47 protein-coding genes and 1 tRNA gene (1 of these 48 running past the window's edge) are annotated in these 57,671 nt (G+C 49.6%); 30 read left to right on the top strand and 18 right to left on the bottom strand.

Annotated elements, in window-relative coordinates; translation table 11 throughout:
* From ACFQNF_RS12695 to sbcD, 5 genes are all read right to left on the bottom strand, one after another.
* Positions 1–347: the 5' portion of a DUF1097 domain-containing protein gene (locus ACFQNF_RS12695; protein WP_380188322.1), read on the bottom strand. 121 nt of this gene lie to the left of the window's left edge; the window shows 347 of its 468 coding nt (coding positions 1–347); the start codon lies at positions 345–347; the stop codon falls past the left edge of the window.
* A gap of 201 nt (positions 348–548) precedes the next feature.
* Entirely contained in the window at positions 549–1,691 is a 1,143-nt protein-coding gene (gene rsgA / locus ACFQNF_RS12690; protein ID WP_380188321.1) for a ribosome small subunit-dependent GTPase A, read from the bottom strand.
* 592 nt (positions 1,692–2,283) lie between these two features.
* The gene (locus ACFQNF_RS12685; RefSeq protein ID WP_380188320.1) at positions 2,284–3,318 is read right to left on the bottom strand and encodes a hypothetical protein; all 1,035 of its coding nucleotides are present in this window, start codon (positions 3,316–3,318) and stop codon (positions 2,284–2,286) included.
* Between the two features lie 192 nt (positions 3,319–3,510).
* Positions 3,511–6,912 carry an exonuclease subunit SbcC gene (gene sbcC / locus ACFQNF_RS12680; protein WP_380188319.1) on the bottom strand — a complete coding sequence of 1,134 codons (3,402 nt, stop codon included), beginning with the start codon at positions 6,910–6,912 and terminating at the stop codon, positions 3,511–3,513.
* Positions 6,909–8,120 (bottom strand): exonuclease subunit SbcD, encoded by a 1,212-nt coding sequence (sbcD, locus tag ACFQNF_RS12675; protein ID WP_380188318.1) that lies wholly within the window; start codon positions 8,118–8,120, stop codon positions 6,909–6,911. Before sbcD ends, sbcC begins: the two co-directional genes overlap by 4 nt.
* A gap of 202 nt (positions 8,121–8,322) precedes the next feature.
* On the opposite strand from sbcD, the gene ACFQNF_RS12670 reads away from it, so the two are divergent.
* Positions 8,323–8,532, top strand: a complete 210-nt coding sequence (locus ACFQNF_RS12670; protein WP_380188317.1) for a DUF2061 domain-containing protein — start codon at positions 8,323–8,325, stop codon at positions 8,530–8,532.
* A gap of 377 nt (positions 8,533–8,909) precedes the next feature.
* Here the strand turns inward: ACFQNF_RS12670 and ACFQNF_RS12665 are convergent, their stop codons facing one another.
* A complete protein-coding gene (locus ACFQNF_RS12665; protein WP_380188316.1) occupies positions 8,910–9,254 on the bottom strand; it encodes a YkgJ family cysteine cluster protein in 345 nt (114 codons plus the stop codon).
* A gap of 115 nt (positions 9,255–9,369) precedes the next feature.
* Here ACFQNF_RS12665 and ACFQNF_RS12660 point away from each other — a divergent pair, with 115 nt between their 5' ends.
* The 5 genes from ACFQNF_RS12660 (at position 9,370) to ACFQNF_RS12640 (ending at position 18,052) form a co-directional block, all read left to right on the top strand.
* Positions 9,370–9,957 (top strand): HutD/Ves family protein, encoded by a 588-nt coding sequence (locus ACFQNF_RS12660; protein WP_380188315.1) that lies wholly within the window; start codon positions 9,370–9,372, stop codon positions 9,955–9,957.
* A gap of 186 nt (positions 9,958–10,143) precedes the next feature.
* Positions 10,144–12,915: a collagenase gene (locus tag ACFQNF_RS12655; protein WP_380188314.1), complete on the top strand. Its 2,772-nt coding sequence runs from the start codon at positions 10,144–10,146 to the stop codon at positions 12,913–12,915.
* 478 nt (positions 12,916–13,393) lie between these two features.
* Entirely contained in the window at positions 13,394–14,710 is a 1,317-nt protein-coding gene (locus ACFQNF_RS12650) for a sodium-dependent transporter (protein WP_380188313.1), read from the top strand.
* 472 nt (positions 14,711–15,182) lie between these two features.
* Complete coding sequence (locus ACFQNF_RS12645; protein ID WP_380188312.1) at positions 15,183–16,499, top strand: sodium-dependent transporter; 1,317 nt, start codon at positions 15,183–15,185, stop codon at positions 16,497–16,499.
* A gap of 239 nt (positions 16,500–16,738) precedes the next feature.
* Complete coding sequence (locus tag ACFQNF_RS12640) at positions 16,739–18,052, top strand: sodium-dependent transporter (RefSeq protein WP_380188311.1); 1,314 nt, start codon at positions 16,739–16,741, stop codon at positions 18,050–18,052.
* A gap of 272 nt (positions 18,053–18,324) precedes the next feature.
* Here ACFQNF_RS12640 and ACFQNF_RS12635 read toward each other — a convergent pair whose 3' ends face one another.
* The 4 genes from ACFQNF_RS12635 to ACFQNF_RS12620 form a co-directional block, all read right to left on the bottom strand.
* Entirely contained in the window at positions 18,325–21,381 is a 3,057-nt protein-coding gene (locus ACFQNF_RS12635) for an efflux RND transporter permease subunit (protein WP_380188310.1), read from the bottom strand.
* Positions 21,378–22,493 carry an efflux RND transporter periplasmic adaptor subunit gene (locus ACFQNF_RS12630; RefSeq protein WP_380188309.1) on the bottom strand — a complete coding sequence of 372 codons (1,116 nt, stop codon included), beginning with the start codon at positions 22,491–22,493 and terminating at the stop codon, positions 21,378–21,380. Before ACFQNF_RS12630 ends, ACFQNF_RS12635 begins: the two co-directional genes overlap by 4 nt.
* The gene (lplT, locus tag ACFQNF_RS12625) at positions 22,486–23,778 is read right to left on the bottom strand and encodes a lysophospholipid transporter LplT (protein ID WP_380188308.1); all 1,293 of its coding nucleotides are present in this window, start codon (positions 23,776–23,778) and stop codon (positions 22,486–22,488) included. Before lplT ends, ACFQNF_RS12630 begins: the two co-directional genes overlap by 8 nt.
* A gap of 432 nt (positions 23,779–24,210) precedes the next feature.
* On the bottom strand, positions 24,211–24,591 hold the full coding sequence (locus ACFQNF_RS12620) for a hypothetical protein (RefSeq protein ID WP_380188307.1): 381 nt from the start codon (positions 24,589–24,591) through the stop codon (positions 24,211–24,213).
* 351 nt (positions 24,592–24,942) lie between these two features.
* On the opposite strand from ACFQNF_RS12620, the gene ACFQNF_RS12615 reads away from it, so the two are divergent.
* Positions 24,943–25,515 (top strand): PEP-CTERM sorting domain-containing protein, encoded by a 573-nt coding sequence (locus ACFQNF_RS12615; RefSeq protein ID WP_380188306.1) that lies wholly within the window; start codon positions 24,943–24,945, stop codon positions 25,513–25,515.
* A gap of 43 nt (positions 25,516–25,558) precedes the next feature.
* Here ACFQNF_RS12615 and ACFQNF_RS12610 read toward each other — a convergent pair whose 3' ends face one another.
* Together ACFQNF_RS12610 and rarD are read right to left on the bottom strand one after the other, a co-directional pair.
* A complete protein-coding gene (locus ACFQNF_RS12610) occupies positions 25,559–28,402 on the bottom strand; it encodes an IPT/TIG domain-containing protein (RefSeq protein ID WP_380188305.1) in 2,844 nt (947 codons plus the stop codon).
* A gap of 593 nt (positions 28,403–28,995) precedes the next feature.
* Positions 28,996–29,889, bottom strand: a complete 894-nt coding sequence (gene rarD, locus ACFQNF_RS12605; protein ID WP_380188304.1) for an EamA family transporter RarD — start codon at positions 29,887–29,889, stop codon at positions 28,996–28,998.
* 825 nt (positions 29,890–30,714) lie between these two features.
* Here rarD and ACFQNF_RS12600 point away from each other — a divergent pair.
* A complete protein-coding gene (locus tag ACFQNF_RS12600) occupies positions 30,715–32,163 on the top strand; it encodes an aminoacyl-histidine dipeptidase (protein WP_380188303.1) in 1,449 nt (482 codons plus the stop codon).
* Between the two features lie 51 nt (positions 32,164–32,214).
* On the opposite strand, the gene ACFQNF_RS12595 is transcribed toward ACFQNF_RS12600, so the two are convergent.
* Together ACFQNF_RS12595 and ACFQNF_RS12590 are read right to left on the bottom strand one after the other, a co-directional pair.
* Positions 32,215–32,535 carry a DMT family transporter gene (locus ACFQNF_RS12595; RefSeq protein ID WP_380188302.1) on the bottom strand — a complete coding sequence of 107 codons (321 nt, stop codon included), beginning with the start codon at positions 32,533–32,535 and terminating at the stop codon, positions 32,215–32,217.
* 222 nt (positions 32,536–32,757) lie between these two features.
* Positions 32,758–33,507, bottom strand: coding sequence for a c-type cytochrome (locus ACFQNF_RS12590; protein WP_380188301.1), 750 nt, complete (start codon positions 33,505–33,507; stop codon positions 32,758–32,760).
* A gap of 146 nt (positions 33,508–33,653) precedes the next feature.
* Between ACFQNF_RS12590 and ACFQNF_RS12585 the strand changes: the two genes are divergently transcribed.
* A tRNA-Arg gene (locus ACFQNF_RS12585) sits at positions 33,654–33,730 on the top strand.
* Positions 33,731–33,985: 255 nt separating this feature from the next.
* Here ACFQNF_RS12585 and ACFQNF_RS12580 read toward each other — a convergent pair.
* Both ACFQNF_RS12580 and ACFQNF_RS12575 read right to left on the bottom strand, forming a co-directional pair.
* A complete protein-coding gene (locus ACFQNF_RS12580; RefSeq protein ID WP_380188300.1) occupies positions 33,986–34,441 on the bottom strand; it encodes a hypothetical protein in 456 nt (151 codons plus the stop codon).
* Between the two features lie 330 nt (positions 34,442–34,771).
* A complete protein-coding gene (locus ACFQNF_RS12575) occupies positions 34,772–35,557 on the bottom strand; it encodes a M949_RS01915 family surface polysaccharide biosynthesis protein (RefSeq protein ID WP_380188330.1) in 786 nt (261 codons plus the stop codon).
* A 290-nt stretch (positions 35,558–35,847) separates the two neighbouring features.
* Between ACFQNF_RS12575 and ACFQNF_RS12570 the strand changes: the two genes are divergently transcribed.
* The 17 genes from ACFQNF_RS12570 (at position 35,848) to ACFQNF_RS12490 (ending at position 52,332) form a co-directional block, all read left to right on the top strand.
* Complete coding sequence (locus ACFQNF_RS12570; protein WP_380188299.1) at positions 35,848–36,651, top strand: ABC transporter substrate-binding protein; 804 nt, start codon at positions 35,848–35,850, stop codon at positions 36,649–36,651.
* 230 nt (positions 36,652–36,881) lie between these two features.
* Positions 36,882–37,616, top strand: coding sequence for an amino acid ABC transporter permease (locus ACFQNF_RS12565; protein ID WP_380188298.1), 735 nt, complete (start codon positions 36,882–36,884; stop codon positions 37,614–37,616).
* On the top strand, positions 37,613–38,293 hold the full coding sequence (locus ACFQNF_RS12560; protein WP_380188297.1) for an amino acid ABC transporter permease: 681 nt from the start codon (positions 37,613–37,615) through the stop codon (positions 38,291–38,293). Before ACFQNF_RS12565 ends, ACFQNF_RS12560 begins: the two co-directional genes overlap by 4 nt.
* A 356-nt stretch (positions 38,294–38,649) precedes the next feature.
* Entirely contained in the window at positions 38,650–38,970 is a 321-nt protein-coding gene (locus ACFQNF_RS12555; protein ID WP_380188296.1) for a glycine dehydrogenase, read from the top strand.
* Between the two features lie 42 nt (positions 38,971–39,012).
* On the top strand, positions 39,013–39,375 hold the full coding sequence (locus ACFQNF_RS12550; protein ID WP_380188295.1) for an SFCGS family glycine-rich protein: 363 nt from the start codon (positions 39,013–39,015) through the stop codon (positions 39,373–39,375).
* A complete protein-coding gene (locus ACFQNF_RS12545) occupies positions 39,376–39,684 on the top strand; it encodes a DUF4312 family protein (protein ID WP_380188294.1) in 309 nt (102 codons plus the stop codon).
* 13 nt (positions 39,685–39,697) lie between these two features.
* The gene (locus tag ACFQNF_RS12540) at positions 39,698–40,471 is read left to right on the top strand and encodes a DUF4311 domain-containing protein (protein WP_380188293.1); all 774 of its coding nucleotides are present in this window, start codon (positions 39,698–39,700) and stop codon (positions 40,469–40,471) included.
* A gap of 10 nt (positions 40,472–40,481) precedes the next feature.
* Entirely contained in the window at positions 40,482–41,144 is a 663-nt protein-coding gene (locus ACFQNF_RS12535; RefSeq protein ID WP_380188292.1) for a DUF4310 family protein, read from the top strand.
* A gap of 511 nt (positions 41,145–41,655) precedes the next feature.
* Positions 41,656–42,792, top strand: a complete 1,137-nt coding sequence (locus ACFQNF_RS12530) for an amidohydrolase/deacetylase family metallohydrolase (protein WP_380188291.1) — start codon at positions 41,656–41,658, stop codon at positions 42,790–42,792.
* Positions 42,776–43,888, top strand: coding sequence for a DgaE family pyridoxal phosphate-dependent ammonia lyase (locus ACFQNF_RS12525; protein WP_380188290.1), 1,113 nt, complete (start codon positions 42,776–42,778; stop codon positions 43,886–43,888). Before ACFQNF_RS12530 ends, ACFQNF_RS12525 begins: the two co-directional genes overlap by 17 nt.
* Before the next feature lie 2 nt (positions 43,889–43,890).
* Positions 43,891–44,640, top strand: a complete 750-nt coding sequence (gene dagF / locus ACFQNF_RS12520) for a 2-dehydro-3-deoxy-phosphogluconate aldolase (protein ID WP_380188289.1) — start codon at positions 43,891–43,893, stop codon at positions 44,638–44,640.
* A gap of 526 nt (positions 44,641–45,166) precedes the next feature.
* Entirely contained in the window at positions 45,167–47,158 is a 1,992-nt protein-coding gene (locus ACFQNF_RS12515; protein WP_380188288.1) for a BglG family transcription antiterminator, read from the top strand.
* A gap of 518 nt (positions 47,159–47,676) precedes the next feature.
* Complete coding sequence (locus ACFQNF_RS12510) at positions 47,677–48,276, top strand: YSC84-related protein (protein WP_380188287.1); 600 nt, start codon at positions 47,677–47,679, stop codon at positions 48,274–48,276.
* Positions 48,277–48,497: 221 nt separating this feature from the next.
* Positions 48,498–49,721 carry a PqiA/YebS family transporter subunit gene (locus tag ACFQNF_RS12505; RefSeq protein WP_380188286.1) on the top strand — a complete coding sequence of 408 codons (1,224 nt, stop codon included), beginning with the start codon at positions 48,498–48,500 and terminating at the stop codon, positions 49,719–49,721.
* A 54-nt stretch (positions 49,722–49,775) separates the two neighbouring features.
* A complete protein-coding gene (gene pqiB, locus ACFQNF_RS12500; RefSeq protein WP_380188285.1) occupies positions 49,776–51,455 on the top strand; it encodes an intermembrane transport protein PqiB in 1,680 nt (559 codons plus the stop codon).
* Entirely contained in the window at positions 51,452–52,003 is a 552-nt protein-coding gene (locus ACFQNF_RS12495; RefSeq protein ID WP_380188284.1) for a PqiC family protein, read from the top strand. Before pqiB ends, ACFQNF_RS12495 begins: the two co-directional genes overlap by 4 nt.
* Positions 52,004–52,056: 53 nt before the next feature.
* On the top strand, positions 52,057–52,332 hold the full coding sequence (locus ACFQNF_RS12490; protein WP_380188283.1) for a DUF5710 domain-containing protein: 276 nt from the start codon (positions 52,057–52,059) through the stop codon (positions 52,330–52,332).
* A gap of 273 nt (positions 52,333–52,605) precedes the next feature.
* On the opposite strand, the gene ACFQNF_RS12485 is transcribed toward ACFQNF_RS12490, so the two are convergent.
* Positions 52,606–53,106 carry a DUF3016 domain-containing protein gene (locus tag ACFQNF_RS12485; RefSeq protein WP_380188282.1) on the bottom strand — a complete coding sequence of 167 codons (501 nt, stop codon included), beginning with the start codon at positions 53,104–53,106 and terminating at the stop codon, positions 52,606–52,608.
* A gap of 572 nt (positions 53,107–53,678) precedes the next feature.
* Here ACFQNF_RS12485 and ACFQNF_RS12480 point away from each other — a divergent pair.
* The 3 genes from ACFQNF_RS12480 (at position 53,679) to ACFQNF_RS12470 (ending at position 55,701) form a co-directional block, all read left to right on the top strand.
* Positions 53,679–54,134 (top strand): hypothetical protein, encoded by a 456-nt coding sequence (locus ACFQNF_RS12480; protein ID WP_380188281.1) that lies wholly within the window; start codon positions 53,679–53,681, stop codon positions 54,132–54,134.
* 166 nt (positions 54,135–54,300) lie between these two features.
* Positions 54,301–55,284: a 23S rRNA (adenine(1618)-N(6))-methyltransferase RlmF gene (rlmF, locus tag ACFQNF_RS12475; RefSeq protein ID WP_380188280.1), complete on the top strand. Its 984-nt coding sequence runs from the start codon at positions 54,301–54,303 to the stop codon at positions 55,282–55,284.
* A gap of 177 nt (positions 55,285–55,461) precedes the next feature.
* Positions 55,462–55,701 (top strand): DUF2789 domain-containing protein, encoded by a 240-nt coding sequence (locus tag ACFQNF_RS12470; RefSeq protein ID WP_380188279.1) that lies wholly within the window; start codon positions 55,462–55,464, stop codon positions 55,699–55,701.
* A gap of 64 nt (positions 55,702–55,765) precedes the next feature.
* On the opposite strand, the gene ACFQNF_RS12465 is transcribed toward ACFQNF_RS12470, so the two are convergent.
* On the bottom strand, positions 55,766–57,061 hold the full coding sequence (locus tag ACFQNF_RS12465) for an aminopeptidase P N-terminal domain-containing protein (RefSeq protein ID WP_380188278.1): 1,296 nt from the start codon (positions 57,059–57,061) through the stop codon (positions 55,766–55,768).
* A gap of 325 nt (positions 57,062–57,386) precedes the next feature.
* Here ACFQNF_RS12465 and ACFQNF_RS12460 point away from each other — a divergent pair.
* On the top strand, positions 57,387–57,671 hold a 285-nt coding region (locus ACFQNF_RS12460; protein ID WP_380188277.1), incomplete at its 3' end, for a helix-turn-helix domain-containing protein.

The following is a 57,671-nucleotide window of genomic DNA, read 5'->3' as shown; positions in this document are numbered from 1 at the left end:
GCAAAAGTCGCGCAGGCCCCAATAAATGTACCCGGTATAAAGCCCAGCCAGCGCTGCTTGGCCTGAATACACATCAAAAACGCCACCACGCCGGTGAGTAGATAGCCAGCAATCTCTAACTGCGGCGCGAGTGCGCTGCCTTGAATCACCACCATCGCCCAAAACACACCGCTGCAGCAGCTTAAGGTGCTGAGCAGCAGGCCACGCACACCGCCCTGTGGGCAGGCAAAATAAGCCGTGCAGCCCAAAAACCCCGCCCAGCTTAATAAGCCAAAAGACACCGCCACCCAGCCCCAAAGGCCAGAAAGAACGCCCGTGGTGATGGCAATCATTAAAAGAGGATTCATAGTCATCAGCAAAAAAGGCCGCAGTGTAGCGGATTAAGCGGCTTTTTCTTTGATTAAAATCTAGTTTCTGTTGGCATGATGATTTTCGTAGGAGTGGCTTTTGCCACGAAAGTGCTGCTGGTTAAAATATTCGCGGCTAAAGCCACTCCTACGGCGTAGATTCTTTAAGTGAAGAGGATTGGACGACTGGGGGATGCTCACTTAATCGATCTGATTTTTCCGCTGTGCCCTCGCACTTTTGCTGCGTATTTTCCACACTGCTAGCTGTGCTTGTTTTTGCAATGGGGTTTGGCTTTCTCTGCCAAGCTCCCGCAGTAGTTTATGAAAGCTTTTTAAGCGATCGCTGCTGATCTGATCCCGCACGGCGCAATCTGGCTCGTCCCTGTGTTGGCAATCCCTAAAGCGGCAATGCTCCGCTAGCGCCGCAATATCGGCAAAGGCAGCGTGGATGCCAGCTTCATCGCTATCTAGGCTGATCGTGCGTAAGCCCGGTGTATCGATAATGCAAGCGCCATTCGGGCATAGATGCAGGCTGCGTGAAGTGGTGGTGTGTCGCCCACGGCTGTCATCCAAGCGTACTGCACCGGTGTCTTGCACTTGGGCGCTGATTAGCGTGTTGGTCAGCGTGCTTTTGCCAGCACCTGATGAGCCAAGCAGTACCACGGTTTGGCCTGCAGCCAGCCACGGCAATAAAGCTTCCCTCGCCAAATCGCCTCGGCCATCCAGCGCCAGCAGCTCGATATGCGCGGGCAGGTGGGCACGAGCCTGTGCCATTTTTTCAGCCACTTGCGGTGAGCAATCAGCCTTGGTGAGTACCAGTAGCGGTATCACTTCATTAGATAAGCACAGGGTGAGATAGCGATCCAAGCGGCGCAAATTAAAATCATGATCTAGTCCCATCACCAAGAGGGCGAGATCAATATTGGCGACCAAGGCCTGCCTTTGTCCCTCAGCATTACGGCGGCAGAGGCGATTTCTTGCGGGGAGGATGGTTTCTACCCATGCATCATCTTGCGGGCTAAACAGCACCCAATCGCCCACGGCCAGTGTTTCACCGCTGGCATGTAGATGGTGATGAAGAGCCGGTCGTAGCCGTGCTGGGCTTTCAGCTTCACCATCGTGCAGCAGGACGTGATCGCGTTGAATATTACTGATACGGGCGAGTTGCAGCGGTTTGGTGCTTTGTTCTGATTGAGCGAGGTGAAATGCTTGTAGAGCATGCTGATCCATAACCAAGTCGCGTTGAATATGACTGGTGTGGGCGAGTTGCTGTGAAATATGGAAAGCTTGTAATGCGTGCTGATCGAAGCCGATAGCACGTAGTTTTTCTATAGAGGGGTACATGGTCTTATCCGAAAGACGAGTCAAAAAGCCATAAGCAGTCTATTGAAAGCTGCTAGGCAAGAAGCTGGGTCGGTCGGATAGAGTTGGGCTGCTAAATCTAGCTGATGTATCCGACCGCAGTGGAAATAGGCGCAAATGTATTCATGGCTTGTCCTCGGTCGGTGAATGGAAATGGCACAGTAGGCTGGGCCGTCGTCAAGGTCAAGCTGGATGAGGAAGATTGTTGCAAAGATGTTGAAAGGATTTAGCTGGTTGCTTAATCCTAGCAAATTAAGGATCTGTAACGTAGGAGCGGCTTTAGACGCAAATGTTTTTATACATAGCGCTTTCACGGCTAAAGTTGCTCCTATGCTCTTCATTCCTTTTTTTTAAATAGGGGGCCGAACTCAATTACAAGTACTTTCGCTGAAATTTAATACGTGAAGCGCCTCTTTGATTATCTCGATCATGGATTTACTCGGCGTATTTATCTACTTTGGCTTTGCTTATGCTTGCCTAGGGCCTTTGATTAAGCAATGTTTGCTTAGCCTTCAGTGATATGAGGGGGCGTAATCACTTGCGCCCCCTGTGTTGTTTTTAATGAAATTACATTTCAGGCGGTCGGCTTGGTAGCCAGATCAATTTGCCGCACGCTGCCTGCTCCGCCATGCTCGCCAAGCCATACACTGCTCGCGCGAATCTGGCCCAGTACTTCGTCATCTTCTTTAAGCCCGTATTCGGTTTGCACGCTGGCTGTGGCCATTGCACCTATACCCGCTTGCGCCAGCGTTTGAACCCGCCCGGTTGATTGATCGCCGCTCTGCCAGACTTTTAAGTCTTGATAAGCGGCATCGCCTTCGTCTATCCAGCCATTGTGGTCATCGTCAAGCTTAGCCAAATCACTAAAGCCATTACCGCTTTGCGGGCCAAATAGCTCGCTGCCATTATCGGCCACGCCATTATGATTTCGGTCTAAAAACAGCAGCCCAGAGTTGGCATCAGGCAGGCGCATCCTTTCTTTTTTACCATCATTATCTAAATCAAAATCCACGCTTTGTTGACTGAGCTTAGTGGTGGCTGGCCCCATATCGACAACAAGCGGATCTTTCAGCGTAAGCCATTCTGCACCCACGATGCGTGTGCTTTCTGTGCTCTGTGCATTCTGATAGCCAACGTCAAATTGCCGCGTACTGCCATCTTTCAGGCAAACCTTGCCGCTGGCATTAAAGCTGCAGCTTTCACTGGTCTTGGTATGCTCAACAGCTAAGAGTTTGATTGTGATGGGCTGCGGCTTGATAGGGGCTGAGGCGGCACTTGCTGCATCCGTACTGCTGTTGGTAGGAGTGGTATTTTCAGGGCAAGGTGTGGCCGGTTTGCTGGTGGGATGGCTGCCAAACAGCATTTCCCATAGCGATTGAAAACGCTCTTCTTTACTCTTGTCTACAGCTTGGCTGGCATCTACCTGCTTAGCCTCTGCTTGTGGAAGTAAGCTAGCCATGGCTTTTAGCTCTTGATTAAAGAAAGCTGCAAACTGGCCTTTTGATGGATCAGTGGAGGCATCGCCCTCTGCCATCTGCAAAGATTTCCAGCTTTCGCTGCTGCTGGCCTGATGGCTAGTGAGCTTTAAATCACTCTGCTCGATACGCATGATATTTCCCTTTAGTAAATGCGGAAGGAAAGTAGCGAGCAGCATAATTTATGCCAGTGGGGATGAGAGGTGGGTGGGTGACGTAGGTTGTGGTTAGCGTGTTACCTGCGGTTTTAAGCAGGCAACACGCGTAACCCAACACGCCTTTGTGGTTCGTCTGTTGGGTTACGCGGTAAAGCTGCTAACCGCAACCTACGTTTTATTTCCTGAAAACGCATACTGCTTATCCATTTGACTCAGCCCCAATCCTGCCGATTTATGGATTTTTAGTTGCACGGGGATGCGTTCTTTCAGGGCTTCTACGTGGCTGATGATGCCTATCATTTTGCCGCTGGCGTTGAGGTGATCTAGGGCGTCGAGGGCGATTTCTAGCGTCTCGCCATCTAGCGTGCCAAAGCCTTCGTCTAAAAACAGCGAGTCAATGGATGTCTTGTGGCTAACCAGATCAGACAGCGCTAAGGCCAGCGCTAGGCTGACTAAAAAGCTTTCGCCACCCGAGAGCGTTTTGGTGTCTCGCGCCACATCGCCTTGCCATGTGTCGATAATTCCCAGCTCTAGCTCGCCTTTACGCAGCAGCTGGTAGCGGCCATGCAGGCGTTCTAGCTGACGATTTGCCAGATGAATCAAATGATCCAGCGTTAAGCCCTGTGCAAATTTGCGATATTTTGCACCATCGGCCGAGCCAATCAGGCTGTTGAGATGCTGCCAGTAATCGTAATCCACATTCTTGGCTGCGATCTCATCAAATAGCACCGACTGGCCGCTGCGCCTTGCATCATCCCCCTGCAACGCCCCGCGAATTTCGCCTTGCCGCTGAGCTAGCTGGGTGATTTCTGCGCTGAGGTTGGTTAGCTGCTCATCCAACTCGGGCAAGGCTAGCTCTGTTTTTACCTCTGCTTGCAGCGGCGCTAAGGCTTGTTCGGCACTTCCCAGAAGGGTATTGGCAGTAATTAGCGCGGTATCGAGCTGCTGTTTTTGCGCGCTTAATGCATTGCGCTGATCGTCTTCCAAGCGTGCGGCCATAAAAGCGGCTTCATTATCAAAAGGGCTGGCTGCCAGCGCGGCCTGCCATGCGCTGCTAGCGTGTTGCCGCTGATCCTGATGCTCTTGCTTGCGCTTTTGTAGGGTAATTTCCCGGCCTTTTTGCTGACTTATCTGATCTTGCAGGCTGCTGATCTGCGCGGTGCAAGCGGCTAAATCGGCCTCGGCTTGGCGGGAGTCAGCCAGCGCCGCTTGCGGGGCTGCACCCGTTTCCTGCCAGCATCGTTGCCAAGTTTGCTCTAACTGCTCAGCCGCTTTTACCGCCTGCTGCTGGACGATTAAATCTTGTGCTAGTTGTTGCAACTGTTGCTGCGTGGTCTGCCAGCTTTGCCATAGCGATTCTTGTGCGAGCAGCCAGGCTTTGCTGTCCGTAGGCAGTGCTTGTTCGGGCAGAGATAGGCGCAAGGCCTCATTTTGGGTGGTTATTTTCTCAGTGAGTTGCCGCTGCCTTTGGATTAAATCTTGCAGATGAGCCTGGGTGTTTTCCAGTTTTTGCGTCAGCAATTGCAAAGCTTGCTGACTGTCGCTGAGTGCTTTATCAGCGGTGAGCCTTACTTTTTGTGCGTGCTCAAGCTGTGCCTTGTCTGTGCTCAACTGATTTAAGGCAGCTTCTACGGCTTGCAGGGCTGCGGCGTGTTGCTGGCTGAGTGCAGCTAAATCTGGGGTGTGGAGTGCCAGCTTGGCGCAGAGCAGATTCCACTGTTGTAGTTGCTCTGCGGCTAGTGTTGAGGATATTTTCTGCTGAGATTCAAGTGCGCTAATTTCAGCTTCCAACTTAGTGAGGTCAAGCTTGAGCGCTTGTCCTTCTTCGGTAAGCTTTTCCAGCTCCGCCTGTTTGGCGTCCAGTGCGGCAGCAGTGGCAGAAACATTCAGCGCTTGGTAATCATGAATAGCTGGATGCTCAAGAGACCCGCAGAGCGGGCAGGCTTCATGGGCTTGCAATTGTTGGCGGTAGGCTTCCAAACCTTGAATGCGTTGCTCTTGCTCTAGTAGTTTTTTCTTATCGCTGACTTGTTGTTTCAAATCGCTAAATGTCAGCCTGAGCGTTACCAGTGCCAGTTCTTTTTGGCCTAATAAGGCTTGTTTTTCGTTGATTACCACCGCCAGATCGCCTGACTGTTGCTGTGTTTTATGTCGGCTATTTTCCAGATCTGCCAGCTTGCCGATGTCTACGCCACGCGCAAGTAAGCTTTGTTTTTGCTCCCAAAAAGCCGCTTCATCTTTGCCAGCAAGCAGGGCCAGCCATGCCACTTGCGCGGTATTTTCTGCCAGCGCCGCCGCTTTACTTTCTATTTGTTTACCAGTAACGCTTAGCCTGAGTGCCGCTTGCTGCTCATTTAGCGATTGAATATCTTGCTGATGGATCTCTGCGGCTAGCCTGCTGATTTCGCTTGCTTGCGTATTTAAGTCTTTAAACTGCGCCCGCCAGCCCACCAGCTGCTCACCCAGTTTTGCGTGCTCAGGGCGCTGGGTGCTGATTAATACACTCTGCGCGGTCTGGGTTTGGCCGAGCTGGGCGCTGCTCTGCTGGCTGAGTTGTGTAGCCAGTTGCTGTGCTTGCCAGAGCTTGGCTCTGTGTGTCTCAAGTGCGCTGCCTTGTTCTGTTTTCAGCTGTAGCAGTTCTTGCTCGGTGCGGGTCAGTGCCTCTATCGCTTGGCTTAATGCGATGTAAGGCAGTTGCAACTTGGCCGCTGGCTCGCTTCGGGCGAGTTGATCAAGCTGTGGCTGGGCGCTGGCAAGTGCGGCAAGGGCTTCTTGCTGGCGAAAAATGGCGTCAGCGTGTTGGCGATTGGCCCTGCTCAGCGCTTCGCGCCATTGGCGATTGGTTTGCACCTGGCTTAGCTGGCTTTGCAGCGCGTGTTCGGCTTGGGTTAAGTCAATAGTCTGTGTATGTAAGTCGCTACGCTGCTCTTCGCTGAGCAGCTCAACGCCGGAAGCCTTGGCGCGTAGCTGATCGAGCATTTGCTTGCTGCTGCGGGTTTGCTCAAATACCGATTGTGAAATCTGGCCGTAAATATCGGTGCCGGTTAGCTCTTCCAGTAACTCTGCTCGCTCGTTGGCGGCGGCATTTAAAAAGGCCGCAAAGCCACCCTGTGCCAGCAACATGGATTTGGTAAAGCGGCCAAAATCAAGGCCGGTCAGGCCTTCTGTGAGTTTGAGCTTTTCATTAATCTTATCGCTGAGGATTAGGCCTGTGGCATCCGCCAGCTCCACTCTGGGTGCTTGCAATGCGCCGCTGGCCAGATTACGCGCACGGCGTTGGCTCCAGAAAGCGCGGTAGCGGCTGCCTTTCACTTCAAACTCTACTTCAGCAAGGCAATCGCTGGTGTGGCGGGTCATCAGCTCATTGCTGCTGGCCGAAATGCTGCTCATGCGCGGTGTTTGGTGGTAAAGCGCCAAGCAAATGGCATCTAGCAAGGTGGTTTTACCCGCGCCAGTGGGGCCAGTAATGGCAAATAAGCCGTTATCTTTAAAGGGCGCGGCGGTAAAGTCGATTTTCCACTCGCCTTTTAAAGAATTCAGGTTTTTTAAACGCAGGCTAAGCAGCTTCATGCTTTGGCCTCCTGCAGCATGGTGACGGTTTGTGCATAGCGTTTTTCCAGCTCGATCAAGAGTGGCGCTTCGATTTCTTCACTGGCGATGCGCTGGGTAAATACATCGGCAGGGCTGAGCTCGGCCAGCGTTTCCTTGCTATCCGATTGCCAAGTGCTGGCGGCATTGCCGCGCTCTCTGCGGATGCGCAGCACTTCTATCTGCGTGTCTTTAGTCAGCTCTTCTATACGGCTTTGTAAGTCGCTGAGGTAATCATCGCTGCTGACCAGCACTTCTAGCCAGATGGATTCGTCTTTTGCGAGCGCTCTGATGGCAGACTCCAGCTCGGCCAGATTGCCGCGTAAGGAGATAAGCTGCTGAGATCGAGGAATGGCGAGTGGCTCAACCGCTTGTAGGCCCTCATGATTTAAGCTGACCAGCAGCACTTCTTTGCTTTGCTTCGCCTCATCAAAGCTCAGTGGAATTGGCGAGCCACAGTAGCGAATATGCTCAAAGCCACCGACTTTTTGCGGCCGGTGAATATGCCCCAGCGCAATATAGTCAGCAGGTGGAAAGGCGCTGGTGGGGAAGGCTTCCAGCGCGCCAACATAAATCTCACGCACTGATTCACTGGCGCTTGCGCCAACCGTGGTGAGATGGCCGGTAGCGATGATGGGCAAGGTTGGTAATCCAAGCTCCATGCGCGTATCTAACGCCCGCTGATATAGCGTTTGATAGTGCTGAAAAATACCCTCTTGCAAGCTGAGCTGCTTTTCATCGCTGCTTTGCCCCGCCACGCTTTGCTGCACATCGCGCGCGCGGATAAAGGGAATCGCACATAACACGGCTCCGGCGCTGCCGTCTTTTTGCCTGAGCAGCAAAACCTGCGTAGCGTGATCCGCCGCCACGCCGGGGATCACGCTGGTGTTTAGCTCGGCAAGCAGCGATTTGCTTTCACCTAAAGTGGCAACCGAGTCATGATTCCCCCCTAAAATAATCAACCTAGCGCCCGTTTTGCTGAGGGCCACAATAAAGTGGTTGTAAAGCTCGCGCGCATAACTAGGCGGCGAGCCGGTATCAAAAATATCCCCAGCCACCAAAATCGCATCGGCATTGTGGGTGATTGCGCTAGCCAGCAGCCAGTCTAAAAAAGCCTGATGCTCAGCCTGGCGCGTCTTGCCCATAAAATGCTGGCCCAGATGCCAGTCCGAGGTGTGGATGATTTTCATATGTTTGGGCTGTGATTCAGTGTGTGGGGGATTATGAAGGCTGGCAGGTAGGGCGTCTTGCGCTTCTTTGTATAATAAAAAACTACCGACATAAAAACTTGATAGATTTTCGCTATAGATGGGGTGTAAATATTCAATTGGTATTTCAAAATAGGAATGAATATCATTTGTATTGATGATTTTACATAAAGAGGATTGAAGCATGGCAAAGACAATTACTTTTGCGATGGTGCACTTTAGCGTAGCTTTTAGTGTGGCCTATCTGATCACAGGCAATATCGGTATGGCCGGTTTTCTGGCCTTAATTGAGCCTATGGTCAATACCGTTGCCTATTTTTTTCATGAAAAAGCATGGGATGCTTACCGGCTGCGGCGCAGTAAACATCCGCAAGGTGAGCATGTAGTGACATAGCCGCTACTCTGAGGTGTACAGCTTATGAGATGCCGTTTTTAAATAGATTTTCTGGGGAAATCAAGCCCTGATCTTTCCTGAAAACCCGCGTAATGGGCTGCCTCCGTGGTTTGACAAAGTGTGAATGAAACGTCAATAGACACTAAGCGTTGGGTGGTAGAAAGGACGTTTGTGTAGATGGGCAACTTTCCTTGCCTATCTAAGGATGACGAGCTTTTAACGGGCATAGATAGAAAATATTGTGTGGCTTGCGATGATCAAAAAATGTTTGGCAAATTGTGCTGAGCCATTTCAAAACGGCTTCTAAGGCTTTTCTTCGCGAAGCGCTGTGTATTCTATGGCCGCCATAGCTCAAGATTCGGTTTTTGTTTCACACATTAGCAAGGTATTTCGGCTTCTTCCTGCGGCTGATTAATAATCGGGCCCAGATTATAAGCCCGCCTCGCTTTATTGCATTGCTCGTCCCCTGCCATCACTTCTTTGCAGCTACTCGAGCGCTGTGTGTAGATGCCGCAGCTTACTTGTTCGCCCACTTTTCCTGCTAAGGCAATGCAATGGCTGGGATGGCGGTCTGTGCCGCGCATGGCGACATAAGTAGAATGGATAGGTATGGTGAGCTTGGCAGGCACTGTGCCGCCAGGGGCCGTATCGGTTTCTCCCCAGTAAAACGAAACCCGAAAGTGAGCGCAGCAGGCGCCACAGCTCTGGCAATCATGACTCATTGTGGATAGTCTGCCGAAGTAGCATTAGGATGGTTTTCTTATATATTGCTTTTTTATTGTGTCAGTAATATGGCAGATTTTGATATTTTTTGTAGAGATAAATAAAGGATTCCGTATGGCTAGCGTATTGCGTCACTCAGATTTACCCGTGCAAGCTTGGAAAAATGGCGGCGGAGTCACGTCAGAAATCATTATTTTTCCGAAAGACGCTAGCCTCGCTGATTTTGACTGGCGTATCAGCATGGCTACGGTGGGGGGGGATGGTGGTTTTTCAGAGTTCACGGGTATTGATCGCAGCCTTGCCTTGCTGGCGGGGAAGGGGCTGGCTTTGCAATTTGCTGATCAAGCCCCATTGCAGCTGATGCCTAGGGATGAGCCGCTGCGTTTTGCTGGCGAAGCCCAAGTTTATGCGCGTTTATTGCAGGGTGAAGTGCTTGATTTTAATGTAATGACGCGGCGCTGCAGATATCAGCATTATTTACGTCAGCAGCTTTTTAGCCAGCCTGAGACATGGTCTTTTGCCGGGGAGGGCGGCTTATTATTTTTGGCTGCGGGGGAATCTGTGTTGTGCAGAAAAGGCGAGCTGCAGTTTGTTTTAAAGCCTTTTGATAGCCTGCATCTCAGTGCAGACGACGCTGGCGAGTGGCTGTTAGTACCCTATGGCGAGGTGTGCCTGCTGGTGGCCGAGCTGGAAAAATGCTGAGTGATACGCTGTGTTTTTCTGCTGGTTTGTTACTTAAATAAGTAATATTGCTTACAATAATTTGTGTATTTACTTTCGTTGTTTATGTTTATTTCTTTCTTTTATGTGTAAATTTGTTTATTTAAACAACATATAAGCAGATAATGATGTTCTGATTTTGTAAGCTTTACTCATTGGAACTGACTTATGCGTGTAAAAAAGTTAATAAATAAGCGAAGTACACAGGCTGGTTTGCTGGTCATTACACTCGCCAGCATGATGGCCGCTTGCGTAACATCGGGCAGCGATGGTGCGGCGGAGGCTAGCCCACCACCCGCCGCAAGCCAGCAGGGGCAATTAGAGCATGCCCCTGTTTTGGGCGAGCAGCCTAGCCGCCCTTTTGGTTTGCCGCCTCAGGCCGGGGCAAAAATAATGCCTTCCAATAAGGCAGCGGGGCAGACGATGGGTGCATCAACAGCACCTGTCTATGCAGAATGTGATCAGCGCTTGTTTACTTTATCTGGCGCGGCGCTGGCTAGCTATGTAGCTACGGTAGAGGGGCGATGCATTAGCCGTCTTTTTGATGCTGATGCTGCAACCTACCCGGTGATCTCGGCTGCAAATATGCAGGCGGTGGCTCAGGAGGCGCGTTTGCGTGCCAGCCAGTGGGATCCGCGTAAGCCTAATGGCCTCTGGCCCTTGGCGACTTTTTTAAAAGCAGGTTATTTCACCCAGTACAGCCACGCTAAAGAAGTGGGCGAATATGGCCGCTTGGTGGATCAGCCTGTCATGCAGGTGGTGAGTGCGCTGGCAGATAATCCGGCGTTATGGATGAACCCAGCAGAAGACGAATCTCAATCGAATGAAGCATGGCTGCGCCAGAATGATGCGCGGCAAACCGTGAGCGAGACGATGATTCTGGCTGATTCGGTGCGCCAGCCAGAATATGCACTTCCGCTGCTCGCTACATTCTTTGGCCATTACCGTGGCCCGCTTAAGCAAAGCTATGCCCAGTTTGCCCTGCATCCTATGCAAACTACTTTATTCAATATGCATGGCCAGAGCGGCTTTGATCAAAAGGTGGCCGCTGGCCAGCTCGATGGTTTAGTGACGTCTTTGGCGGCGATTTTGCGCCAAGGCCGGGCGGCGTTTGTGGATGAGCAGATGTTTTTAAACACGCTGCGTGAAACCGGCCGCTTTATGCTTTACCCAAAAACGACGCCACTGGCCGAGCCTGCGGTAGCCCTTCATCTTAGTGCAGAGCGTTATTCGGCAATCTGGGCAGAAGCCGTCTATGCCTTGAAGAAAATCGCTAAAGTGCCTTGCGATCGTTACAACATTTGCAATGCCGAAGCCGAGCTTAAAACCCGTTTATTTCCAAATCGCTGGTCATTTGATAATGGCAATTTAGTTTTTGAAACGCCGCTAAGCCGCAAGCAGGTAGAGCCGCTGTATTACGCCATGAAGCAAGTTGAGGCGCAGCTTAAGCGGGTAAGCGGTGTACGGGAGCCAGTAAAAGATGATCCAAATGCACGTTTGCGTATGGTGATTTATGGCACAAAAAGTGATTACAGCCGTTTTCAGGGCTTACTCAACGATTTATCCACCGATAACGGTGGCATCTATATTGAAAACGGCGCTACTTTTTATACCTTTGAGCGCACCAGCCAGGAAAGTACGCTGTCTTTAGAAGAGCTTGTCCGCCACGAATATGTGCATTATTTATCCGGCCGCTTTATTCAGCCCGGCATGTGGGGATCCAGTGAATTCTTCCGTGATAGCCGCCGTATGCCTTGGTATGACGAAGGCTTTGCCGAATTTATGGCGTGGAGCACTTCGCGTGAGGGCATTAAAGTGCGTGGCCATGTGGTGGATGTGGTGGCGAATAACTGGCCAGCCAGCTTTCAAACGCCAGCGCAAATTATGCGTTCCAGCTATAGCGATGGCTGGGATTTCTACAGCCATTCGGCGCTGTGGTTCTACTTTCTGCATCGTAATGAGCCGGGTATTCTGGCCGATGTGCTGCTGCAGTTAAGAATAGACGATGTAAAAGGCTTTGATGCGCTGGTTAAACGCTTAGGTGCTGATACGGCCTTAAGCGCTCGGTTTAAAGACTTTGTAGAGCAGCAGGTCACTTTACAACGTGCAGGCAAGCTGGGAGACACCTCAACCATCGAGGGCATCGATTGGCTGGCTCAATCGGCCTGGCAGCTGGGTGATGCAGCACAAATTCAGGCTTTAATCAGCAAGGAGCTGCCTCTGGCTTGCCGTATCTGGGCAGAAGGGGCAGGCAGCGAGCTGCGCCGCTTTGAATGCACAGGTTCCTTAGGCATTCGTGCAAGCACGCTGACACAAGCGCATCAGGAAAGCGAAGTCTTGTTGAATAAAGCGCTGCAAAACTTGCAAGGCCGCGCCAATAATATGCTGGCTGTTAATTGCTTTGCCAGCGATTATCAGCTGGATGCGCATCGTGCCGCACTGCGTTGCGAAGGCCCGCTAGCTAAGGGCACAGGCACAACACCAACCCTTACGCCAACATCACCGCCAGTTCAACCAACAATGGTGCCGACCAGCCCGCCAACACGGCCTACTGCGCTGCCAACGGCTGTACCAAAACCGACTGCGCCTCCAACACGGCCAAGCCCAGTGCCAACCACTACGCCAACATCGCCACCCGCCAATCCAAACACTCTGGCCTTGTTGCAAACGCGTTTTAGCAGCACAGGCCGTTGCCTGCGCGTTACGCTGGGGGCCAATCAGCAGGTCGATCGTTTTGTGCTGGTGAATTCGGCCAAGCTTGGACGGATTAATTTTGCTGAATATGGCAGCTTCACCTATCGCCGTGATGCAGATCAGGCAGGGCTGGCAGACAGCATTATCGTTCGCCTGCAGCGCGGGGCAGAGTTCAAAGATATCCGTGTGGTGCTGGATGCAAAGCCAGTGAATCAAAGTGAAGAGGCTTGCTGGGCAGGGGCTTAAGTGGATTTGATCGATTTAATCTTGCTGAATATTGCGCGATAAGTTGGTCCAATTGATTATATTCTTGGGTCTTATTACCAGAAACAGCCTTGCGCACTTTAAAATGGCAAGGCTGTTTTTGATCATGCTTTGTGGCTTTTATAAGTTTTAACTACTTGTAATTAATGATTTTTTACAATTTTTAAGACGACCATTAAGCCCTGATTTTTAGGAAGTAAATCGCCCTGTTCCAACAAGCCCTCCGCCTTGTTTTGGCTTGACAGCCCACCCTTACACGGCCGAAGATGCGCCCACTATGATGAATCTGACCCGCGTTTATTCTTATTATTATCTGGCTTGCCCACAGGCAGCCCGATGGGTCGCGTTCATCTGAAACACACAGAATGAAGCATCCAAGGCCGCCAAATCAGGCGGCCTTTTTGCATTCTGGCCTGCCTGATTTGTTGGTTCTTGAGGTTTACAAAAAAAGGACCATATCATGACTACTCGCTCTAACTGGGGCTCTAAGCTGGGATTCGTGCTTGCTGCGGCAGGCTCGGCCATTGGCCTTGGGGCCATCTGGAAATTCCCTTACGTGACGGCCATGAATGGCGGTGGCGTGTTTTTACTGCTGTTTTTATTTTTTAGCTTCACCTTGGGTCTTGCCCAAATGGTGGTGGAATTTACCTTGGGCCGTAGCGCGCAAACGGGGCCGGTAGGGATGTTTCGCAAGCTGGCGGGTAAATCTTGGCCGCTGATTGGCATGATGGGGATTTTTGCGGGCTTTGTGCTCTACAGCTTTTACAGCGTGGTGGGCGGCTGGACGCTGGCTTACCTTGCGCTGGCTATGGATGGCTCGGTGCTGACTACCGACACCAAGGTGCTCAAAGATACTTTCGAGCATTATGTATCTAACCCTTTCTGGCCGATTTTGACCCACGGTGTATTTGTGCTGGCGACGCTAGGTATTGTGATTGGCGGTATCGAAAAAGGCATTGAGCGCGCCAGCAAATTGCTGATGCCGGGTCTGTTTATCATCATGCTGATTTTGATCGCCCGATCCTTAACGCTGCCCGGCGCATGGCAGGGCGTGGTGGCCTTCTTTGCCCCCGATTTCTCTAAGCTGACTCCTGCTATGGTTGTCGATGCCTTGGGTCTGGCGTTTTTCTCGCTGTCTTTAGGCACGGGCGGCATGATTGCTTACGGCTCTTACGTAAAGCAAGAAACACCGGTATTGCATTCCGCAGCTTGGGTGGTGGGTTTGTCTTGCACCGTGGCGATTTTGGCCGGGCTGATGATTTTCCCTGCGCTGTTTGCCTTTAAGCTTGATCCAAGCGCAGGCCCGGGCCTGACCTTTATGACCATGCCGGTGGTGTTTGCCAGCCTGCCCTTTGGCCAAATCTTCGCCATCGCCTTCTTTGCCCTGCTCTCGGTGGCCGCGCTGACGTCATCCGTTTCGATGCTCGAGCTGATCGCTACGCTATTTTTGGATGAATACAAACTGCCACGCCGCAAAGTGATTCTTTGGCTATCTTTGGCTGTGTTCCTCTGCGGCATCCCCGCATCGCTGTCTTTTGGCCCCTGGGCGGATGTGAAATTCTTTGGCAAAACCATTTTTGATCTGATGGATTACAGCGTCTCCAATGTAATGATGCCGCTAGGCGGAATCGGCGTGGCGCTCTTCGCAGGCTGGCGCGTATGGCCGCTATTGGAAGAGCACTCTGGCCTAGCTGGCTTGCCACTCTTCGGCCTGAAATGGAGCTGCCGCGTGGTCGCGCCTTTATCGATTGCGGTGATTTTGGTGAAGAATCTTTGATATTAATTTGCAAACTCTAAAACCAAGATCAAAACCCAAATCCTGAAACACGGAGGACACAGAGAACACGAAGTTTCACGGAGAAAAACAGGCTTGAGTTAAGTTGTTTTAATTTTGTTTTGAGTATTTTAAAACTCTGTAACTTGGATTCGTATCGCTGCAAATTGCACAGGGCTTAAATCCCCCTTGAAGCACGCCGAAGCGAGGAATAAGCGGCTCGGGGTTTCGGAAAAGGGGTAGCGAGGCAGCGAGCGAGCAGCCTTTTGCGCCGAGCCGATTATCCGCAGTGAGGGGCCTTCGTGCTGGTCGGGGCGGCTTTCTTTGCTTACTTTCTTGGCCGTTCAAGAAAGTGAGTCCCCGCGGGGATGCCGCACCAAAATCAACGTGCCGAAGGCACTAAATTAATAAAGCCTTGTTTTAGATTTGCATAGAGCCCCTTGGGCTCATTTATTAAAAACACGCAGGATGTTTTATGACTACACGTAATGCTTGGGGCTCACGTTTGGGCTTTATTCTGGCGGCGGCAGGCTCGGCCATTGGGCTGGGGGCGATTTGGAAGTTTCCTTATGTCACGGCTATGAATGGTGGCGGGGCGTTTTTGCTGTTGTTTCTGATTTTTAGTTTTACCTTGGGTCTTGCGCTGATGATGGCCGAGATTGCCTTGGGCCGCTCGGCCGCCAATGGTGCGGTGGGCGCGTTTAAAAAAATTGGCGGCAAGCCTTGGGCGCTTTTGGGCCTGCTCGGCGTAATTGCTGGCTTTGTGCTGTTTTCATTTTATAGCGTGGTGGGCGGCTGGACTTTTGCCTACCTTGGCAAGGCCATCGATGGCAGCGTATTGAGTGCCGATCCTAAGGCCTTAGAAGCGATGTTTGGCAGCTTTGTATCTGATCCAATCAAACCCTTGATTACCCACGCGCTGTTTACGCTGGCGACTTTAGGCATTGTGCTGGGCGGTATTGAGAAAGGCATAGAGCGGGCGGGCAAGGTGCTGATGCCTGCGCTGTTTATTATTATGCTGGTTCTGATGCTGCGCTCTTTAACCCTGCCAGGGGCATGGGCCGGTGTGGTGCAGTTTTTAGCGCCAGACTGGAGCCGCGTTAATCCTTCGATGGTGGTGGAAGCCTTGGGGCTGGCGTTTTTCTCGCTGTCTTTGGGCGTGGGGGCAATGGTGGCCTATGGCTCTTATATGCATTCCAATGAGGAGATTCTTTCTGCATCGCTGTGGGTGGTGTTTTTGGCGGTAATGATTGCGCTCTTGGCTGGGCTGATGATTTTCCCAGCGGTGGCGGCCTTTGGCTTAAACCCTGCTGCTGGGCCGGGGCTCACCTTTATGACCATGCCGGTGGTGTTTATGCATCTGCCCTTTGGCCAGCTATTTGCGATCGCCTTTTTTGCCCTGTTGGCTACTGCGGCCTTGTCTTCATCGGTAGCGATGTTGGAATTGATCGCCATCTGGTTTATTGACGATCTAAAACTGCCGCGCCGCCCTGTACTGATCGGCATCGCCTTGGCGGTGTTCTTATGCGGTATTCCGGCGTCGTGGTCGTTTGGTATCTGGTCTGATGTGCGCATCTTTGGTAAAAGCATTTTTGATGCAATGGATTACTTTGTATCGAATCTAGCCATGCCGGTTGGCGGGATTGGCTTGGCGTTGCTGGCGGGCTGGAAAGCGGGGGACACGCTGGTGGATGAAGTGGGCTTGCGAGGCTGGAAAAGACAAGCTTGGCTGATTACCTGCCGCTACCTTGCGCCAATCTTGATCACCACGGTGCTGGTGAAAAATCTGTAAACCTTGCTGCAACGCAAAATTACTACTTGACCATCAGGCAGCTTACAAGGCATTCTAAAAGCATGAATACGAACACACTCAATCACCCAGCAACTTGGTGGCGCATTTTTTAGTGCGGCACCTTGGGTATTGATCTATGGGGCCGCCGAAAGGGCGGCCTTTTATTTAGCTCGCGCATTCGGTGGCAGATTTATTTGGCAAATGGCTTTGGGCTTATTTGCCGCTACTAGGAATAGCGCATGTCTCGTTCGCAATGGAGCTCTAAACTCGGCTTTATTCTTGCCTCCGCAGGGGCGACCGTCGGTTTAGGCTCAATCTGGAAATTCCCTTACGTTACCGCCATGAATGGTGGCGGTGCGTTTCTGCTTATTTTTGTGCTGATCACTTTTACGCTGGGCATTGCGCTGATGCTGGCCGAAATTGCCATTGGCCGCGCTGCGGCATGTGGTGCTGTGGGCGCATTTAAAAAGTTCGGCGGTAAGGGCTGGTCTGCCGTCGGCTATGTCGGCGTGCTGTGCGGGCTGATTGTATTTTCTTTTTATAGCGTGGTCGGCGGCTGGACCATCGGCTATCTGCTGCGCGCCATCGATGGCCGCGTCATGAGTAACGATCCCAAGGCCTTGAGCGCTTTATTTGGGCAATACGTTTCCAGCCCTGTTGAGCCAATTATCACCCATGCTCTGTTTGCCTTACTCACCCTGATTGTGGTGATGTTTGGTATTCAAAAAGGTATTGAGCGGGCGGGCAAGGTGCTGATGCCCGCTCTATTTCTTTTGATGCTAGCGCTGATTGTCCGTTCTTTAACGCTGCCAGGCGCTTGGGCTGGGGTGGAGGCATTTTTAGCTCCGGATTTCTCTAAAGTAAACTCAAAAATGCTGGTCGATGCGCTGGGCTTGGCGTTTTTCTCGCTATCGGTGGGCGCAGGTTGCATGCTGGCTTACGGCTCCTACCTTGGGCGTGATGTAAAGCTGGTCAATGCCGCGATGTGGGTGACGGGCTTAACCACCATGACCTCGATTTTGGCAGGCCTGATGATTTTTCCCGCCATTACCGCCTTTGGTTTGGACGCCGCAGCAGGCCCGGGCCTCACTTATATGACCATGCCGGTGGTGTTTAACCATCTGCCTTTTGGTCAGTTTTTTGCTGCAGCGTTCTTTGCACTGCTTTTGGTCGCGGCGCTCACCTCCTCCGTTTCTTTGCTTGAGTTAATCGCGGTGTATCCGATTGATGAATGGAATCTGCCGCGTAAAGCCACCACCGGCGTGATTACGCTCTTGGTGTTTCTGGCCGGTATTCCTGCCTCGCTCTCGTTTGGCGTGCTGGGCGAATACAAATGGTTTGGCCGCAATGTGTTTGAGCTGATGGATTACAGCGCATCCAATATCCTCTTGCCCTTGGGTGGCATCGGCACGGCACTGTTTGCAGGCTGGAAAATCTGGCCAGTTATCGAAGCCGAGCTAGAGCTTAGCCCTGTTTTAAACTGGGGAATGAAGTGGATGTGCCGCGTTGTTGCTCCGGCCTTGATCGCTTTGATCTTGGTTTACAACTTATAAGCAAATGCTTCATCCCGTCATCCCCGAATGCATTGATCGGGGATCCAGCATATCCACTGGATTCCCGATAGAAGCACTCGGGAATGACGCTTTGAATGAGCCTTACCGCTTATCCCCGTTCAAGTCGCACAAGGCTGTGAGCGCTCTGTGGATAAGTGGGGCAAGTCTTTGTTCTGTAGGTGGCTTTTTTTGCTGATTAAATTTTAAGCAATCTGGCTTTCAGGCATAACAACAGATATTAAAAAAGGCCAGCATCTCTGCTGGCCTTTCTCTTATTTGGCTTTCTGCCAGCGCTTTTGCAAGCCGTCAAAGCTTAAGTAAAGCGCGGGGGTGATGTAGAGGGTGATGAGCTGCGATAGCACCAAGCCACCGACTACCGCCACGCCCATGGGCTGGCGTAGCTCGGCCCCTGCGCCTATGCCGATGGCAATTGGCATGGCGCCCATAATGGCGGCGAGGGTGGTCATCATGATGGGGCGGAATCGTAGTAAGCAGGCTTCACGAATCGCGTCCACGGGTGCTTTGCCTTCTTTACGCTCGGCTTCCAGCGCAAAGTCGATCATCATAATGGCGTTTTTCTTGACGATACCAATCAGGAGCAAAATCCCGACCATGGCGATAAAGGTCAGCGGTAGGCCGACGATATCGAGCGCAATAAGTGCCCCCACTGCCGCAGAAGGAATCCCCGCCAAAATGGTCAGCGGGTGAATCCAGCTTTCATACAGCACGCCCAGAATCACATAAATCACCGCCACGGCCACTAAAATCAGCCAGAGCTGGGTGTTTTGCGATTGCTGGAATACGGCTGCGTCCCCAGCGAATTCGCCAAATATTTTAGGTGGCAGCTGGATTTCCTGCTTCAGGGCTTCGATCTTGGCAGCGGCATCCGAGAGTGTTTTGCCTTCGGCCATATTAAACGACAGCGTCACCGCAGGCAGCTGGCCTTGGTGGTTGATGGCGTTATTAGTCATGATGCGCTCGACGCTGGAAAAGGCCGAGATTGGCACTAAGACGCCGCTATTGCTGCGTGCATAGAGCTTGTTCAGCGCCGATTCATCCGTGCGATATTCATCAGAGAGCTGCATCAGCACCGAATAGCTGTCTTGCGGCAGATAAATTGTGCTGATTTCACGCTCGCCAAACGCGCCATACAGCGTTTCGCGCAGATTTTGCATATCGATACCCAAGGTTTGCGCCTTGTCTCTATCAATATTGAGCCTTGCTTGCAGGCCGCGCTTTTCGGTGTCTGATGTGACTTCGGTAAAGATAGGCGATTGGCGCATGGCGCGCATCAGCTTGTCTGACCAATCACTTAGCTCGTCCGATTGCACGGCTTGCAGGGTGTATTGGTAGCGACTTTTGGAGCTACGTGCGCCAATTTTTAAGTTTTGTGTCGGGTTAAAAAACACCGAGATGCCGGTAATTCCGCTGGTATCTTTACGCAGGCTGGCTACGGTTTTTTCCATAGAAAGGCGCTGATTGCGAGGCTTGAGGCTAATAAACATCCGGCCACGATTACCGCTGGATAGGCTAGAAACCACCACGTTTACATTGGGATTTTTTTGAATCCGCTCGGCGACTTCGGTATGCAGTTTCAGCATGGCAGGGTAGGCAATATCCTGCGGGCCCTCGCTGCTAGCCTGAATCTGGCCGATATCTTCTTCAGGGAAAAAACCCTTGGGCATGGATTGATATAACCAAGCAGTGAGCACAAAGGTGGCAAGTGCAACAGCTAACATCAGCTTGCGTTGGCCTAAGCTCCAATCCAGTGTGCGCTGATAGCCGCTGAGCACGCGATGAAAGCCCCGTTCAAAAAAGCGGCTCCATGCGGGCACATGGGCGTCCGGTGTTTCGTGCTTAATATAACGTGCGGCCAGCATCGGGATCAGCGTTAGCGCCACCACGGCGGATACCATAATCGCTAAGGTGACGACGGCGGCAAATTCATGGAACAGCAGGCCAATGGTGCCGGGCATAAAGAAAATCGGAATAAACACGGCAATCAGGGATACCGAAATCGATACCACGGTAAAGCCGACTTCTTGCGCGCCCTGAATGGCGGCTTCCATGGGCTTCATGCCGTTTTCAACGTGGCGCATGATGTTTTCAAGCACCACAATCGCATCATCCACCACCAAACCAATGGCAATGGTCAGCCCCATCAGCGAGATATTATCGAGGCTATACCCCAGCCAGTGCATCAGTGCAAAGGTGGCAATCAGCGAGATGGGCAGCGATAAAGCCGGGATTAGCGTGGCTGCAGCACGGCGTAAAAACAGCAGAATTACGCCTACCACCAGCAGCATGGTCAGCAGCATGGTGAGGTTTACATCGTGAATTGCTTCGCGCACAGATTGCGATCTGTCGTTCAAGACTTGCACATTTACCGAGGCAGGCATTTGCGATTTAAGCTGTGGCAAGGCGGCTTTAATAGCATCAACTACGGCAACGGTATTGGCGTCGGACTGGCGCATCACGGCCAGTACGATCGAGCGTTCGCCGTTAATCCAGCTGCCGCTTTTCACGTCTTGCACGCTGTCTTCAACCGTGGCGACATCGGCTAAGCGCACCGGTTGCATATTTTTTTGCGCAACAATCAAGTTGGAAAAGTCGGCGGCATTTTTAAGCTGCTCATTGGCTTGCAGCGCTAGCACCTGGCGCTTGCCATCGAGTTGGCCGACGGGACTATTGGCATTGGCAGATTTCAGCGCGGCGGATAGCTCGGCCAGCGTCATATCCCTTGCGGCCAATCGCTCGGGGTTGACTTGCACCCGCACGGCAAAGCGTTTTTGCCCGTAAATCATGACCTGCGCCACGCCATTTAGGGTAGAGAGCGTGGGGGAAATCAGGTTGTCGCCGTAATCGTTCAGCTCGGCCAAGCTCATCGATGGCGAGTTAATCCCCACCATTAGCACCGGTGCATCTGCTGGGTTTACTTTGCGATAGCTCGGCGGGCTGGTCATATCTTTAGGCAAGCCACGGGAAGCACGATAGAGCGCGGCTTGCACATCGACGGCCGCATCGTCGATATTGCGGTTAGCGTCAAATTCTAGCGTCAGCGATACCTTGCCCTGAGTGCTGCTCGAGGTAATGACGGCAAGGCCGGGAATGGTTGAAAATTGCTTTTCGAGCGGGGTAGCCACCGAGGTCGACATCGTTTCTGGGCTGGCACCGGGCAAGCTGCCAGACACCTCGATGGTGGGCATATTAAAAGAGGGCAGGGCAGAGATCGGCAGATTAAACCAAGCCACTACCCCAGCGACAACGATAGCCAGCCACAAGAGTGTTGTTGCTATGGGCTTATTAATGCTTAGTAAGGAGATATTCATTTTGCGGCACTGGCGGCAGTTTTCGGTGCACTTGCGTCACGCTTTTTGGCTTCGCGAACTTTGCTGCCTTCACGCAGATTTTGCCCGCCTTCTTTTACCACTTTGATATTGCTGCCTATGCCGCTGACGACGGCGCGCTCGTTTTCAACTTGCAGCAATTCAACCGGAATCGATTTCACTGTTTGATCTGCCTGAATCGCAAATACAAAGCGCCGGTCCGGGCCGGTTTGCACGGCTTGAGTCGGCAAGACCACGGCATTTTTAAGCGTGCCAGCAGCCACTTTTACTGGCACAAAAGCACCGGGCCAGAGCAGATTTTTAGGATTGGCAAATTCTGCTTTTAAGGCAATGGTGCCCGAGCTTGAATTTACCGCATTATCGATAAAGCTCAACTTACCTTGCAGCGTATTGCCATCAGATAAAGAAGCGCTTACTAAAATTGGTGTAGGGGCGTTTTGCAAGGTAGCAAGATCGCGCTCAGGCAGGCTGAAGGTCACGGTAATCGGGTCGAGCTGGCTGATGGTCACGAGCGGGATGGCAATACTGGGCTGCACATAGCTGCCCGTGTAAACGCCAACCAGACCGGCTCGCCCGCTCAGTGGTGCTCTGATTTGTGAATAAGAGAGCATTATTCGGGCCGCATCCACCGCTGCACGTTCTGCAGCCAGTGTAGCTTGCAGGGTTTCTAATTTGCTTTGAGCATTGTCAAGCGCAGTTTTAGAGATAAAACTTTGCGCGGCTAGCTCTTTAGAGCGGGTGTAATCCCTTTCTGCTGCAGCAAGTTGGGCCTGGTTTTGCGCAAGTTTGGCTATGGCCTGGCGCACATTGGCTTCGTCTTCCCGTGCATCTAGGCTAAATAAAAGCTGGCCCGCGCTGATCTGATCGCCTTCTTTAAAATGGACTTTACTAATGAGTCCGTTTTTTTGCGGGCGTACTTCTACCTGATCAAGCGGGCTAACGTGGCCTTGGGCACTTAAATGAAGTGCAATATCAGCCGTTTGGGTGGTGGTGGCAATTACCTGCTGTGGAGGGCGTTCTGCTTGTTCTTTTGGGGCTGTTTTACCGCAGCCAGCAAGGGCTAAGGCAAGGAGGGTCAGGCTATATTTAGTCATTCATAATTCCAGCACGAACACCGCGCCGGAACCGTACGGTGATCGCAATCATAGTCAGGGCCACCATCAGGCCAAAGCCTGTAATGATGGCGTACATAGGCGGTATTCCGCTGATTTGAAATTGATGCGCCACGGCTTTGCTCGCAGCTTCGGTAACGGGTTGGCTAAAGTATTTCACCATCAGGGCATGAATCCCTACCATTACTAAAATACCAATATTCTCGTTAAAGTTTTGCACGGCAATAGAGTGGCCAGCACCCATCAGTGTATGGCCTCTGTGTTGCAACATGGCGTTTAATGGCACCACAAAGAAGCCTGATAAACATCCCACAATAAACATCAGAAATGCAGCAAGCCAAATATTGTGAACAAACAGCATACCGATCACCATAATTCCCATGGCAATCCCTGCTGGCAACACGCTAAATGCTTTTTTGAGCGGAACACAATGGCCGGCAAGAATTGCGCCTGCCGCAATGCCAAATGCAACTACTGCGACTAGCTGAGTCGCTTGTTCCATGGAAAAGTTCAACCAAATAATGGCCCAGTTCAATACTACCAGGCGCATGGTGGCCCCCGCACCCCAAAAGAGCGTGGTTACACCGAGGGATAATTGGCCCTGAGGGTCTTTCCATAGCTTGGCTACGCAGCACCAGAATTCTTTAATGAGCGCCACAGGCTGTAGCTGCAGCGGTTTAAGCTCTACATTCAGCTTAGGGATGTAACAGTTTAGCCAAGAGGCGGCCAAGTAGAGCAAAATAATTGCGGCAATGGCAAAGGTGGCTGGGGAAAAGAACGCGCCTAGTACGGTGCTGTTAAGCCAAGGGGCAACGTGTGAGCCAGCCAGTAACCCGCCCAAGATCGTGCCAAAAATAATGGCGCTAACGGTTGCACCCTCTAGCCAGCCATTGGCGGCAACCAGCTTTTCGTGTGGTAGGTATTCGGTAATGATGCCGTATTTGGCGGGGGAGTAAGCGGCAGCGCCAAAGCCGACTAAGGCATAGGCCATAATTGGTGGCAGTCCAACCAGCATCCCCAGACAACCAGCCAGCTTGATGCCATTGCAAATCATCATTGCCTTACCCTTGTGCATGGAATCAGCAAAAGAGCCTGCAAAGGGGGCAAGGACAACATAAGACACCGTAAAACACCATAGCAGCATTGATAAATGCCATTCGGGTGAATGTTGCTCTTTCAGTAGCGCAAGGGCCGCAAAGAAGAGGGCGTTGTCAGCAAGCGCAGATAAAAATTGCGCGCCAAGAATAATGAAAAATCCACGATTCATCTTGGAACAGTACCCTTTTTTATAGTGTGGGGTTTATATCACGAAACGCGATATAACGGCATTATCGCTGTTGCGTCGAACTAACTTACTGCTCTCTGGTGCAGGGCCGCCCTCATCTTAAGGGTTTTGTATCTTAAGAACGCGTTGATTTGGCCGATCCTGCCGGGGCTTCGGCAAGCTTACTGCAAATGGGATCAAAGATTGAGCCGTTTGTTCTGAGCTTGCCGAATGAGTAATATAAATTTATTTAACATATTTTTGCTGTTTGGTCAGTAAGTTGTAATTTTTGTGTATTGATGACTTATAGCCTTTGATAATGACTCGTGCAACTTGTTCAGTTGATCAAACGGGTTATGGTGATGGTGTGATTAGCGGGAGCGATAATAGTTTCTGTATTTAAGCATTTATGCTGCTGTGGTGGCTTTTCAGTATTTAGCACAGCTCTTTAATGGCCATGCCAAAGGAGCTATCTTCATTCTTCTTTATAAAGTCCCGTCCGCCTCGTACATTAACTGAAAGCTCAGCACTCCCCTTGTCATCAAACAAAAAGGTGCGAATTGGGGAGACTGTTTTTTTGCTGCAATTAATTTGTAAGTCTGCTTCGATACGAGTAATGCTGCCGTTTTCTGTTGACGTGGGTTCTGATAAATCATTGCGGATACGGGTCGTGATGATTGCTCCTTTTCGGATCTGGGTATCCAGTACCGAAATCAGATTGCCATCGGGTGTATTGCCTAATTCCAGCCATTGGCCAGCATAGCTTATCTTGGTAAGGCAGAGCATCAGTACGCTTGCCAGAGCAAAGCTTTTCATAATGTGTGCCATGTTAGTGTGAACCGACTGATCATAAAAGAATGCCATGATCGTGTTGTGCGGCAAAGTACCCTTAGGGAAAAACACCAAATGGCAAATATATGTCATTTACATTGCTTGATTCATTCTTATTAATTAAAACAATAAGCTAACCACGCTGATTTTTATTTTACTTTTGAACATGGAATTACTTGAGTTAATTATAAAATGAGTAATTGCTTATATATGGAAATTAATTCGTATTCTTTGATAATTAATTAATTGTCGGCTAGAATAATTTCTGCACTTGAAATCAAACCGATGAATGAATGTAATTAAATTAATATATAAGCGTAATCTTCTGGAGTGGATATGAATACTTTTAAATCTTTTGCATTGAATGTGCTGTTCCTTTTTTCAGCAACATTCTCTCCAACTGTTTCTGCCCAGCTGATCAATTTTGATGCTCTGGGGCAAGACAGCGCCGCGATTAATAACGGCTATGCGGGCTTTAACTGGTCTAATTTTACTTCGATGAATGGTACTTTTGTACCAAATTCAGGTTTTGAACGTGGCGTGGTTTCTGGGCCTAATATTGCATATAACCAAGATGGTCTTGCTGCTTCGTTTTCGCGTGAAACGGCTTTTACTTTGCGTGATATGTATGTCACCAAAGGATTGACAGCGGGAATAACCCACTTCGAAGGTTATATCGGTAATACACTCACTTTTTCTAGAAGCGTATTCTCTAGCACGGCCGCTCCAAGCCATATTGTGTTTGACTGGGTAGGCATTACCAAGCTGAAATTCTTTGGCGAACCCGGCACATCAGAAACAGTGATCGATAATATTCATGTTGCCGCTGTGCCAGAGCCTGAAACTTATGCCCTTATGGGCCTGGGTTTACTTGCTGTGATCGTGGCTAAGCGCCGTAAACGGGTCTGAAAAAAATAACCGGCCAGCCCTTCGATCAGCGGCCGGTTATTTATTAGCGCTGTAATCGTATCAGGCTTGGATTCAAACCATCTGATAAAGAAAGTTCAAACTGCCCGCCAGCGGGCACGCCTGCTAAATCAATCACAATTTTTCCTCCTTGTGCCTGATTCGCCAGTAATTGGCGTGATTTGCCAAGGTGCATTACGCTTAAATAGGGGTATTGTTTGATATCCCAGTTCATCACCAGCTTCCCTGCATTTTCCTGCCATTGCACTTTGGCCCCGCTTGGGGCGCTGGCCGTAGCGCCTGCACGAGTTTGGCTTTGCTGCCTATCTAATCGCTTACCTTTATGCCAAATTTCAATGGATGCCAAGGGGCCCGGCTGGGGAATGCTGATAAAAAAGTGCGCTACTGCGCCATGGGCATCCGCCACTTCTACCGGATTAAAGCGTTGAATAATGGGTTTGGCGTTTGCACGAATTAAATGCAGCTCGTAATCACCTTTGGTCACCGCTTTTATATTGCCGCTGCGCGAGAAGATGGGGTCAAAGCTCACTCCTTTTTCACTAATGCTGCCGGATATATCAATCAGATTCATAGGCAGGGTGTACCCAGCAGCTTGGGGTGCAAGTGCGTAATTATGCTGCTCTAAAAACTCTTGTACCTTGGCGTAATTGTAATCAGAGAACCAGCGCCCATCGCAATAGCCCATGATGTCGCTATTATTATCTTCGTCCAGCGTAAGTAATGTGTTGCTTAGAGGATCAAAGGGCAGGGTGTTGCCGATTTTTCCATCAGAATAAGGGAATGATTTGTCAGGATTACGCACCCCACCGCAAGGTGCGTGAGGCCGGCTTAGATTGTGTCCCAGCTCATGCCCCATTGTTTTTAGGTCGTTATCGTAATTGGCATCCAGCCCGATGGCGGTGCTGTTTGCACTACCCGAACCAATTGGATTGACATAGCCCAGCCCAGCAATACCACCGCTAAATCTTGGATCAGGAACCAAACCATAGTAATGACGGCCACTGCCTTCTTTAATACGCAGCTGGCTTAGCTCAGAAAGCGCCTTGTTCCAGCCTGCCGAACCCGTATTGGCATCATCGATGCTCTTCATTTCGGTGGTTGAGCCGACGGTGGTCAGCTTATACGGTGCGCGAAAGCTGATATTGAGCGAGTTGCTGGCGAGCGGGAAAATATTACTCAGCATTTGTCGCACTGCCATTTCGTCGGGGGCTTTGGCGCTAATACGATTGCCTTTGCCATCATTATCAATTTGTAAGGGGACCAGCACTAAATCCATATTGGTGGATTGACCAACAATGGGATTAATACTTTTGCTGGAACCATTGCTTACTTTCTGTTCAGGATCAACATCGACACGCAGGCTTAGGCCGGATTTAATCCATTTTTCAGGCAATTTTACATTAAAGCTTTGGGCTAGCTGAGCACGGGCCACCGATGCTGGGATAAAAGCGGGGCCGCTCATTTCCAGGGGTTGGCCTTGTGGAATACCATTGAGTGAGGCACTTAGCCAAACACGCGGGCTAGCCAACTTGCTGCTGTTGGTGGTGAGGCTGGCACGAACAATCGTCGTTTTACCGGGGACTAAGCGCTGGTATGGCTCGCCAATGAGTTGCGAGTAATTTTGTACTACGGCTACGCTTTCTAGATTAATTGTCGGTTTAGTCGGGGGCACTACGGTAGGCGGCAAAACGACCAGCTTAAAGTTTCCGGCAGAAATAGTTTGCGTACCCGCCTTTAATACCACTTCGCCATTGCCGTTGGCAGGAATTTGCAGGGTAAGCTGAGTGGATGTTTTACTGATTATTTTGGCGTTATTGCCCCCCACAGTAGCGCTGCTTACTGTGTCTAATCCTTGGCCTGATAAGTTGATTTGACTATCAACGGGGCCGCTTAAGGGGCTCATTGCACTGACATTGATAAGGGCAGTGACTTCAAAGCGTGTATTGCTTTGTAAGTTGCGTTTTCCCCAGATTAAAGTCAAAGGGCCGCTCAGTGCGTTTTCGGGAATGATGACATCTAGGCGGCTATCTGCGCGGCCTTGAATATGGGCTGCTTGCTTATTGGCAAATAAGACTTGCTCAACTTGCTCCATGCCCTGGCCAAGCAAGCTGATCGTCTGTCCTGGCAGCCCTGCGGCAGGGCGCAGCACGGGTTGAGCCACGGTCTGCCAAATCTGAACAACCTGCGCTAATGTTTGTATCTCTCCGTTTTTATCTTCAAAGCTGATAAAGCCTGATCGTGCTGCCGCCGGAATGCTAACGGAGTATTTATTATTAGATTGGTTAATTTTGGGCAAAATAACGCCACTCAGCCGCACACTTTTAATTTGATTTAATAGTTTGCCAGTCAGTGTCAGTGTATCGCCAGTGTTGAGCTCGGTGCTGGATAGCTCATCAATTTGCGGCCCATAAACTGTAATTTTCTGGGCGGCTTGAACAACATTGCCTTCTTTATGCAGTGTGAGCATGCCTGATTGCGCAGCTTGCGTGAGAGTCACCTCGATCACTTGTTCAGAGATCACTTTAAATGGCAGCTCGGCCTGATCAATAAAGACTTTTTTGACTTGAGATAAACCGATCCCTTTGATAGTGATCGTATTGCCCTCGCTTGCTTCAAGTGGATTGATACTGTCGATTGCAAAAGGCGGGGCAGGCGGGAGTGTTGGAGCAGGGGCAACCGGGGTTGCCGTATTTGTAGGTGTGCTGCCAACTGGCCCGACTGAATTAACGGGTGGCGTGGCTGTGGGGCTTGCATTAGATGCGTCTGAGCCACCTCCACCACCACAAGCGCTCGTTATTAAAACAATGCTTGAAGTGAGGAATAACTTGCTGGTTTTTTTTTGTGCGAGTTTTTTAATGTTTGAAAACACAGATTGTCCTGAGGTGGATTAGAGGAGGCTCAGACGATCTGCTGTTTGTTATGCCGAATGAGTTGGCGCATTCTATGTAAATCAAACAGTTGTTTATGTAACATAAAGCACGTAAGTAATATCTAATACACTAGCTTTTTATTTATGAAAGTAATGTGTCAATTAAAATTAAATGTTTGCTATCTTTATGAATTTAAATAGAAAAATAAAAATGAACAGGTCAAGGTAGGCTAGGTATTTTATCTGCACGGCAAGCAGAGCCCATTTTCCTCTACGATGAATACCTTAGGGTCTGTTGACGTTTCATTCACAATTGCGCTGAGGCGGAAAATGGCTAGGCACAAGGCATGCGACGAAGGCAATAACGAGTTATTTCCGAGGAGCATAACGCAGTGGATGGCCATTTTCCGCCTCAGCCCAGTCCTAGCGAGGAAAACCCCTCGCACGCGGAGGGTTGGCTGCATTTTTGGGGCGGAACGAAAGTTAAAAATCGCTAATGGTACTCGTGCCATGTCGCAATTTTTGCCTTGTTCAGCCCCAAAACTGCAGCCAACGCAGCCGTGAATGAAACGTCAACAGACCCTGGCTGCAAGCTAAGCGTTTCGCCTCTGGCGGCGTAAGGTCTGAGCACTTTGCCAGCATGTCAGCATAATGCCCAACCAGATTGGGATATAAGTACCCAAGCCGGAGACACTGAAAGGCTCGCCCAGCACAAATAAAGAGATAAAGAACAGCAGTACGGGCTCTACATAACCCAAAATACCAAGCAGGCCAATAGTAAGTAATTTACTGGCCATTAGATAGCAGACAAAAGCGGTTGCCGTCATGATGCCAAGGCAAGGCAGTAAAAGCCATAATTGGGGCGCGCTTTGTAAAGCATCGGTGGCAGCGGGGTGCAGGTAAAGGAGCGCAACTGCGCCTGGTAAAATAAAGAGGGTCTCAAGTAAAAAGCCACTAAATGGGTCGAGATGCAATGCTCTGCGTATCATTAAGTAGGGCGGGTAGCCCAGTGCGGTCACCAGTGTTACCCAAGAGAAAGCCCTTGTTAACCAAAGCTCATGTAAAACGCCCGCTAATGCAAAGCACACTGCAAGCCATTGCAAGCGGCTGGGGCGTTCTTTGTAAATAAAAAAACCAACCAGCACCATGACCAAGGGTAATAAAAAATAGCCCAGTGATACTTCTTGCAAGCGCCCTTCAAGCGGGGCCCACATAAACATCAATTGTTGAATCGCTAATAAAAGTGCGTTGACAGGTAAAGCAAGCCAAAGAATGGGCTCATGCTTAAAACGAGCCAGCGTACTGCGCATTTTAGTGCCGTGTTTGAGTAAGGCGAGTAAGATCAGCATCGCAGGCACGGTCCAGACAATGCGCCAGGCAAAAATATCTAAGCCCTGTAAAGGCGTGAGCTGAGTGCTATACCAGCCTAAAATAGAAAAAACCAGTGATGCAATAAGCGAGAGTAATAAGCCTTGGCCTGAGAGCATACGTTATCTTTTTACGGTGATAAGGGATTAATAAAATGTTTTTATAGCTGGGTAGGTCAAGAGCAAATAACCAAAAAATGAATGTTTAGCATTTTTTAAGTTTTTGATTATTTAAAAAATGAACCTTGATAATACCACTTGTCATACGGCTTTCGCAGTCCCTGTTATCCCGCCTTTTAACAGTAAAGATAATCAATATATAATGCCCGCCAGCATTTATGATCTGAAATAAGCAGTTTGCTAGAGGCTTGTTTAAAAATCTGCACATTATTTGCTGCGTCTGAGGTCTTGATTATTATTTTAGAACATGCTTGTGAGCTGGATTATCAGGAAAAAATTTGTTAGTTTTGCGGCTGGAAAAGTAAATAAAATAGATATACAGTGAAATTGTCTGCTGTGCTTTCAGCTTTGTTCTTGCTGAGAAAAGTAGATTTGGCTAAGTACACTGGATTTTTATAATTAAAATACCTTACTTCACATCTCAATTTTCTATTTTTTCTCTTAAAGCTGATCGTGAGATTGTGTGCTGGTTTTAGTTTGTTGTTTTTAAAGTATCATTTTTATAAGCTACAAAGCAGGTTAGTACATTAAACGGCGCGTTCATTACATTTATTGAAAAAACAAGCTTTGATTTGTCATCTATTTGTAAAATAATTCTTTGCATGATGTGCCTTATTATAAAAAAATTAAAAATGACATTATGACTTTTTTCCTTCGTTTTTTATTTATCCCAAGCTTTGAGTAGATTGCTTTGGAATTCTATAACTCCGTTTTGCTTCGTTTATATGGCAAATCACTATATCCTGTTATTGACTGAGATTAATCATGGTAATTACAGATCTTGCCCCACAGCCTTTATGGCGTCATTTCGACACTATTTGTCGCTTTCCTCGACCGTCACGTCATGAATCCGCTTTGCGTGATCATCTTCGTGCATGGGCATTAGAGCGTGGCTTGGCCGTGCAAATTGATAAGGGTGGAAATCTCATTATTAGAAAGCCTGCTTCGGCAGGCATGGAAGATCGGCAAGGCGTGGTATTGCAGGGCCATTTAGATATGGTGGCGCAAAAAAATGCCAATCATGCTCACAATTTTATGGTTGATCCTATCCGCACTCGGGTTGAGAACGGCTGGGTTCATGCCGAAGGCACCACGCTGGGTGCAGATAATGGTATTGGTGTCGCGGCGGCTTTAGCTATGCTGGAAAGCAATTTGCCACATGGCCCGCTGGAAGTACTGCTCACTGTGGACGAAGAAAGCGGCATGACAGGCGCACGCGCGCTGGAGCCTGGCGTATTGCAAGGCCAGCTTTTGCTTAATCTGGATACAGAAGAATGGGGCGAGGTGTATGTGGGCTGTGCAGGTGGGGTGGATATTACCCTGACACGTAAATTAAGCACGGAGCCTTTAGCGGCTGGTTTTGATGTTTTTGAGATTTCGCTAACCGGCTTAGTGGGCGGGCATTCAGGTGTGGATATTCATCTGGAGCGTGGCAATGCAATTCGTTTGCTGGCCCGGGTGATGAATGCAGCGAGCCGTGAAATTGAAGCGAAGCTGGTTTCCTTTAGTGGCGGTACTTTACGCAATGCGCTGGCACGTGAAGCTTTCGCTAAAATCTCTGTAGCAGCCTGTGATGCGCCACGTCTGGCAGAGATTGTAGATAGCTATCAGGCCTTGTTCCGCGATGAATTAGCGGGCACAGATCCAAACCTAGCGATTTCCTTAAACCCGTCTACGGCAGATACGGTGCCAATAACGGCCCATGCGCGTTTAGCGCTCGATATGTTGCTGGCCTTGCCACATGGTGTGCGCTGCTGGAGTAAATCGCTGCCGGGCGTGGTGGAAACCTCCAATAATTTAGGCGTGGTAACGATTGATAACGGGCGCTTTGAAGCCGTTTTAATGGTGAGATCGCTTAAAAATATCCGTATGCGCGAGCTGGCTGATGCCATTACAGCAGTTGGCCGTTTAGGTGGCTGTGCGGTAGAAGAAGAAGGCGAATATCCGGGCTGGACGCCCGATCTGAAATCGGCTGCTTTAGCTTTACTGCAAAATGTATATCAGCAGCGTTATGGTGAAACACCCGCTGTGCAAGTGATTCACGCTGGGCTTGAATGTGGTTTGCTTGGGGCAGCATATCCAAAAATGGATATGGTGTCTTTTGGCCCAACGATTCGAGGGGCGCATTCCCCGGATGAGCGGGTAGAAATTGCCTCAGTGGCTTCTTTCTGGGAATTACTGGTAGATGCTTTAGCCGCCGTGCCTAAAGCTTAAGCTTGTTTAATACGCAAAAAGGCTTGCTTTAAATAAGCAAGCCTTTTTTATTTAACTCGCCATTTTCAAGCCAACTACGCCGCTGACAATCAGACATAAGAAGAAAATTCGGGTATAACCGAGCGGATCACCAAATAGCATAATCCCACCAATTGTTACGCCCACTGCGCCCAGCCCGGTCCAGATTGCATAAGCTGTACCCGCAGGAATTCCTTTCATGGCATAAGAAAGTAATGCCATATTTAAAAAAGATAAAGTAATTGATCCAGCCACAACCCATGGGTTGGGATTTAATTGAATATATTTTAATGATAAAGCCCAGACAATCTCAGTAAATACTGCAACGCCTAATACCAACCAATAGCTAAACATAAAGAGTGCCTTGCACACCACGGGCTAATCGATCACTCCGTATCGGAAACCCGGAAGAAATACGGAGTAGGCCATTTTGTTTAAGCGAGTAATCGAATTAAACCAATGGCATAGATAAGGTGGTATTTTCTTTGATGCGTGGCCTAAGAACAAGGGAAATAGTGGCTGTATAGGCGTAAAAAAGCGGGCAAAGCATGCCCGCTTTTTTTGAATGGCACCGCTTTACTTACTGCTATTCACCATATAGTGAACTGCAGCAGCGAATTCTGCATCTGTTCCGCTATAGCCACCCTTGGCTGGCATTGCATTTAAACCTTTAGTGGCAATTGCAATTGCACCTTCAACGCCATCTTTAAGGCGTGGAGCCCAAGCCGCTTTATCACCCAATTTCGGAGCGCCTGCTATGCCAGCAGCATGGCAAGCCATGCAAACTGAATCGTAAATTTCTTTACCCTTAGTGGCAGGGTCAACAGCCGCACCCGCAGCAGCGCCTTCAACCTTAGGCTCTTCAAATTTAGCACCAACCGCATTGCCCATATAAGCCACTGCACGTTTGACTTCATCATCGGTTAAATCGGCTGCTCCACCTTTGGCGGGCATCGCGTTAAAACCCTTGATTGCATGAGTCCAGAGCGTTTCAAAGCCCTTAGAAATACGAGCACCCCAAGCACCAGCATCGGCAAATTTAGGTGCACCGGCCAGGCCAGTGCCATGACAGGACAAACAGACTGCTTCGTAAACTGCTTTACCATTTTTAGATCCCGGAGGGCCACCATCTACAATCTTGATGCTGCCTACAGGTTGTAAGCGTGCAGAAACGGCTTCTGTGGTCATGGTGGAGCGTGTTACATCAACGCCGCTGCCTGAGGTAAACAGCTTGATAAGCAGATAAACAAATAGCGGTACCCCAATCACTGACGCCAGAATCATGCCAGCAATGCCCTTTGACGCTTTCACGTTGCTACCGCTCATTGTCATCCCTTTTTATGTAAGTTCATGAGTTGGAAATAAAACCATATACGATTGAGGGTGATTATACCGACATTTTGCAGCAAGCAACAAAGCCTACACGTAGACTGAGGCGCATAAACACGTTATTATGCGGTCCTTCCTGTAGTGCGCTCATAGCTCAGTTGGATAGAGTGTCAGTTTCCGAAGCTGAAGGTCGTAGGTTCGATTCCTACTGGGCGCACCAATCTCATATCAATTAAATCAAGGCTTACCGCGATTAGGATGAGTTTAAACCATCAGAAAAAGTGGTTTATGCTTACATGCCCTCTGTATTTTCTTGTTCTAGTATTTTTCTATCTTGTTTTAGTCTAAACAAATTTCTTCTTTTTTCCTTTTAAATTTTTTCTCTTATCTGTCGCTATTTGTTTGCTTCTTACAAATCCATATTGTCGGAAAGTAATGCTTTGGATGCTCTGTTTGCATTTGGGAGCGGCTACGCTTATCGATAGATATGCAAGTCTAGCCCGACTGATGCCCAGCCTCGGCTAAAGTAGCCGCCAGAGAGGTACTGGTCTTTATTGGCGCCGATGAGGATGTGTCCGTTAGGGTCCATGATCCGGTCAATGCCGGTATGCACGATAAAATGCCCTTCGTAATAAGCACTTGAAAAAAATGGGCAAGCGAGGGTTTTGCTGATCATGCTGATGGTTAGAAAGTCAACACCCAAAACTCCGCCCGGAAGGGCACAAGCGCAGCCGCAGGACCAATTTAGGTTGCAGCTTGTCTGTAAGCCTAAGCGCAAAGCAGGATACCAAGGACGGGTTGACCAGTTGCTGAGCATTGCTGTGGGAGCATAAATCCGTGCATTGGGGTGAAGCCGCTTGAGATAAGCAGCAATATTGGCAGGCGTGCTGCCCAGATTATCGGTACAAGAGCAGGTGCTTGTGGCGTTCATTGCTAAGCGGATTTCATCTGCGATTGTTCCCCCAAGCAGGACTGCGGGGTCTACAGGAATAGTTAGATCTTGATCTGCCAGCCAGTGTGAGACAAAAACAGCACACGCAGCACCGCATAAGGGGCCATTTCCTTGGTTTATGGGGGTATTGATATTAAATGGTATTTCTAACTCCTTGTGTCAGAAGTTTGAAGAGTTTTACAAAGTAATTAGCAGTATAGGTGACAGTGTTTGTTTGGCGCTTGAACACAATCCTGCTCATTAACAAGGAAAACTGAAAGCGCTATTGTTGCCATTGACCCTGGGTGCGGTCGTAAAGCGGGCGTGTTTTTACAGGTTTTTGCGCCATTCAGCATCCTGTTGCTGCATCAGCCTGTGCCACTGCTGGCGCATGGCGGGGAGAAATGCGGGTGGTGCTCCGGCAAAATCTTTTTCATCGGCATAGCAGCCAGGTAAAGGCAATTCGTCAAAGCCATCGGTTTTCTTGTTGTTAAGCAAAGCTTGCTGGCTGCTGCGGCTGCAATCAGCAAGTAGTGGTGTGCCTGACAGCTGTCCAGTATCTGCGTCCCGCCAAGTAACGCCAAAGCGGTCTGTGCCTCGCAATCCGTATTTAGCTTTGCCTGCATGTAAAATAAGTTTGTAACTATGCGGGCTGACATCGCTGGTGCAGGTCTGGCTATAAGCAATCATGGTTTCCATAACACCATCACCATCCAGATCTGCCACGCGGGTTGCGGCTGGATCAAACTTTGCAGCCACATCAAACATGCACTGCTCCACACCGTCCTGCAGCAACCATAGGCGCCGTGGTTTGTTCGCATTCAGCAGATAATGAGCCGCGTAGACATGTGCATCACGAACGTCATCAGATCCATCTTTAGAGGGCTGAAAATCACCCTCCGCTTGGCTGAGCAGCAGCATATTATCGCCACTTTTGTCCTGCCAGCGTAAGGCCTGCAGCAGCTTCCCCTGAATACTGACTCCTGCCGGGATGTCTTTTACTTCGGTTGGTAATGCAAGTGTGGCAGATGCTTGGCTGTGATCTGCCTGCTCCGGCTGGCTGGGTTGCTTGCATGCAGTAAGAGCCAGCAGCGCTGCAGCTAATAAAAATCGCATCTGAATGTTCTCATTCTGCCAAAGATAATTATTCATACTTACATGGTTCTTTTTAAAAAATGACTTTGACCGTATTTTACGCAAAATTTGGTAAAACCACGTATCTCTCCAGCCAAGCAAATATCTATGTCACTTAATATTCTAAAATATTATATAAATCAAATTTTAAATTCTTTTTGAATATTTTAACCGTCAGGCATGATGCATTCATTGCGGTTAATTACCAAATTCTGAATCTTAAGACTAGGACTCACCTAAGTTTTAAATAAAATTTCATAAGAGAATAAATCATGAAACGCTCACTTTTACTAGCACTTATTCTTACAACAATTGCTGGGCCAGTGCTGGCCGATAAGCTGGACGATATCAAAAAAGCAGGTGTATTGCGTGTGGCCGCTTTTGACAGCAACCCACCCTTTGGTTTTGTAAGCGAAACCAGTCGCCAGCTGGTGGGCTTTGATGTGGAAATCGCACAGGCGATCGCCAAAAAGCTCGGGGTAAAGCTGGAGCTGCTGGCGACTAACCCGGCGAATCGCATTCCTTTACTCACCGCAAATAAAGTGGATTTGGTCGCGGCTAACTTTACGGTAACGGAGGAGCGCCGTAAGCAGGTTGAATTTAGCACCCCTTATTTTGCAACCGGGCAAAAGTTTATTGCCAGAAAAGGTGTGCTTAAAACTCCGGCAGATATCGCCAAGCTGCGCATCGGTGTAGATAAAGGCACCACGCAAGAAGCCCTGCTGCGCGAAAAATACCCAAGCACACCGGTAGTGGCTTATGACGACACGCCATTGGCTTTCACTGCGCTGCGTAATGGCAATGTGCAAGCCATTACCCAGGATGACGCCAAGCTGCTGGCATTGCTGGCCAATGCGCCGGATAAAACCAAATACGAGATTTCCCCTTTTGCTCTGACGCGTGAATATCAAGCCATTGGCATCCCGCGTGGCGAAGAGCGCCTGAGCAAAGAGGTGAATGATGCCTTGCTGGAGCTAGAGAAATCTGGTCAGGCAAAAAAGATTTACGATCACTGGTTTGGCCCAAAAAGCCGCGCAGCCTTACCGCGTGATTTCAAGATTGGTGACAAGGTTTAATCCGGTTTAAGCGATCTCTCTCTAAGCCATGCAAGCATGTCGTTTGCAAGGTCTCTGGAAGTGTTTTTTTGAAGGTGCAGTAACAGGTATGCGTGATTTACGGATGAAATGAGCTGTGCCGTAATGAGCAGTACCTGCGTTTTAGATATTGTTTTGTCTCCTGGTATCGACATTCTCGACTTTTAGCGCAAGGGTTCGCCCTTGCGCATTTTTTTATTGGAGTAAGGGAAATGAATCCCCCCTCATGGCTGGGCAATGGCTGGCTGGATTGGCCGCATATTCTGACGCTGGGCCAAGGCTTGCTGATTACTTTATTACTCTCTGTGGCCGTGATTTTTGCGGGCACTGTTGCTGGCGTGCTGCTGGGCATTGCCCGCCATCAGTCACGCAGCCGGATATTGGCGCTGCCGCATCATTTGATTCGCAATATCCCGCTGCTGGTGCAGGTGCTGTTTTGGTATTTTGCTGTGGGTTCCTTGCTGCCCGAGGATTGGATGCTCTGGCTAAATAGCCCGCATGTGCTCTGGCAGGCAGGAGATCTCTTTCTTGGCCTGCCATCATTTGAATTTATCGCCGCGTGGGTGGCTTTATCACTCTACGCCATGGCGTTTATTGCCGAAGATATCCGCTCTGGCATGAATGCCGTGGGCCAGGGCCAATGGAATGCGGGCCGGGCCTTGGGGCTGCGCCCCTTGGATGTTTTGCGCTGGGTGATTTGGCCGCAGGCGATTAAAACTGCATGGCCGCCGCTGTTAGGGCAATGGCTGAACACCATTAAAAACACCTCGCTCACCATGGCCATTGGCGTGATGGAGCTCTCCTACCGTTCCCGCCAGATCGACGCCCAAACCCTACTGACATTTCAATCTTTTGCCGTAGCCAGCGTGTTTTATGTGCTGCTGATTGTGCTGGTGCAGCGCACTTTAGCAGGCCCTGTAGCAAACCCCCTGCGGAGGTGGGCATGAATACGGATGTGATTAGCAATAATTTGCTGTTCTTTTTTGTTGGAGCCTGGCCCAATGGTCAGCTGGGCGGCATCGCGCTGACGCTGATTCTGGCATCCAGCGCCGCTGTCTTCGCTAGTATTTTAGGGCTGGTCTGGGGCATTAGCCTCACGCTAAGCCAGGGCTGGCTGAGGCGGATTTTGTTGGCAATCTGCGAGCTGCTACGCGCTATTCCGGTTTTGTTGCTGATTTTTTGGTGCTACTTCTTACTACCGATTGCCTTTGGCATCGATATCCCCAGCGTGCTCACCGTGATTGCTGCGCTGTCCTTGGTTTCTGGCGCATACCTCGCTTACACCGTGCAATCGGGCATACGCGCCGTGCCGGATGGCCAGTGGGAAGCCGCTCACGCCAGCGGCTTAAATCGCTATCAAGTCTTACGTCTCATCATCCTGCCGCAAGCTCTGCGCATTGTGCAGCCCTCCTTTGTGAATCAGTGGGTGGTGCTGGTGAAAGACACCTCGCTGGCCTATATCGTCGGTGTGGCCGAATTTACCTTTGTCGCCAGCCAGGTTAATAGCCGCGAGCAAGTCTACCCACTCGAAGTTTTCGGCTTCATCGCACTGGTGTATTTACTGCTGTGCAGCGCCGTGCAATGGCTGGGGAAGCGGGTGCTGGCTGGGCGCTTGGCTGCTTAGCTGAGTGATGAATTTTAGTCTTGATTTATAAAAAGGGTGCTATGCAGCCATACCAGAATGCAGAGGCAGGCCGTTTGTTTCTGTGAGGTAGATATTTATCTGAGGCAGATTATTTTTGATCTTCTTTTCTAGCGTCACCCACGGGCAAAACAGCATATGTTTTGCCCGTTTTCTTTTGTAAATCTTTCGCCTCATCTCAAAGTCTTTTATGGCCTCTTCCACCAAAATACTTCCACATCCCCCCGAAAATTTCCACTTTGTAGTGGAAATAAAACAGGTACAAAGTGCTGCTCACTTTGCTTACGATGAAGCCATTGAATTAATCACATCCCCTAGTTACAGGCATTGGAGAAAACATGAGCGAGATTGCGCAAGTAAGCGAGGTAGAGATTCAGGCTTTGGCACAGCGGGTGCTGGGGCAGATTGCTGAGCTGCTGGAGGTGGAAAACAAATACCTCAGCGATGTGCAGCAAATGAAGATGGATGCACATATCAAGGCGATGGCTCGACGCTCTTTAACGGGTGAGGGCTTGCCTGATTTTGATGCCGATTTGTTTGACGAGATTTCGGCCCCTGCGATGCGGCTATCCGAAACGGTGACGGCGATGTTTGGCAATTTGCCAAACAAGGAAGCGCTGCTGTTATCGATTCATTTTGAAGTGGCAAAGAATAAGTAACAACAATCTCTGCAATAAGCTCTTCACTAAAAAGGAATTGAAATGACTCAAATCACAGTGGTAATTGGCGATCGTTTAGGTAAAGGCCAAAAAGTAGGCGCTGGCGTTGAATTGGCAGAGGGGCGTGCGGTGGTGATTCCGGGTGTGGCTGCGGATATGAAGCTGGGCGATGTGATGAAGGCTGAAAACGCGCAGCTGGGTATTTCATTTTGTGGCAGCGGCGGGGCAGGGGCAATTACGGCGCAGACCAAGCATGGCTATAAGGCGAAATATGGTATGCGCTCGGTTGAAGAAGGCATTACTGCGATTGAAGAAGGCTACATCGTCCTAGGCTTTGGCTTTATGGATAAGGAAGAGCTGGGCCAGCGCTTGGTTGTGGCTTACCAGAAAAAGTACGGCAATTAAATGAAAGAACACTTCCAGAGCAAGGTGATTGTGAGCGGCAAGGGGGATAGCAAGGCTAAGGCTTTTGCCGATGCGCTCTCCCATGTACAGCGCGCCGTGATGGCCGGTAGCCAAAAGATCTTGCTGCGCATCGAGCCACAAGATGTGCTGGTGCTCAAAGCGGAGGAGGCACAGGTCAAGGAGCGATTTTTATTCTTGTTTCTGCCGCGAATTCGCTCGCATTACAAAGTGCAGCTGGAAGTGATTGTGAGTGTGACGGCAATTGATATCGATCAGGTGTCCTTTACCACTCACCCATCCAAGTCCTAAGAGGAAGGCCGTTATGTTGCTGATGATATTAATGAAGTCGCTGGTGATTGGCGGCTTGGTTGGTTTTGCTGTTGGGGCGGGGGCTGCGCGGATGTTTCATGCGCCAACGGCACAGGGGATAGGCGCGTTTCGTACCTTAGGCGAGCTTAATTCTTGTGAAGGCGATGCGGCTTCACATTTCTCCTTTGGCTTGGGCTTCTTTTTTAATGCCTGGGCGTCTTCCGTGGCGGCAGGGGCGTTTACTCAGGATGTGGATCACCGTGTGATTCCGCATTGGGGTGCTGCCGCGCTGCTGAGCAAAAATCCAAATCTGGCCGAAACGCTGCACAACCCTAGAAAAATGGCGCTGGCCTGTGGCTTGATTGGTATGGCGGTGGTGGCGTTTTTGAATACTACCGCCTCGGCCGTGCCGCCTTCTTTGCAAGTCACTGCGGTTAAAGTCTTGGTGCCTGCGGCCAATATGCTAGTCAATATCATCATGCCGGTGATTTTCTGGCTGGCGGCGATTGAAGCGGGCAAACGCTCGGGCTTTTGGGGGACGATTTTTGGTGGCCTAGCGCAGCTGATTATGGGCAATGCCGTACCGGGCCTCGTGCTGGGCATCTTGATTGGTAAAGGCGTTGATGATGGCGGCTGGAACAGAATCACCAAATCGATGATGTTTAGCGTGGTGATGTTATTTGTATTAAGCGCCTTCTTCCGTGGCTTTGATTTGAAAATGATTCAATCCTTCCATTTAGCCATACCGGCTTGGTATGAGCTGCTGCATAACACGCTGAAGCCTTAAGGAGACGAAAATGACTGAACTGACTAAAGAAGAAGTACAGGGTAATTTCTGGTTCGCCGATTGGAGCTTCCCCTTCTTTGTAGGCTTGCTGTCCGCTGGGGTATTTGCCGGAACGCATATGTATTACGTCTACGGCATAGGCGCATTCAATGAAGTGGCTTTTGTCTCTATGCTGCGTGCGGGCATGGAAACCGGCGTGTATGGCGCGGTGGCCGCCTTTGGTGCGAGCTTTTTGTTTGCACGAATTATTGAAGGCGCGCTGGTCGGCATTTTGGATATCGGCGGCGCAATTATGACCGGTGTGGGCCTAGGTGTTCCCGCCATGCTTCTGGGCGCAGGCGTGACTTATCCGCTGGATAACTTCTTTGCAGCGCTCGCCACAGGCATGGTGATTGGCTGCGCTATTGGCGGGATTATTATCCTAGCGCGCAAGTTTACGGTGAACCAATCCAACTCAACCTTTGGTGCCGACGTGATGATGGGCGCGGGTAATTCATCGGGGCGTTTTCTAGGCCCCTTGATCATCATCACCGCCATTGGCGCATCCATCCCGATTGGCGTGGGTTCTTTAATCGGCGCTTTAGCCTTTTACCTCTGGGGCAAGCCCATAACCGGTGGCGCGATTTTAGGCGCGATGTTGTTTGGCTCGGTGTTTCCGGTGGCGATTGTTTGATTTACTGATTTGCTGCTGGGAAACCCAAATCTTGAACCACGGAGGCCACAGAGAACACGGAGTTTCACGGAGAAAAACTATTTGGAATTGAGCTGTTATGTGGTTTTGAGTAGTTTCAACCGCAGCAAAATGGATATATCTCGCGACTCTAGGCACGGGGCTTAAATCCCCCCCCCCCTTGAAGCACGCCGAAGCGAGGAATAAGCGGATCGGGGTTTCGGAAAAGGGGTAGCGAGGCAGCGAGCGAGCAGCCTTTTTCGCCGAGCTGATTATCCGCAGTGAGGAGCCTTCGTGCTGGCTGGGGCGGCCTTCTTTGGCTTCGTTTCTTGGCCGTGCAAGAAAGGAAGGTCCAGCGGGACGCCCGCACCTAAATCAACGTGCCGAAGGCACTAAAAAAAGTCTTGTTGACTTGGCTTAGTATTGCTCGGCGGGTTTTACCCGCCCTACGAAAGACACTGCAGGCGTTGGCTCAGCTTGGATGCGGTATAAGCAGCAAAAAAAAAGGAATCCCATGTTTGATTTAATCATCCGTCGTGCTGTGAGTCCTTCAGACGATGCCATTTTTGATATTGCGATGAAGGACGGCAAGATTGCGGCCATTGGCCAGATCAATGCCCAAGCTCGTCAAACTATGGATTTAAAAGGTCAGTTTTATGCCAGCGCAGGCTGGATTGATGGCCATGTGCATTGTTATTCTGCCTCGCCTATTTATAACGATCAGCCCGATTTAGTCGGCATAGCGGGCGGTGTGACCACGGTGGTGGATGCGGGTAGTTGTGGTGCTAATGATATTGCGCATTTTTATCAGCTGGCGCAGGCCTGCCAGACCGAGGTGCGGGCTTTATTGAATATTTCACGTATCGGTTTGATTACTCAGCACGAGCTGGCCGATCTGGCCGATATTGATGAGGCCGCCGCCAGCCAGGCAATTGGCCAATTCCCTGAGTTTATCGTTGGCTTAAAAGCGCGTTTAAGTGCGAGTGTGGTGGGGGGCAATGGAATTATCCCTTTGCAAATGGCCAAAGCGATTCAGCAAAAACATCGCCATCTGCCGCTGATGGTGCATGTGGGTAATACCCCGCCCGATTTGGATGATATTGCCGAGCTACTCGATCAGGGCGATATTTTAACCCACTGCTATAACGGCAAACCCAATCGCATTTTGAATGCCGAAGGCGTGGTGCGGCCTAGTATTTATCGGGCGATTCAGCGTGGTGTTTGCCTCGATGTGGGCCACGGCGGGGCGAGCTTTAGTTTTGCGGTGGCAAGGCAAGCGATTGCTCAGGGCATTTTGCCGAACACGATTAGCTCGGATATTTACTGCCGCAATCGCATTGCTGGCCCGGTCTATGGCTTGGCCCCAGTGATGGCAAAGTTTCTGTCTTTGGGCATGAGCTTGGAACAGGTGATTAGCTGCGTCACCGCCAATGCCGCCAAGGCGCTTAATCTGCCTAGCAAAGGCCAACTGGCTGTTGGCTTTGATGCCGATATCTCGATTTTTGCCTTAGATAAAACGCCCAATACTCAGCGCGATTGTGAGGGCGAATCGCTTATTTCTGATCACCAACTCAGGCCTTTGGCGGCGATTGTCGCGGGAAAGGTATTTGTAACTGAAGAAGGAAAAAAAGATCATGTCTTCGATTTATAAAAAGTACCAACTCAAACCGGTGATTAATGCTTCTGGGCGGATGACCATTCTTGGCGTGTCTACCCCGCAGCCTGAGGTGGTGGCGGCGGTTAATCTGGGGCTAAATCATTATTTCGAGATGCAAGATTTAGTCGATAAAACCGGTGCATATATTGCGGGTTTGCTAGGGGTAGAAAGCGCGGTGGTGGTGTCTTGCGCATCCGCCGGAATCGCTCAGGCTGTGGCCGCTGTGATTATTAAAGACGATGCAGATTTGCTGCTGAATCTGCATGCCAAGCCTATTCATGGCCCTTGCGAAATTGTGCTGGCAAAAGGTCATAACGTGAATTACGGCGCGCCGGTGGCGACGATGGTGGCGCTTGGCGGTGGCAAAGTGGTTGAAGCGGGTTGGGCCAATGAATGCTCGAGCGAGCAGCTGGCTGCGGTGATTACGCCCAATACCGCCGCGATTTTATATATCAAATCGCACCATACCGTGCAAAAAAGCATGTTGAGCGTGGCAGAGGCTGTGGCCGTAGCTAAAAGCCATGGCGTGCCTTTGATTGTGGACGCGGCCGCCGAAGAAGATTTGCGCCTTTATTATCAGCTTGGCGCTGATTTGGTGATTTACAGCGGCGCAAAAGCCATCGAAGGTCCTTCGAGTGGCCTAGTGCTGGGCCGTGAGCAGTATGTGGCTTGGGTTAAAAAGCAGGGCAAAGGTATAGGCCGCGCGATGAAGGTTGGCAAAGAAGGCATTCTGGGCCTGACTTGCGCCATTGAAAGCTATCTCTTGCGTGAGAAAGAAAGCGGCGAGCAAATGGTCGCCAAAATGCGGCCCTTTATTGCGGCGCTTAACGAGATTCATGGCGTGAGCGCCAAAGTAGTTTGGGATGGCGCAGGGCGCGATATTGCCCGTACAGAAATAGCCTTTAATCAGGCCGCTTTGGGCCGCAGCGCCGTCGAAATGGTGGCCGCGCTTAAAGGGGGCCCCATCGCTATTTATTTCCGTGAATATAAAGTCAATGAAGGCAAGGTTGAGGTGGATGTGCGCAGCGTCAGCGATAGCCAGCTCAGCACGATCAGCGAGCAGATTCAGCAATTGTTAAAGGAAAAATGACTATGAAATTAAGCCAATTAAGCCCAAATTTCTATCGTGATCGCGTGTGTTTGAATGTTTTAGGCGGCACTAAGCAAAATGCCGTGGATATTTATCAGGCCGCAGAGGGCGCCGTGGTGGTGGGGCTGCTTTCTAAAAACTACCCCGATGTGGCCAGTGCCGTTGAAGATATGCAGGCCTATGCCCAGCTGATTGAGAATGCAATTTCTGTGGGTTTAGGAGCAGGCGATCCTCGGCAATCGGCAATGGTGAATGAGATCAGCCGCCAGATTCAGCCGCAGCATATCAACCAAGTGTTCACCGGAGTAGGCCCAGCCCGTGCTCTAGTTGGCCAGGATAATACGGTGGTGAATGGCTTGATTTCACCGACCGGCCAAGTTGGCATGGTAAAAATTTCGACCGGCCCTTTAAGCAGCCAACAGGCAGACGGGATTGTGCCGGTTGCCACCGCCATCGCCATGCTGAAAGATATGGGCGGCAATTCGGTGAAATATTTCTCAATGGACGGCCTGAAATACCGCGACGAATATATCGCCGTGGCCCAAGCCTGCGCGGCCAATGATTTCTGGCTAGAGCCAACCGGAGGGATTGATCTGCAAAACTTTGAAGAAATCCTGAGCATCGCGTTGGATGCTGGGGTCACAAAAATCATTCCCCATATTTATAGCTCGATTATCGACAAAGCCAGCGGCAACACCCGCCCAGAAGATGTGGCAACTTTGTTGGCGATGGTGAAGGCAAAGCTGGTGTAAGTGTGCGGTTTAATCCTATACGAGCTAACCAAATTGCTTTTTCATTAGCAAACAGCGAAAAATGTAATGATTACGCTTTCTGCATAGGGCTTTTTAAAGTCCCCTTGAAACACGCCGGAGTGAGGAACAAGCGGGGCGGGGGATCGCTTGGGAGCGAGGCAGCGAGCCAATCCCGCCCGCCGCCGACTCGATGGTCCGCAGCGCAGGGGTCTTCGTGTTTTTGGGGTTGTGGCTTGGCTTCGTTTCTTGGCCGTTCAAGAAAGGAAGGCCCCCGCGGTGGCCAACCGCTCCAAAATCAACGTGCCGAAGGCACTAAAAAGATCTTTTTGTATTTTGCTTAGCGCACATGGGCTGCAACCCGCGTATTTTTCAGCATCGCTCGCGGGTTTCACACGCCCTACATACACTGCATGCTATTGGGGCTATTTACCTTTGCTGATCTGGCGAGTCTTCGTAATCTGAAAATGCCTCTTGGCAACTTACTAGAGCTAGCATTGTTGTTCGCTTCGCGCTGATTTAGGCGACTTTGATTGATCGATTTATTTCAGTATGGCGTGATTCTTGTGATGAAGAAGCGCGCCTTGCAGGGCTTAAGGTCATTATGGTTCGTTTTCCTTATAAGCGTCTGGCTTTGCTTTATCGTACTTTGCAGGCAGAAACGCTGCCGCAGGATGAGCTGGCACGTCGGTTTTCGGTGTCTACGCGCACGGTGCGCACCGATATTACGGCGCTGAATGAGACTTTACTCGAGCATGGCGCGCAATTTGTTTTGCAGCGCGGGGAAGGCTATGTGCTCAGTATTCATAATGAAGAGCGCTTTGCTCTGCTGACTTTAAGCCATCAATCGAGCAAAGCGCTGCCACGTACCGCAGGCGAGCGGGTTCAATATTTATTGATGAGTTTTCTGACCTCGGCCTATTCGCTTAAATTGCAAGATCTTGCGGATTCTTGGTATGTGAATCGTGCGGTGCTGCAAATGGATATGGCCGAGGTGCGCAGCCAGCTTGCTCAATATCAATTAAGCATCGAAACGCGGCCGCATTACGGCATGAAGCTAATGGGTAGGGAATCGGCGATTCGGGTGTGTTTAAGCGATTTACTCTGCCAGCTGCGCCGTGAAGAAAACCACCATCCGCTGCTGGCGAGTGATCCGGTTTTAGCCAATGCTGCGATGACTTTTGTGAGCACTCTGCCACGTTTACTTGCGCATAGCTCGGTGCGCTTAAGCGATGAAGGCTTTCATTTTTTGAGCCAATATTGCGCCGTAGCAAGTAAAAGAATTAGCGAGGGTTTCCCGATTGAAGAGCGATCGGGGGAAGAGGTGAGCCTAGACGTGGCCGCCCTTGCCAGTGATTTGGTGGCGGAGCTGAGGCAAATCACGCACTGCGAGCTATCAAGCGCTGAAACGCACTTTTTAGCTGTTAATATCGCCGCCCGCAGCGTGCAGGGTATCTTGCCTGACACGATTAATGCCGACGATGCCGAAGCCTTGGTTGGCTATATTCTGGATTATATCAACCGCCATTATCACTATGATTTGCGCCACGATAACCGCCTGCGCTTGGATTTGCTCACCCACGTTAAAACCATGATTACGCGTTTGCGCTATCAGATTAATTTGCCCAATCCCGTGCTGACCGATATCAAGCAGCATTACGCTCTAGCCTACGATTTTACCCTAAGCGCGGTTTCCAGCTGGGCCAAGCACACGGCCTATCAAGTGAGTGAAAATGAAATTGGCTATTTGGTGCTGCATATTGGCGTGGGGCTGGAGCGGCATTATCAAATTGCCTTTGTCTGCCGCCCGCAGGCCTTGCTGGTGTGCGATATGGGCAATTCGACCACGCGGATGATTGAGGCGATGTTGCAGCGAAAATTCCCGCAGGTATTGCTGAGTCAATCAATCTCGCAGCAGGATTATTACGCCTTAGATGGGGTAACTGACGACTTTGTGATCTCTACCCAGCCGCTAGACAACAAGGGCAAGCCGGTGATTGTGGTGTCGCCGTTTCCTACCGAGTTTCAGCTAGAGCAATTGGCCAAAACGGTAGAGATCAACCGCGCTCATCCCTATATGCTTGATCGCTATTTTGATGCTAAACACTTTTTGCGCATTGATGAGCCGATTACCCAAGAGGCACTGTTTCAGCGCCTGTGCCTGCAATTAGAGCAAGAAGGCATTGTGAACGAGGATTTTTATCCTTCTGTCACCGAGCGCGAGGCGATTTTATCTACGATTCAAGGCGATGGCATTGCCGTGCCGCATTCCTTGGGCCTGCTTGCCAAGCGCTCCGTGGTCTATACCGTGCTTGCCCCTCAGGGCGTCGCTTGGGGCGATGGCGCGGTGGCTTCGGTGATTTTCTTGCTGGCGATTAGCAAGGAAGATTACGAAGAGGCGATGGCGATTTACGATTTATTTATCTCTTTAATTAGGGAATGCGCCAGCGCGCGTTTGCTGGAGTGTGCGGATTTTGCTGAGTTTAAAGCGGCAGCGATTCGCTCTTTAAAAGCGCATTAGACAATGCTGATAATTAGAAAAGATTTTGGTATGTTTCTGGCTTTATCGTTTGCATCACTATCATATTACTCACTCAAACAAAATTTACACTGATGATGCCTCTTATTCAAAGGCATTATAAATATTGCTGGGCGGGTTAAAATGGTATGCTTTATTTGGTGCTACATGCGGGTTTTTTTCGATTTAAAATAAAACGTGAGCATTCAAGAGATTCATCAGAAAAGCGCATTGAGTAATAAAGTATTATCAGGAAATTAAAATGTTCATTAGTTAATAAAATTTAAATATAGGGTATGTTATATTTTTAATGGCATGATTTTTAATGTGACATATTTACGTTAAAAATCAGAATCCACTGACATATATTTTTTACTATTTGTGTTTTACTTTACCTACCTTAAACATGTTAGCTTGTAGGTATCTTAATAACGGGGCTAATAGTTAAAGACTGAATTATTTTAAAATGCTTAAATTACATTTTTGTAAGTAAGTTTCTTAAATTTATCAGGAGTTTAATTATGCGATTACGTTCAACGATATTTGCAATTACTACAATGCTGGCCTTTCCTGTGTTGGCCGATTCTGCTGTTAAGCCGGGCAATATGGAATCATCTGTCGAGCAAAAGACACCGACAGAGCGACGCGCCATGATTGATCATGCGACGCAAGAAACGCTGGCTCAGGTTTATAAACAATTCCCTAATGCAAAATCTCAGATTGCTAAGGCTTCGGCTTATGCGGTGTTTCGCACTGGGGGCTTTCAGGCGATGTTTGTGGGGATCGGTGGTGGAGATGGGGTAGCCATTGCAGCGGGCAAGCGCACGTATATGGATATGTTGCAAGGTAAGCTGGGCATTGGCTTGGGCGCAAAAGAAACGCGCGAGGTTTGGGTGTTTACCAGTAATGAAGCCTATAACAAGTTTATCTCCTCTGGCTGGAGTGCAAGCGGTGAAGCAGGTGCGGCCGCTAAGGCTGGCAAAGCAGGCGTTCAAATTGCAGGGGCGAAGCATTTGGCCAAGGATGTATTTGTTTATCAATTCACCGAAAATGGCCTGACAGCAGAAGCGACTGTGAATGGTTCTAAATATATGGTGAGTGATGAGTTGAATAAGAAATAAGTATTGAGCTTGTGCTCTGGTACAGTTTGCCGGATGCGCGCTGATGCGCAGCTAGGCTCGTGTTGGAAACTGGCATTTGGCCCGCAGAATTTGCGGGCCATTGGTGTTTTAGCTTCGGATGTTTATCTAATTTGTTTACAAAATTTAAATCTATTCGCAGGCCATTCGCGTGGCTTAATACTTTTGCTTATTCTCGAGCGGTGGATAGGCAACAGTCGGCTTTGCCTGCTCATGATGTGCGCTGCGCTCAGTGCGATTTATTGCAAAGGTTGGATGAATTACACGCCGGGCAGCAAGCAAGCTGCGTGCGCTGTGGTCATCATCTATGTAGCGTGCCGCTCCATCCCTTTGATACACCGATGGCTTATGCGCTTACTGCGTTGATTTTATTGCTATTAAGCTGCGCTTTTCCTTTGCTTAATTTGCATATTGCCGGTGTAGAAAGCGAAATGACTTTTTTCAGTAGTGCAAAGGCTTTGGTTGAAGCAGATTTTGGTATTGTGGCCAATGTATTGTTAAGCTGCGTATTACTTACCCCCGCGATGTTTCTATGTGCCGTGATTTATTTGGCGATGGCGCTGAAATGGTCAATACATTTGCCGGGTATGCGCAGCGTATTGCGTTTAGCAATCCGGCTAGAGCCATGGATGATGGCCGATGTATTTGTGATTGGTATTTTAGTGAGCTTGATTAAGCTGGCTTCATTGGCACAAATCGGTTTGGGTTTGTCATTTTGGGCGATGTTATTGTTTTCGATTGCACTGACTAAAACGGTAACGGTATTTGATGTGCACTGGTTTGGTTTTCAATTAGATCATTTAGACGGATTGCCTGCACAGCAGCTGCGGGAGAAAGGGGCAAAGTCTTGCCCGGTGTGTGGCTTTTTTAATGCTCACAACGCAGAGAAATGCGGGCGTTGCCACGCCAAAATTTATTCGCGCCAGCCGCATAGTGTGGCCATGACCTGGGCCTTGCTGCTAACTGCCGTTTTGCTCTATGTGCCTGCCAATGTGTATCCCATTATGATTACCGAATCACTGGGGGACAGTGTGCCTTCTACTATTTTGGAAGGGGTAGTGCTGTTATGGAATATGGGTTCCTATCCGGTAGCCATCATTATTTTTGTAGCCAGCGTGGCGGTGCCGCTGGTGAAGTTTATTTCGATTGCTTTGCTGTGCATTGCAGCTCAAAGCAAGCCCGGTAAAAGCGCTTTGCACTACACCAAGCTGTATCGCATGACCGAGCTGATTGGGCGCTGGTCGATGGTGGACGTGTTTGTGGTGGTGATTTTGGTGGCTTTAATTCATATGGGGAAATTGATGTCGGTATTTCCCGGCGTGGCCGCGGTTTCTTTTGCTGGCGTAGTGGTATTTACCATGTTGGCTGCTTTAAGTTTTGATGTGCGCCTGATCTGGGATGCACATCCTTCTAATGAAAATAAATAAGCATGAATTTGTGATGAATTTCTGCCTGCGCGCAGGACTGACAGGATTATCCCGATGGAAAATGAAGTAGAAAAAAACGCGGAACTACCGCAAGCAAAAATAGGCTGGCTAAGGCGGGTTTCATTGATTTGGCTGGTGCCTTTGGCTGCGCTCTTGGTGGGGGCGTGGATGGTGTACGACACATGGCGGCATCAGGGGCCGGAAATCGTTTTGTATATGCCTAACGCCGAGGGGATTGAGGTCGGCAAAACTACGGTGAAGGTTTTGTCGGTGAATGTGGGGAAAGTCATCGATGTGGAGTTGGATTCGGTCAAAAATCGGGTTCGCGTTACCGCAAGGCTGGATCTGGAAGCGCGTGATTTATTAAATGTAGACAGCCAGTTTTGGATGGTTAAGCCAAGGGTAGATCGCAGTGGTATCAGTGGATTATCAACACTCTTGTCGGGATCGTTTATTCAGCTTAATCCGGGTAAATCAAAGAATTTGCAGAATGAATTTATCGTACTGAATGAGCCACCCGTGACAGCTGCTGATGTGCCGGGGCTACGCTTGGCTTTATCGGGGCGAGGCGTAAAGGTCTTGAGCGTGGGTGACCCGGTGCTCTATCAAAATTTTGAAGTGGGCAGGGTAGAAAAAGCAGATTTTGACCCTGAACAGCGGCAAATGAATTATCGCCTGTTTATTCAGCACCCCTATGATCGCCTTGTGACGGTGAATTCACGCTTTTGGGTGGCCAGTGGCGTACAGCTGGCGCTGAGCGCGGATGGAATCAAGCTCAATACTGGGTCAATGGAATCGATGTTGTCAGGCGGGATTGCTTTTGGCGTGCCCGATAATATGCCGATGGGCGAGCAGGTGAGTGATCAGACTCGCTTTACACTGTTTACTGATGAATCAAGCTCTTTAGAGCCCCTGTTTGAGCGGCGGCTGCCTTATATCGCGCTTTTCAGCGATTCGGTGCGTGGTTTAAAGCCCGGTGCTCCGGTTGAATTGCGCGGCCTGCGAATTGGTACGGTGGGCGCGGTGCCTTATTTAATCCCTAAATTAGAAAATAAAACGCGTAAAGATCATGGCATTCCGGTACTGATTTACCTAGAGTTGGGGCGCTTGGCTACAGGGGCCGATAAGGAAAGCGATGATTATTGGCGCAAAGTGATCGCTACTCAAGTTGCCAGCGGTATGGTTTTAAAGCTGAAAAATGGCAATTTGCTGACCGGTGCTCTGTATGTGGATGTTGATTTTAGCGGCAAGGCACGGGCTAAAGTGTTGGAGCGCTACGCTAATCTGGCCGTGTTGCCTACGGGGGACGGTGGTTTGGCGCAGATCGAAAACAAGGTGATTGCCTTGCTGGATAAGCTGAACGCGCTAAAAGTTGAAGGCGTGTTGGCGCAGGGCAATAAAACACTCGATGAAACGGGCAAGCTGGCCGGCGATGTGCGCACCTTAGTTAAAACGCTCGATGATTTTGCCCAGCAGCCACAGCTACAAGGCCTGCCTGATGAAGTGCAACGCACTTTAAGTAAGGTTCAGGATACTTTAAACACCTTAAACAGCACCTTGGGCGATTACTCCGGGCAATCTGCTGCTTATGGGGAGCTAAACCGCACCTTAGAGAGTGTGAATCAAGTCTTACAAGAAGCACGGCCTGTGATTCGCACGCTGAATGAAAAACCCAACGTACTCTTGTTTGATCGCAAGCAAGAGGATGTTCAGCCTAAAGGAGCTAAGCCATGAAAACGCGTATTATCTTAGCGCTGTTGTGCTTGCTTACGGCCTGCAGCAGCGTGCCTGTTACCCGCTATTATCGCTTGCCTGATGTGCCCTTACCCCCAACGCTTGCAGGCAGCGTTGATCGCCCTGTTGTATTACTGGATATCAAACTGGCTGATTTCTTGTCTGCGGGTGGAATTGCTTATCAGCAGGGCGAGGTGGGACTGACGCTGGCCCAGCAAAACCTGTGGGCAGAAAGAGTACAAGAGGGCGTGAAGCGGGTTTTGGTTGCAAGAATGCAGCAATACCAGCCCAACCAGCTTTGGCTGGGCTCTGCCCCCGATGCGCGAATCAGTACGCTGACCATAGAGCTAAGCCAGTTTAATGGCCGGGACGATGGTAAGGCGCTGCTTGGTGGGCGTTGGACATTACGCAATGCAGAGCAAAAGCTCTTAATGCAATCGCCTTTTTATCTGGAAGTGGCGCAGCAGGGGGCAGGGTATGATGCGCTGGTACTTGCGTTGAGCGAGGGGCTGGATCGCTTAAGCCAGAATATCAGTAAGGATTTCTAGCGCCGTGTGTGGGGCTGAATAGATATATTTAATAAATAGCTAAAGAGTAATTGATGATGCGGGTGAATTTGAAAGTGCCTTTTGCTGAAAAAGACAGTGCAAAGGCTTTGGGCGCAAAATGGGATGCGGCAAAAAAGCTGTGGTATATCGTTGATAAAGCGGATCTAAGCCCGTATTCGCAATGGATAGATCAAAAGGTGGCCACGTCTGCTGCTCCACAAGCTTCAACTGAAAAAACGTCTTTTGCAAAGCCGCTGCCTAAATTAGCAGGGGTAGATTATGGTGAGCCGCCTTGGGACGTTACAGAGCACGATATTATTTTGAAGTAAGTTGATAAGTAATCCTATCAACTTAAGGTGAACTCATAGCTTGGGTTAGCAGCCTGCGTGCGAGGTTTACCTCACTCCGCGATATATCGAGTAACCCAACATTCTTTTACGCCTACTTGTTGGGTTACGCGGTTTTGTCCGCCTAGAATGGACGAACAAACCCGCTAACCCAACCTACAAGAGCATCATTTTCGTGGGTTTTGCTTTAGTTGATAGGATTGAGTTGATCCCCCGAAGACGCTCTAGGATGGATTTATTTCGGGGGGTATTATTTTATTGAATAGGAAATGTTTTGTTTTTTTGCAGTTTAGCAAACCATTTCCTAAGCATTTTTTCTTCGTATTCAAATTCTGCGCTGTGGCTGGATCGCGCAACGCCGGACATATAATTCACATCTCGTAAATTTTCTGCACCAGAGACAATCTGGTCTTTATGGGTATATGCATAATTAAACGTGATTTTCGGGCTGTAAATTTCTTTAATAATCCGCACTTCATTCAAGCTACTGCCGGGGCGAGGAATAATTTCTCCGGCTAAATCAAAATCTGTTACCGTGATGTCTAGCCTGCTATCTGTGGGTAATTGAGCCGCCAGCTCGGTAAATACTTTATCAAAATGTTTAAATAGCTTTTCCTGAAAGCGCTCTTGCACTTCATGCGAGGCACGGATATCGCTGTATTTTTCAGGATTTTGCCAAGTTATTTTGGCGTCCCCTGCCCATGTATTGCTGCTTATCAGGGCAAGCAGGCTTAAGCTGAATAATATTTTCTGCATTTTTCTGCTCCAATTATTTACTTAATTGATTGATTATCTAATTAAGATTTAAAATAAAGACTTTTAAAACAGGGTATTACCTGCAGCTTTATGCCGGGGTACTTAATGAATCGATCCATTGCTTAAAAAAAATTCAGATAAAAACTCAATCATGCTGAGTATAGGCACTGTTTGATGCGCTTAGCTGCTTGATAATGGGATAAACTTAAAGCTGTTTCTGTAGCTGAACAAGTAAATTATCCAGATGGCGTGGGGTCATTACTTGTTTATACTATTTAATAAGTATTTTTACCGTTTTAGGTAATAGATAAAACGCGCTGTGTGTTTGTCATAAATCAGCGCTGTTTTGTGCTTGCAGATTAAAAAAAGCAGAAGAGTCATCGCTTAGACACAACAAATTGTAATGATCGTTGGATTTGTGAGTGCTTTTTAAGTTACCTTCTTAAAGGGCGGCTGGGTTTAAATGGCCTGCGCTAATCTAGCGGCAAGCATCTTTAATCTTGCAAAGCTTGAGCGTGGCTAATCAGCCTGCAAAGGATGTAAGTGTTTAACGAACTAAGGAAGTCTTCAATATGGATGTTTTGTACTATTGGAAAGATGTAAAAGCAGACATGGCTGCTGGGCACATTGGCTGGTTTCGTTCGTCTCGTGGCAAACTGGCTGAGCTGAGCGAAAGTTTCCCTGATCGCATCTGGGTGATTAAAACCCCAGCCGGCAAAAAAGGCAGCGTGCAATTACTTGCTTGTGTTCGCTGGAGCGATAAAGCTGCAGTGAAGGTGCCGGTGGTCGATGTGCAATCAACCATTTTTTATGACCCTGCCCACGTACAAAGCATGTGGTTTGAAGGCTCAGACAGCGATGAAGCCGTCGAGATGACCAGCAAATGGCTGCGTGAGCATTTTTCTGCCGCAGTGCGTGCTAATTTCCAAGGCGATAACGGCATCCATGCCTTGCGCGGCGATACACTTCGCCAGCTGGAAAAAATTGCCCAGAATTTTGCAACACACCCGTTTTTAGCCACTGAATAAAGTGCAATGCGCGGAGCGCGGCTCCGCGTAGTGCTTCTGCATGATGGATGGCAGTATGATTCCCGCCTTATCCCGCCTAACAGATCTAAATGCCAGTTTACATATTGGCAATCCCTCGTTTCTGTTAAGGTTCGGCCAATGATTACCCCGTACGGCAGCAGCTACAATGTCTGAAAAAAAAGAATTCCCCGCTATTAAAAACAATCTTCACCCGCGTAACCCTCATCGTGGCCGCTATGATTTCCCTGCGCTGATCGTCAGTTGCCCGGATCTGGCGCCCTTTGTGGTCCCCAATGCCTATGGCGATGAATCAATTGATTTTGCTGATCCGGCCGCAGTAAAAACGTTAAACCGCGCCTTACTCAGCCACTTTTATGGCATTAAAGAATGGGGCTTACCAGAAGGTTATCTTTGCCCGCCGATTCCGGGTCGCGCAGATTATGTACACACCATGGCTGATTTGCTTGCCACCAGCAATAAAGGCGTTGTGCCGCGTGGCGCTGCCGTGCAGGTGCTGGATATCGGTGTGGGCGCGAATGCCATCTACCCTATGCTGGGTAAAGTGGCGTATGGCTGGCAGTTTGTCGGCAGCGATACCGATGATTTGGCGCTGGATAATGCTTATGAGATTTTTGAGCGTAATGAAGTTTTGAAAGACGGCCTTGTTTGCCGTTATCAGGCAGATGCAGAAAATATCTTTGAAGGCTTGATTCAGCCTACCGATTTATTTGAATTCACCCTGTGCAACCCGCCGTTTCATTCCTCTGCTGCGGATGCTGCCGGTGGTACACGTCGTAAATTACGCAGCTTGGGCACGGGGCACGCCAAGGGTAAAGGCCTGCCGCCGCCGGTACTTAATTTTGGTGGACAAAGTAATGAGCTGTGGTGTGAAGGTGGTGAAATGCGTTTTGTGCGCACCATGATTTCGCAAAGCCGCCCGTTTAAGCAGCAATGCCTGTGGTTCTCTACCCTCGTTTCCAAGCAAGATAACTTGCCACTGGTTTATCAGGCCTTAGAAAGAATTGGTGCAATTCAGGTTAAAACGCTGGATATGGCGCAAGGTAATAAAATCAGCCGGGTGGTGGCATGGAGCTTCATGACCGAAGCCGAGCAAAAGCTATGGGCAAAAAGCCGCTGGCGCGCCCGATAAGACTATTTTGGCTATTTTTGGAGCAAAGCTGAAGCTCATCAGTAATTTATGGGGTTTTGCTTTGTTGTTTACGTGTGTAAAACTTAACCTTGGTCTTGTCGATTGGCAGATTGTTTGCCGATTTGAATATGGCTAAGCCAAGCTATAAGCCTCAATCTCTTTTTGCAGGAGTGGTCCGTGGAAAAATTTACTCACCATATTAATGCCCTGTTTGCTCAACTCGGTCTGGCATCAGGCGATGACGATATTGCGGCGTTTATTATGCTGCACGCACCGCTGGCTCCTCATTTTTCCTTAATTAAGGCCCCGTTCTGGACGGAGAGCCAGGCTGCGTTTTTGCAGGAAGAGCTTGAAGATGACGCTGATTGGGCCGAAGTCATTGATCAGCTCGATGTGGCTTTGCGGGCAATGCCCTAGGCAGACCCGCGTATTCGCTTTTTTATCTCTTTTTTAAAGCAAATTCGCGGGTTTACTTGCTACCTTACCTTGCCATAATCGCTTCAATTTCTGCCACGGTTTTCGGGCAGCTGGCGTTCAGGTTTTCCATGCCATTCGTGGTAATCAGTACATCGTCTTCGATACGCACACCAATGTTTTCAAAGTGCTTGGGCACATTGGCGGCTGGGCGGATGTAAAAACCCGGCTCTACCGTCATCACCATCCCCGCTTCTAGATTGCGCCATTCGCCTTTGATTTTATAAGCGCCTGCATCGTGTACATCCAGCCCCATCCAGTGGCCGGTGTTGTGCATATAAAACTGCTTATAGCTCAGCGATTCAAGTGCGCCATCGAGCGAGCCTTGTAATAAGCCCAAATCAAGCATGCCCTGTGTCAGTACACGCACGGCCGCTTCGTGCGGCGCGTTCCAGCTTTTACCTGCGCGGCAAACGTCGAGCGCGGCGTATTGGGCGGCGAGGGTGATTTCGTAAACGTCTTTTTGCGGGCCGCTGAAGGTGCCATTTACTGGGAAAGTGCGGGTGATGTCTGATGCATAGCCACCGATCTCGCAACCGGCATCAATCAGCAGTAAATCGCCGTCGTTCATGCGCTGATTATTATCGCCGTAATGCAGGCAGGTGGCATTGGCTCCTGAGGCCACAATGCTGGAGTAAGCTGGAAAGCGGCTACCCTGACGATAGTAATCGTGCAGGATTTCGGCTTCTACTTCGTATTCCATTTGCCCAGGGCGGGCAAAGCGCATGGCGCGAACGTGGGCAGCAGAGTTAATCAGCCCTGCTTTACGCAAGAGGGCAATTTCAAACTCATCTTTAAATAAACGCATTTCGGCGATCGTGCCGCGCACATCGGCGATTTCATTTGGAGCGGTGATACCGCTGCGTACCTTGGCGCGCACGCCGTTAACCCAGCTACTCACCCGGCTATCCCATGCGGCATTGTGACCAAACACGGTATGCAGGCGGGGCTGGTTTTGTAATAGCTCAACCATTTTATTGTCGAGCTCTTCAATGGAATAAGCCGCATCAAAGCCAAACAGCTCGCAGGCAGCATCAGGGCCGTGGCGATGGCCATCCCAGATTTCGCGCTCTAAATCCTTGGGGCGACAGAACAGGATATTTTGCGTACCTGTCTCGCCAATAACCTGCACAAAAACGGCATCAGGCTCATTAAAACCAGTGAGGTAATAAAAGCCGGAATCATAGCGAAACGGATAAGTTGTATCGGCATTGCGAATGATTTCTGTCGTATTCGGCACAATAACCACACCAGCAGCTAAGCGTGTGGACAAGGTTGCACGGCGGGTTACGTAAGGCTGCATGGTGGCTATCCCAAAGAAGGTAAGCCGATTATACGGCGAGGCGCAGCCCAGCACGTATTTTTACTTACTTGTGGATTTTACTTATTGTATTGGGAGCGGGGAAACCCGCGTGTGCGTTAACCAAAGTCTAAAGCTCTTTTTTATTAGTACCTTCGGCACGTTGATTTTGGAGCGGTTAGCCACCGCGGGGCCTTCGTTTCTTGCTTCGCCAAGAAACGAAGCCAAAGAAGGCGACCCGGTAAGGTTCACACTCATAGGTAACACATTCGTCCAAGGACATAGGTAACACTTCTCTGGTTTGTGATACGCACAACTGGAGTACGTGATGCCGTGGAATGAGGTGAAACCGATGGATGAAAAAGTGAAATTTATCGCTGAATATTTACGGGGCGATTTAGCCTTCAAGACCTTATGTTTGCTGTATGGGATCAGTCGTAAAACGGGCTACAAATGGGTGCAGCGCTATCACGCTTTGGGTATCAATGGCTTGCAATGGCAAAGTCGTCGCCCAACACGTCGTCGAGTTCAGCGTACTCCCCGCTCGATTCAACCGCTCAAGGCGGCTACGAGCGCGAATCAACTGTGGAGTGTCGACTACAAAGGGCAATTC

Origin of the sequence: Iodobacter arcticus (assembly GCF_042664895.1) — a bacterium.
Lineage (GTDB): Bacteria > Pseudomonadota > Gammaproteobacteria > Burkholderiales > Chitinibacteraceae > Iodobacter > Iodobacter arcticus.
The sequence above is the reverse complement of the archived record's forward strand: the minus strand, read 5'-3'. Positions and strand labels throughout refer to the sequence as shown.

Bases quoted from the DNA above. Each gene is read 5' to 3' on its own strand.
- ACFQNF_RS12480 (WP_380188281.1), top strand. From the start codon at position 53,679: ATGGATGTTTTGTACTATTGGAAAGATGTAAAAGCAGACATGGCTGCT.
- ACFQNF_RS12630 (WP_380188309.1), bottom strand. From the start codon at position 22,493: ATGACTAAATATAGCCTGACCCTCCTTGCCTTAGCCCTTGCTGGCTGC.
- ACFQNF_RS12565 (WP_380188298.1), top strand. From the start codon at position 36,882: ATGAATCCCCCCTCATGGCTGGGCAATGGCTGGCTGGATTGGCCGCAT.
- rsgA (WP_380188321.1), bottom strand. From the start codon at position 1,691: ATGTACCCCTCTATAGAAAAACTACGTGCTATCGGCTTCGATCAGCAC.
- ACFQNF_RS12555 (WP_380188296.1), top strand. From the start codon at position 38,650: ATGAGCGAGATTGCGCAAGTAAGCGAGGTAGAGATTCAGGCTTTGGCA.
- sbcC (WP_380188319.1), bottom strand. From the start codon at position 6,912: ATGAAGCTGCTTAGCCTGCGTTTAAAAAACCTGAATTCTTTAAAAGGC.
- rarD (WP_380188304.1), bottom strand. From the start codon at position 29,889: ATGCTCTCAGGCCAAGGCTTATTACTCTCGCTTATTGCATCACTGGTT.
- ACFQNF_RS12575 (WP_380188330.1), bottom strand. From the start codon at position 35,557: ATGCGATTTTTATTAGCTGCAGCGCTGCTGGCTCTTACTGCATGCAAG.
- ACFQNF_RS12665 (WP_380188316.1), bottom strand. From the start codon at position 9,254: ATGAGTCATGATTGCCAGAGCTGTGGCGCCTGCTGCGCTCACTTTCGG.
- ACFQNF_RS12645 (WP_380188312.1), top strand. From the start codon at position 15,183: ATGACTACACGTAATGCTTGGGGCTCACGTTTGGGCTTTATTCTGGCG.
- ACFQNF_RS12465 (WP_380188278.1), bottom strand. From the start codon at position 57,061: ATGCAGCCTTACGTAACCCGCCGTGCAACCTTGTCCACACGCTTAGCT.
- ACFQNF_RS12685 (WP_380188320.1), bottom strand. From the start codon at position 3,318: ATGCGTATCGAGCAGAGTGATTTAAAGCTCACTAGCCATCAGGCCAGC.
- ACFQNF_RS12540 (WP_380188293.1), top strand. From the start codon at position 39,698: ATGTTGCTGATGATATTAATGAAGTCGCTGGTGATTGGCGGCTTGGTT.
- ACFQNF_RS12655 (WP_380188314.1), top strand. From the start codon at position 10,144: ATGCGTGTAAAAAAGTTAATAAATAAGCGAAGTACACAGGCTGGTTTG.
- lplT (WP_380188308.1), bottom strand. From the start codon at position 23,778: ATGAATCGTGGATTTTTCATTATTCTTGGCGCGCAATTTTTATCTGCG.
- ACFQNF_RS12545 (WP_380188294.1), top strand. From the start codon at position 39,376: ATGAAAGAACACTTCCAGAGCAAGGTGATTGTGAGCGGCAAGGGGGAT.
- ACFQNF_RS12550 (WP_380188295.1), top strand. From the start codon at position 39,013: ATGACTCAAATCACAGTGGTAATTGGCGATCGTTTAGGTAAAGGCCAA.
- ACFQNF_RS12635 (WP_380188310.1), bottom strand. From the start codon at position 21,381: ATGAATATCTCCTTACTAAGCATTAATAAGCCCATAGCAACAACACTC.
- dagF (WP_380188289.1), top strand. From the start codon at position 43,891: ATGAAATTAAGCCAATTAAGCCCAAATTTCTATCGTGATCGCGTGTGT.
- ACFQNF_RS12570 (WP_380188299.1), top strand. From the start codon at position 35,848: ATGAAACGCTCACTTTTACTAGCACTTATTCTTACAACAATTGCTGGG.
- ACFQNF_RS12485 (WP_380188282.1), bottom strand. From the start codon at position 53,106: ATGCAGAAAATATTATTCAGCTTAAGCCTGCTTGCCCTGATAAGCAGC.
- ACFQNF_RS12670 (WP_380188317.1), top strand. From the start codon at position 8,323: ATGGCAAAGACAATTACTTTTGCGATGGTGCACTTTAGCGTAGCTTTT.
- ACFQNF_RS12560 (WP_380188297.1), top strand. From the start codon at position 37,613: ATGAATACGGATGTGATTAGCAATAATTTGCTGTTCTTTTTTGTTGGA.
- ACFQNF_RS12620 (WP_380188307.1), bottom strand. From the start codon at position 24,591: ATGAAAAGCTTTGCTCTGGCAAGCGTACTGATGCTCTGCCTTACCAAG.
- pqiB (WP_380188285.1), top strand. From the start codon at position 49,776: ATGGAAAATGAAGTAGAAAAAAACGCGGAACTACCGCAAGCAAAAATA.
- ACFQNF_RS12530 (WP_380188291.1), top strand. From the start codon at position 41,656: ATGTTTGATTTAATCATCCGTCGTGCTGTGAGTCCTTCAGACGATGCC.
- ACFQNF_RS12615 (WP_380188306.1), top strand. From the start codon at position 24,943: ATGAATACTTTTAAATCTTTTGCATTGAATGTGCTGTTCCTTTTTTCA.
- sbcD (WP_380188318.1), bottom strand. From the start codon at position 8,120: ATGAAAATCATCCACACCTCGGACTGGCATCTGGGCCAGCATTTTATG.
- rlmF (WP_380188280.1), top strand. From the start codon at position 54,301: ATGTCTGAAAAAAAAGAATTCCCCGCTATTAAAAACAATCTTCACCCG.
- ACFQNF_RS12595 (WP_380188302.1), bottom strand. From the start codon at position 32,535: ATGTTTAGCTATTGGTTGGTATTAGGCGTTGCAGTATTTACTGAGATT.
- ACFQNF_RS12640 (WP_380188311.1), top strand. From the start codon at position 16,739: ATGTCTCGTTCGCAATGGAGCTCTAAACTCGGCTTTATTCTTGCCTCC.
- ACFQNF_RS12650 (WP_380188313.1), top strand. From the start codon at position 13,394: ATGACTACTCGCTCTAACTGGGGCTCTAAGCTGGGATTCGTGCTTGCT.
- ACFQNF_RS12495 (WP_380188284.1), top strand. From the start codon at position 51,452: ATGAAAACGCGTATTATCTTAGCGCTGTTGTGCTTGCTTACGGCCTGC.
- ACFQNF_RS12510 (WP_380188287.1), top strand. From the start codon at position 47,677: ATGCGATTACGTTCAACGATATTTGCAATTACTACAATGCTGGCCTTT.
- ACFQNF_RS12590 (WP_380188301.1), bottom strand. From the start codon at position 33,507: ATGAGCGGTAGCAACGTGAAAGCGTCAAAGGGCATTGCTGGCATGATT.
- ACFQNF_RS12535 (WP_380188292.1), top strand. From the start codon at position 40,482: ATGACTGAACTGACTAAAGAAGAAGTACAGGGTAATTTCTGGTTCGCC.
- ACFQNF_RS12490 (WP_380188283.1), top strand. From the start codon at position 52,057: ATGATGCGGGTGAATTTGAAAGTGCCTTTTGCTGAAAAAGACAGTGCA.
- ACFQNF_RS12525 (WP_380188290.1), top strand. From the start codon at position 42,776: ATGTCTTCGATTTATAAAAAGTACCAACTCAAACCGGTGATTAATGCT.
- ACFQNF_RS12580 (WP_380188300.1), bottom strand. From the start codon at position 34,441: ATGAACGCCACAAGCACCTGCTCTTGTACCGATAATCTGGGCAGCACG.
- ACFQNF_RS12660 (WP_380188315.1), top strand. From the start codon at position 9,370: ATGGCTAGCGTATTGCGTCACTCAGATTTACCCGTGCAAGCTTGGAAA.
- ACFQNF_RS12600 (WP_380188303.1), top strand. From the start codon at position 30,715: ATGGTAATTACAGATCTTGCCCCACAGCCTTTATGGCGTCATTTCGAC.